General features: G+C 48.1%; 54 protein-coding genes, 17 tRNA genes, 2 rRNA genes and 1 pseudogene (2 of these 74 running past the window's edge). 58 read left to right on the top strand and 16 right to left on the bottom strand.

The window, feature by feature from the left end:
• The 20 genes from BLV33_RS22870 to BLV33_RS22965 all read left to right on the top strand — a co-directional run.
• Positions 1–17, top strand: a 16S ribosomal RNA gene (locus tag BLV33_RS22870); it begins 1,530 nt to the left of the window's first position.
• Positions 18–300: 283 nt separating this feature from the next.
• A 23S ribosomal RNA gene (locus tag BLV33_RS22875) occupies positions 301–3,226 on the top strand.
• The 16S and 23S rRNA genes sit together here with 17 tRNA genes alongside, the layout of an rRNA operon.
• A gap of 110 nt (positions 3,227–3,336) precedes the next feature.
• Positions 3,337–3,412, top strand: a tRNA-Asn gene (locus BLV33_RS22880).
• Between the two features lie 3 nt (positions 3,413–3,415).
• A tRNA-Ser gene (locus tag BLV33_RS22885) sits at positions 3,416–3,508 on the top strand.
• Between the two features lie 47 nt (positions 3,509–3,555).
• A tRNA-Glu gene (locus BLV33_RS22890) sits at positions 3,556–3,627 on the top strand.
• Positions 3,628–3,656: 29 nt separating this feature from the next.
• A tRNA-Val gene (locus tag BLV33_RS22895) sits at positions 3,657–3,732 on the top strand.
• 17 nt (positions 3,733–3,749) lie between these two features.
• Positions 3,750–3,826, top strand: a tRNA-Met gene (locus tag BLV33_RS22900).
• 37 nt (positions 3,827–3,863) lie between these two features.
• Positions 3,864–3,940 (top strand) — tRNA-Asp (locus tag BLV33_RS22905).
• 21 nt (positions 3,941–3,961) lie between these two features.
• Positions 3,962–4,037 (top strand) — tRNA-Phe (locus tag BLV33_RS22910).
• Between the two features lie 17 nt (positions 4,038–4,054).
• Positions 4,055–4,130 (top strand) — tRNA-Thr (locus tag BLV33_RS22915).
• 8 nt (positions 4,131–4,138) lie between these two features.
• Positions 4,139–4,223 (top strand) — tRNA-Tyr (locus tag BLV33_RS22920).
• Between the two features lie 5 nt (positions 4,224–4,228).
• Positions 4,229–4,302, top strand: a tRNA-Trp gene (locus BLV33_RS22925).
• An 18-nt stretch (positions 4,303–4,320) separates the two neighbouring features.
• A tRNA-His gene (locus BLV33_RS22930) sits at positions 4,321–4,396 on the top strand.
• Between the two features lie 20 nt (positions 4,397–4,416).
• A tRNA-Gln gene (locus tag BLV33_RS22935) sits at positions 4,417–4,488 on the top strand.
• Positions 4,489–4,498: 10 nt separating this feature from the next.
• A tRNA-Gly gene (locus tag BLV33_RS22940) sits at positions 4,499–4,573 on the top strand.
• 12 nt (positions 4,574–4,585) lie between these two features.
• Positions 4,586–4,659, top strand: a tRNA-Cys gene (locus BLV33_RS22945).
• A 6-nt stretch (positions 4,660–4,665) separates the two neighbouring features.
• Positions 4,666–4,754 (top strand) — tRNA-Leu (locus BLV33_RS22950).
• A gap of 20 nt (positions 4,755–4,774) precedes the next feature.
• Positions 4,775–4,851, top strand: a tRNA-Arg gene (locus tag BLV33_RS22955).
• A gap of 13 nt (positions 4,852–4,864) precedes the next feature.
• Positions 4,865–4,947, top strand: a tRNA-Leu gene (locus BLV33_RS22960).
• A gap of 172 nt (positions 4,948–5,119) precedes the next feature.
• Positions 5,120–5,842 (top strand): class I SAM-dependent methyltransferase, encoded by a 723-nt coding sequence (locus tag BLV33_RS22965; protein ID WP_090797427.1) that lies wholly within the window; start codon positions 5,120–5,122, stop codon positions 5,840–5,842.
• A 30-nt stretch (positions 5,843–5,872) separates the two neighbouring features.
• Here BLV33_RS22965 and BLV33_RS22970 read toward each other — a convergent pair whose 3' ends face one another.
• Positions 5,873–6,622 carry an SDR family NAD(P)-dependent oxidoreductase gene (locus BLV33_RS22970; RefSeq protein ID WP_090797429.1) on the bottom strand — a complete coding sequence of 250 codons (750 nt, stop codon included), beginning with the start codon at positions 6,620–6,622 and terminating at the stop codon, positions 5,873–5,875.
• 177 nt (positions 6,623–6,799) lie between these two features.
• On the opposite strand from BLV33_RS22970, the gene BLV33_RS22975 reads away from it, so the two are divergent.
• Positions 6,800–8,014, top strand: a complete 1,215-nt coding sequence (locus tag BLV33_RS22975) for an ROK family transcriptional regulator (RefSeq protein WP_090797431.1) — start codon at positions 6,800–6,802, stop codon at positions 8,012–8,014.
• Here the strand turns inward: BLV33_RS22975 and BLV33_RS22980 are convergent.
• The 4 genes from BLV33_RS22980 to BLV33_RS30505 form a co-directional block, all read right to left on the bottom strand.
• A complete protein-coding gene (locus BLV33_RS22980) occupies positions 8,006–8,797 on the bottom strand; it encodes an alpha/beta fold hydrolase (RefSeq protein WP_090797433.1) in 792 nt (263 codons plus the stop codon). The two genes, BLV33_RS22975 and BLV33_RS22980, sit on opposite strands and share 9 nt — an antisense overlap.
• A 72-nt stretch (positions 8,798–8,869) precedes the next feature.
• Positions 8,870–9,772: a DMT family transporter gene (locus BLV33_RS22985; RefSeq protein WP_090797435.1), complete on the bottom strand. Its 903-nt coding sequence runs from the start codon at positions 9,770–9,772 to the stop codon at positions 8,870–8,872.
• Between the two features lie 25 nt (positions 9,773–9,797).
• Positions 9,798–10,142 carry a substrate-binding domain-containing protein gene (locus BLV33_RS22990; protein ID WP_171909263.1) on the bottom strand — a complete coding sequence of 115 codons (345 nt, stop codon included), beginning with the start codon at positions 10,140–10,142 and terminating at the stop codon, positions 9,798–9,800.
• A gap of 56 nt (positions 10,143–10,198) precedes the next feature.
• Positions 10,199–10,342: a LacI family DNA-binding transcriptional regulator gene (locus tag BLV33_RS30505; RefSeq protein ID WP_090797439.1), complete on the bottom strand. Its 144-nt coding sequence runs from the start codon at positions 10,340–10,342 to the stop codon at positions 10,199–10,201.
• Between the two features lie 121 nt (positions 10,343–10,463).
• On the opposite strand from BLV33_RS30505, the gene BLV33_RS23000 reads away from it, so the two are divergent.
• The 6 genes from BLV33_RS23000 (at position 10,464) to glp (ending at position 16,405) form a co-directional block, all read left to right on the top strand.
• Positions 10,464–10,841, top strand: a complete 378-nt coding sequence (locus tag BLV33_RS23000) for a hypothetical protein (protein WP_090797441.1) — start codon at positions 10,464–10,466, stop codon at positions 10,839–10,841.
• Positions 10,842–10,929: 88 nt separating this feature from the next.
• A complete protein-coding gene (locus BLV33_RS23005) occupies positions 10,930–12,165 on the top strand; it encodes an MDR family MFS transporter (RefSeq protein WP_090797443.1) in 1,236 nt (411 codons plus the stop codon).
• Between the two features lie 166 nt (positions 12,166–12,331).
• On the top strand, positions 12,332–13,702 hold the full coding sequence (locus BLV33_RS23010) for a molybdopterin-dependent oxidoreductase (RefSeq protein ID WP_090797445.1): 1,371 nt from the start codon (positions 12,332–12,334) through the stop codon (positions 13,700–13,702).
• A gap of 132 nt (positions 13,703–13,834) precedes the next feature.
• Positions 13,835–14,482: an MOSC domain-containing protein gene (locus tag BLV33_RS23015; protein WP_090797447.1), complete on the top strand. Its 648-nt coding sequence runs from the start codon at positions 13,835–13,837 to the stop codon at positions 14,480–14,482.
• 4 nt (positions 14,483–14,486) lie between these two features.
• Positions 14,487–15,086: a molybdenum cofactor guanylyltransferase gene (locus BLV33_RS23020; protein ID WP_090797448.1), complete on the top strand. Its 600-nt coding sequence runs from the start codon at positions 14,487–14,489 to the stop codon at positions 15,084–15,086.
• 50 nt (positions 15,087–15,136) lie between these two features.
• Positions 15,137–16,405: a molybdopterin molybdotransferase MoeA gene (gene glp / locus BLV33_RS23025; RefSeq protein ID WP_253187144.1), complete on the top strand. Its 1,269-nt coding sequence runs from the start codon at positions 15,137–15,139 to the stop codon at positions 16,403–16,405.
• Positions 16,406–16,447: 42 nt separating this feature from the next.
• Here the strand turns inward: glp and BLV33_RS23030 are convergent, their stop codons facing one another.
• Complete coding sequence (locus BLV33_RS23030; protein WP_090797452.1) at positions 16,448–17,461, bottom strand: LacI family DNA-binding transcriptional regulator; 1,014 nt, start codon at positions 17,459–17,461, stop codon at positions 16,448–16,450.
• Between the two features lie 252 nt (positions 17,462–17,713).
• On the opposite strand from BLV33_RS23030, the gene BLV33_RS23035 reads away from it, so the two are divergent.
• From BLV33_RS23035 to BLV33_RS23140, 22 genes are all read left to right on the top strand, one after another.
• A complete protein-coding gene (locus tag BLV33_RS23035) occupies positions 17,714–19,810 on the top strand; it encodes an amylo-alpha-1,6-glucosidase (RefSeq protein ID WP_090797454.1) in 2,097 nt (698 codons plus the stop codon).
• Positions 19,811–19,863: 53 nt separating this feature from the next.
• Entirely contained in the window at positions 19,864–21,174 is a 1,311-nt protein-coding gene (locus BLV33_RS23040) for an ABC transporter substrate-binding protein (RefSeq protein WP_090797456.1), read from the top strand.
• An 83-nt stretch (positions 21,175–21,257) separates the two neighbouring features.
• Positions 21,258–22,154: a carbohydrate ABC transporter permease gene (locus BLV33_RS23045; RefSeq protein ID WP_090797457.1), complete on the top strand. Its 897-nt coding sequence runs from the start codon at positions 21,258–21,260 to the stop codon at positions 22,152–22,154.
• A 27-nt stretch (positions 22,155–22,181) separates the two neighbouring features.
• Positions 22,182–23,015, top strand: coding sequence for a carbohydrate ABC transporter permease (locus BLV33_RS23050; RefSeq protein ID WP_090797459.1), 834 nt, complete (start codon positions 22,182–22,184; stop codon positions 23,013–23,015).
• A 103-nt stretch (positions 23,016–23,118) separates the two neighbouring features.
• Entirely contained in the window at positions 23,119–24,312 is a 1,194-nt protein-coding gene (locus BLV33_RS23055) for a GNAT family N-acetyltransferase (RefSeq protein ID WP_090797461.1), read from the top strand.
• A 496-nt stretch (positions 24,313–24,808) separates the two neighbouring features.
• Positions 24,809–25,114 (top strand): LiaF transmembrane domain-containing protein, encoded by a 306-nt coding sequence (locus tag BLV33_RS23060; RefSeq protein WP_090797463.1) that lies wholly within the window; start codon positions 24,809–24,811, stop codon positions 25,112–25,114.
• Between the two features lie 51 nt (positions 25,115–25,165).
• Positions 25,166–25,759 (top strand): PspA/IM30 family protein, encoded by a 594-nt coding sequence (locus tag BLV33_RS23065; protein ID WP_290439085.1) that lies wholly within the window; start codon positions 25,166–25,168, stop codon positions 25,757–25,759.
• 258 nt (positions 25,760–26,017) lie between these two features.
• Positions 26,018–26,680 carry a cell wall-active antibiotics response protein LiaF gene (liaF, locus tag BLV33_RS23070; protein ID WP_090797467.1) on the top strand — a complete coding sequence of 221 codons (663 nt, stop codon included), beginning with the start codon at positions 26,018–26,020 and terminating at the stop codon, positions 26,678–26,680.
• A gap of 35 nt (positions 26,681–26,715) precedes the next feature.
• Entirely contained in the window at positions 26,716–27,777 is a 1,062-nt protein-coding gene (locus BLV33_RS23075; RefSeq protein WP_090797469.1) for a sensor histidine kinase, read from the top strand.
• On the top strand, positions 27,770–28,417 hold the full coding sequence (locus BLV33_RS23080) for a response regulator transcription factor (RefSeq protein ID WP_090797471.1): 648 nt from the start codon (positions 27,770–27,772) through the stop codon (positions 28,415–28,417). Before BLV33_RS23075 ends, BLV33_RS23080 begins: the two co-directional genes overlap by 8 nt.
• 23 nt (positions 28,418–28,440) lie before the next feature.
• Entirely contained in the window at positions 28,441–28,989 is a 549-nt protein-coding gene (gene lepB / locus BLV33_RS23085) for a signal peptidase I (protein ID WP_090797473.1), read from the top strand.
• A gap of 216 nt (positions 28,990–29,205) precedes the next feature.
• A complete protein-coding gene (locus BLV33_RS23090) occupies positions 29,206–29,655 on the top strand; it encodes a GNAT family N-acetyltransferase (protein WP_090797475.1) in 450 nt (149 codons plus the stop codon).
• A gap of 70 nt (positions 29,656–29,725) precedes the next feature.
• On the top strand, positions 29,726–31,246 hold the full coding sequence (gene zwf / locus BLV33_RS23095; protein ID WP_090797477.1) for a glucose-6-phosphate dehydrogenase: 1,521 nt from the start codon (positions 29,726–29,728) through the stop codon (positions 31,244–31,246).
• Positions 31,247–31,258: 12 nt separating this feature from the next.
• Entirely contained in the window at positions 31,259–31,879 is a 621-nt protein-coding gene (locus BLV33_RS23100; RefSeq protein ID WP_090797479.1) for a cyclase family protein, read from the top strand.
• Between the two features lie 100 nt (positions 31,880–31,979).
• Entirely contained in the window at positions 31,980–33,068 is a 1,089-nt protein-coding gene (locus tag BLV33_RS23105) for a metallophosphoesterase family protein (RefSeq protein ID WP_090797481.1), read from the top strand.
• Between the two features lie 43 nt (positions 33,069–33,111).
• Complete coding sequence (locus BLV33_RS23110) at positions 33,112–34,695, top strand: peptide chain release factor 3 (RefSeq protein ID WP_090797483.1); 1,584 nt, start codon at positions 33,112–33,114, stop codon at positions 34,693–34,695.
• 166 nt (positions 34,696–34,861) lie between these two features.
• A complete protein-coding gene (locus BLV33_RS23115; RefSeq protein ID WP_171909265.1) occupies positions 34,862–35,980 on the top strand; it encodes a glycosyltransferase family 4 protein in 1,119 nt (372 codons plus the stop codon).
• Between the two features lie 19 nt (positions 35,981–35,999).
• Positions 36,000–36,752, top strand: coding sequence for a YheC/YheD family protein (locus BLV33_RS23120; protein WP_090797487.1), 753 nt, complete (start codon positions 36,000–36,002; stop codon positions 36,750–36,752).
• Between the two features lie 126 nt (positions 36,753–36,878).
• Positions 36,879–37,904: a LacI family DNA-binding transcriptional regulator gene (locus BLV33_RS23125; RefSeq protein ID WP_090797489.1), complete on the top strand. Its 1,026-nt coding sequence runs from the start codon at positions 36,879–36,881 to the stop codon at positions 37,902–37,904.
• Between the two features lie 43 nt (positions 37,905–37,947).
• Entirely contained in the window at positions 37,948–39,108 is a 1,161-nt protein-coding gene (locus BLV33_RS23130; RefSeq protein ID WP_090797491.1) for a Gfo/Idh/MocA family protein, read from the top strand.
• A gap of 33 nt (positions 39,109–39,141) precedes the next feature.
• Positions 39,142–39,768 carry a ThuA domain-containing protein gene (locus BLV33_RS23135; protein WP_090797492.1) on the top strand — a complete coding sequence of 209 codons (627 nt, stop codon included), beginning with the start codon at positions 39,142–39,144 and terminating at the stop codon, positions 39,766–39,768.
• Between the two features lie 27 nt (positions 39,769–39,795).
• The gene (locus BLV33_RS23140; protein ID WP_090797495.1) at positions 39,796–40,887 is read left to right on the top strand and encodes a Gfo/Idh/MocA family protein; all 1,092 of its coding nucleotides are present in this window, start codon (positions 39,796–39,798) and stop codon (positions 40,885–40,887) included.
• A 312-nt stretch (positions 40,888–41,199) separates the two neighbouring features.
• Here BLV33_RS23140 and sspI read toward each other — a convergent pair whose 3' ends face one another.
• Positions 41,200–41,403 (bottom strand): small acid-soluble spore protein SspI, encoded by a 204-nt coding sequence (gene sspI / locus BLV33_RS23145; RefSeq protein ID WP_090799159.1) that lies wholly within the window; start codon positions 41,401–41,403, stop codon positions 41,200–41,202.
• A 185-nt stretch (positions 41,404–41,588) separates the two neighbouring features.
• On the opposite strand from sspI, the gene BLV33_RS23150 reads away from it, so the two are divergent.
• The 3 genes from BLV33_RS23150 (at position 41,589) to BLV33_RS23160 (ending at position 44,138) form a co-directional block, all read left to right on the top strand.
• A complete protein-coding gene (locus BLV33_RS23150) occupies positions 41,589–42,410 on the top strand; it encodes a TrmH family RNA methyltransferase (protein ID WP_090799161.1) in 822 nt (273 codons plus the stop codon).
• Positions 42,411–42,615: 205 nt separating this feature from the next.
• The gene (locus BLV33_RS23155; RefSeq protein ID WP_090797497.1) at positions 42,616–43,734 is read left to right on the top strand and encodes a Gfo/Idh/MocA family protein; all 1,119 of its coding nucleotides are present in this window, start codon (positions 42,616–42,618) and stop codon (positions 43,732–43,734) included.
• Between the two features lie 92 nt (positions 43,735–43,826).
• Positions 43,827–44,138, top strand: a complete 312-nt coding sequence (locus BLV33_RS23160; RefSeq protein ID WP_090797498.1) for a Dabb family protein — start codon at positions 43,827–43,829, stop codon at positions 44,136–44,138.
• Here the strand turns inward: BLV33_RS23160 and BLV33_RS23165 are convergent.
• From BLV33_RS23165 to BLV33_RS30890, 3 genes are all read right to left on the bottom strand, one after another.
• Positions 44,130–45,095, bottom strand: coding sequence for an FTR1 family iron permease (locus tag BLV33_RS23165; protein ID WP_090797501.1), 966 nt, complete (start codon positions 45,093–45,095; stop codon positions 44,130–44,132). The genes BLV33_RS23160 and BLV33_RS23165 overlap by 9 nt on opposite strands.
• Before the next feature lie 252 nt (positions 45,096–45,347).
• Positions 45,348–45,707, bottom strand: a complete 360-nt coding sequence (locus BLV33_RS23170; protein WP_090797503.1) for a hypothetical protein — start codon at positions 45,705–45,707, stop codon at positions 45,348–45,350.
• A 201-nt stretch (positions 45,708–45,908) separates the two neighbouring features.
• Positions 45,909–46,082, bottom strand: coding sequence for a YdeI/OmpD-associated family protein (locus BLV33_RS30890; RefSeq protein WP_090797505.1), 174 nt, complete (start codon positions 46,080–46,082; stop codon positions 45,909–45,911).
• Between the two features lie 39 nt (positions 46,083–46,121).
• Between BLV33_RS30890 and yunB the strand changes: the two genes are divergently transcribed.
• The gene (gene yunB, locus BLV33_RS23180) at positions 46,122–46,892 is read left to right on the top strand and encodes a sporulation protein YunB (protein ID WP_253187145.1); all 771 of its coding nucleotides are present in this window, start codon (positions 46,122–46,124) and stop codon (positions 46,890–46,892) included.
• Here yunB and BLV33_RS23185 read toward each other — a convergent pair.
• Positions 46,889–47,974, bottom strand: a complete 1,086-nt coding sequence (locus tag BLV33_RS23185; RefSeq protein ID WP_090797507.1) for a M23 family metallopeptidase — start codon at positions 47,972–47,974, stop codon at positions 46,889–46,891. The two genes, yunB and BLV33_RS23185, sit on opposite strands and share 4 nt — an antisense overlap.
• A 113-nt stretch (positions 47,975–48,087) precedes the next feature.
• Here BLV33_RS23185 and larC point away from each other — a divergent pair, with 113 nt between their 5' ends.
• Positions 48,088–48,582 (top strand): nickel pincer cofactor biosynthesis protein LarC2, encoded by a 495-nt coding sequence (gene larC, locus BLV33_RS23190; protein ID WP_366414862.1) that lies wholly within the window; start codon positions 48,088–48,090, stop codon positions 48,580–48,582.
• Positions 48,583–48,664: 82 nt separating this feature from the next.
• On the opposite strand, the gene BLV33_RS23195 is transcribed toward larC, so the two are convergent.
• Genes BLV33_RS23195 through larE form a run of 3 tightly spaced genes read right to left on the bottom strand, consistent with a single transcriptional unit; the run spans position 48,665 to position 51,222 of the window.
• Entirely contained in the window at positions 48,665–49,597 is a 933-nt protein-coding gene (locus BLV33_RS23195; RefSeq protein ID WP_090797509.1) for a nickel pincer cofactor biosynthesis protein LarC, read from the bottom strand.
• A 3-nt stretch (positions 49,598–49,600) separates the two neighbouring features.
• The gene (larB, locus tag BLV33_RS23200; protein ID WP_090797511.1) at positions 49,601–50,377 is read right to left on the bottom strand and encodes a nickel pincer cofactor biosynthesis protein LarB; all 777 of its coding nucleotides are present in this window, start codon (positions 50,375–50,377) and stop codon (positions 49,601–49,603) included.
• Complete coding sequence (gene larE, locus BLV33_RS23205) at positions 50,374–51,222, bottom strand: ATP-dependent sacrificial sulfur transferase LarE (protein ID WP_090797512.1); 849 nt, start codon at positions 51,220–51,222, stop codon at positions 50,374–50,376. The genes larB and larE overlap by 4 nt, the downstream gene beginning before the upstream one ends.
• Before the next feature lie 168 nt (positions 51,223–51,390).
• On the opposite strand from larE, the gene lipA reads away from it, so the two are divergent.
• Both lipA and BLV33_RS23215 read left to right on the top strand, forming a co-directional pair.
• Positions 51,391–52,266: a lipoyl synthase gene (gene lipA, locus BLV33_RS23210; RefSeq protein ID WP_090797514.1), complete on the top strand. Its 876-nt coding sequence runs from the start codon at positions 51,391–51,393 to the stop codon at positions 52,264–52,266.
• A 40-nt stretch (positions 52,267–52,306) separates the two neighbouring features.
• Positions 52,307–52,639, top strand: coding sequence for a YutD family protein (locus BLV33_RS23215; RefSeq protein WP_090797516.1), 333 nt, complete (start codon positions 52,307–52,309; stop codon positions 52,637–52,639).
• Positions 52,640–52,728: 89 nt separating this feature from the next.
• Here BLV33_RS23215 and BLV33_RS23220 read toward each other — a convergent pair whose 3' ends face one another.
• Together BLV33_RS23220 and ylbJ are read right to left on the bottom strand one after the other, a co-directional pair.
• Positions 52,729–53,541, bottom strand: a complete 813-nt coding sequence (locus BLV33_RS23220) for an NAD kinase (protein WP_090797518.1) — start codon at positions 53,539–53,541, stop codon at positions 52,729–52,731.
• Positions 53,542–53,620: 79 nt separating this feature from the next.
• Positions 53,621–54,862: a sporulation integral membrane protein YlbJ gene (gene ylbJ / locus BLV33_RS23225; RefSeq protein WP_090797520.1), complete on the bottom strand. Its 1,242-nt coding sequence runs from the start codon at positions 54,860–54,862 to the stop codon at positions 53,621–53,623.
• Positions 54,863–55,150: 288 nt separating this feature from the next.
• Between ylbJ and BLV33_RS23230 the strand changes: the two genes are divergently transcribed.
• Positions 55,151–55,540, top strand: a complete 390-nt coding sequence (locus tag BLV33_RS23230; RefSeq protein ID WP_090797522.1) for a globin domain-containing protein — start codon at positions 55,151–55,153, stop codon at positions 55,538–55,540.
• Positions 55,541–55,570: 30 nt separating this feature from the next.
• Positions 55,571–56,169 (top strand): annotated as a pseudogene (locus BLV33_RS23235) (DUF2225 domain-containing protein) (it continues 104 nt past the right edge of the window).

The following is a 56,169-nucleotide window of genomic DNA, read 5'->3' on the forward strand; positions in this document are numbered from 1 at the left end:
GCTGGATCACCTCCTTTCTATGGAGACTTGAGCGCTGCGATGCGCTCAGTCAAGAAGGCTTAGCCTTCACAACTTCTTCTTCACTCGTTGTCAGTTTTGAGAGGGTAATTCCTTTCAACAGTAAATAAGGGACGTAAAGTCCGTTATTTACAAAATTTGTTCCTTGAAAACTAGATAGCGAAACGAACAATGTTGCAGCGGCTAGTCCGTTGTAGCAAGCGTGAAACTTAGAATTCCTTTAAGCATCATTTGTGTCACAACAAATGAATGTTTCTAGATACCCGCTGAGCAATCAGCACTGGTTAAGCTAGAAAGAGCACACGGAGGATGCCTAGGCACTAGGAGCCGAAGAAGGACGTGGCGAACGACGAAATGCCTCGGGGAGCCGTAAGCAGGCTTTGATCCGGGGATGTCCGAATGGGGGAACCCGGCTGTGGTAATGCGCAGTCACCACTATCTGAATTCATAGGATAGTTGGAGGCATACCCAGGGAACTGAAACATCTAAGTACCTGGAGGAACAGAAAACAAAAGTGATTCCGTCAGTAGCGGCGAGCGAACGCGGAGAAGCCCAAACCAGGGAGCTTGCTCCCTGGGGTTGTAGGACGTCAACATGGGGTTAGCTTGGTAGGTGAAGAGGTCTGGAAAGGCCCGGCAAAGAAGGTAAAAGCCCTGTAGCCCAAACCAAGCGAAACCCCTAGACGGATCCTGAGTACGGCGGGACACGTGAAACCCCGTCGGAATCCGGCAGGACCATCTGCCAAGGCTAAATACTCCCTAGTGACCGATAGTGAAGCAGTACCGTGAGGGAAAGGTGAAAAGCACCGCGGAAGCGGAGTGAAAAAGAACCTGAAACCGTGTGCTTACAAAAAGTCAGAGCACTTTCTATGTGTGATGGCGTGCCTTTTGTAGAATGAACCGGCGAGTTACGTTTGCATGCGAGGTTAAGTTGAAAAGACGGAGCCGCAGCGAAAGCGAGTCTGAATAGGGCGCATGAGTATGCAGGCGTAGACCCGAAACCGTGTGATCTACCCCTGTCCAGGGTGAAGGTGAGGTAACACTCACTGGAGGCCCGAACCCACGAATGTTGAAAAATTCGGGGATGAGGTGGGGGTAGCGGAGAAATTCCAATCGAACTCGGAGATAGCTGGTTCTCCCCGAAATAGCTTTAGGGCTAGCCTCGGAAAACGAGTTGTGGAGGTAAAGCACTGATTGGGTGCGGGGCCCGCCAAGGGTTACCAAGTCCAGTCAAACTCTGAATGCCACAAACTTAGATCCGGGAGTCAGACAGTGAGTGCTAAGATCCATTGTCAAGAGGGAAACAGCCCAGACCATCAGCTAAGGTCCCTAAGTACGTGTTAAGTGGGAAAGGATGTGGAGTTGCCCAGACAACCAGGATGTTGGCTTAGAAGCAGCCACCATTGAAAGAGTGCGTAATAGCTCACTGGTCGAGTGACTCTGCGCCGAAAATGTAACGGGGCTAAACACGCCACCGAAGCTATGGCTGGCGCGAACAAGATTCGCGCTTGGGTAGGGGAGCGTTGTATGTACGTAGAATTCTGACCGTGAGGACAGGTGGAGCGCATACAAGTGAGAATGCCGGTATAAGTAACGAAAAGATCAGTGAGAATCTGATCCGCCGAAAGCCTAAGGTTTCCTGAGGAAGGCTCGTCCGCTCAGGGTAAGTCGGGACCTAAGGCGAGGCCGAAAGGCGTAGTCGATGGACAACAGGTGGAAATTCCTGTACCACCGTAGCCGTTATGAGTGATGGAGTGACGCAGAAGGGGAAAGACGCGAGCGGATGGAAGAGCTCGTCCAAGCAGTGAGGCTGGTGTGCAGGTAAATCCGCACATCGTAAGGCTGGGCTGTGATGGGGAGGGAAAATTACAGTACCGAAGGTCATGTACTCAAGCTGCCAAGAAAAGCTTCTAGCCAGGCGAAGGTGCCCGTACCGCAAACCGACACAGGTGGGCGAGAAGAGAATTCTAAGGCGCGCGGAAGAACTCTCGTTAAGGAACTCGGCAAAATGACCCCGTAACTTCGGGAGAAGGGGTGCCTCGGTAGGGTGAATAGCCCGAGGGGGCCGCAGTGAAAAGGCCCAAGCGACTGTTTAGCAAAAACACAGGTCTGTGCGAAGCCGCAAGGCGAAGTATACGGGCTGACGCCTGCCCGGTGCTGGAAGGTTAAGAGGAGTGGTTAGCCGCAAGGTGAAGCTATGAATTGAAGCCCCAGTAAACGGCGGCCGTAACTATAACGGTCCTAAGGTAGCGAAATTCCTTGTCAGGTAAATTCTGACCCGCACGAATGGCGTAACGACTTGGGCGCTGTCTCAACGAGAGATCCGGTGAAATTTTAATACCTGTGAAGATGCAGGTTACCCGCGACAAGACGGAAAGACCCCATGGAGCTTTACTGCAGCTTGATATTGGACTTGGGTACGATCTGTACAGGATAGGTGGGAGCCGTAGAAGCCTGAGCGCCAGCTTAGGTGGAGGCGCCGTTGGGATACCACCCTGATCGTACCTAGGTTCTAACCTGGTACCGTGATCCGGTATGGGGACAGTGTCAGGTGGGCAGTTTGACTGGGGCGGTCGCCTCCTAAAATGTAACGGAGGCGTTTAAAGGTTCCCTCAGAATGGTTGGAAATCATTCGCAGAGTGCAAAGGCATAAGGGAGCTTGACTGCGAGACAAACAGGTCGAGCAGGGACGAAAGTCGGACTTAGTGATCCGGTGGTACCGAATGGAAGGGCCATCGCTCAACGGATAAAAGCTACCCTGGGGATAACAGGCTTATCTCCCCCAAGAGTCCACATCGACGGGGAGGTTTGGCACCTCGATGTCGGCTCATCGCATCCTGGGGCTGAAGTAGGTCCCAAGGGTTGGGCTGTTCGCCCATTAAAGCGGTACGCGAGCTGGGTTCAGAACGTCGTGAGACAGTTCGGTCCCTATCTGTCGCGGGCGCAGGAAATTTGAGAGGAGCTGTCCTTAGTACGAGAGGACCGGGATGGACGTACCGCTGGTGTACCAGTTGTCTCGCCAGAGGCATAGCTGGGTAGCTATGTACGGAGGGGATAAGCGCTGAAAGCATCTAAGCGCGAAGCCCCCCTCAAGATGAGATTTCCCAATTCAGTAAGACCCCTTGTAGACGACGAGGTAGATAGGTTCGAGGTGGAAGTGGGGTAACCCATGCAGCTGACGAATACTAATCGGTCGAGGGCTTAACCTAAGAGCTTTCCGGAGGAAAGCTGGCTTCGGAAGCAAAAATCTAAGTCAACACACGCCAATGTTCGTTTCGCTGCTAGTTTTCAGGGAATAAACCTGAATTGATTACACCGTTCCCTGATAGCTCAGTTGGTAGAGCACTCGACTGTTAATCGAGTTGTCACAGGTTCGAGTCCTGTTCGGGGAGCCATATGGAGAGGTGTCCGAGTTTGGCCGAAGGAGCACGATTGGAAATCGTGTAGGCGTCACAAGCGTCTCGAGGGTTCGAATCCCTCTCTCTCCGCCATTCTACCCTAAATGTGAAGCCGTGCCGTTGCAAGCTACATATATTGTGGCCCGTTGGTCAAGTGGTTAAGACACCTCCCTTTCACGGAGGTAACAGGGGTTCGAGTCCCCTACGGGTCATTGTTTTAAACCTTATTCAAGGTTCCCAAGGAGGCTTAGCTCAGCTGGGAGAGCATCTGCCTTACAAGCAGAGGGTCGGCGGTTCGATCCCGTCAGCCTCCACCATAAAATTTCAGTATTGTCGCGGGGTGGAGCAGCCCGGTAGCTCGTCGGGCTCATAACCCGAAGGCCGCAGGTTCAAATCCTGCCCCCGCAACCAATTTCTTACAACGTTTGGAGCTTTGTAAGCCTAGTGTGGAGCCGTGGTGTAGAGGCCTAACATGCCTGCCTGTCACGCAGGAGACCGCGGGTTCGAATCCCGTCGGCTCCGCCATTTTTTATTTATCCTTCAAAAGGCTCGGTAGCTCAGTCGGTAGAGCAGAGGACTGAAAATCCTCGTGTCGGCGGTTCGATTCCGTCCCGAGCCACCATTTTTACAATTGAATATGCCGTTGTAGCTCAACTGGTAGAGCAACTGACTTGTAATCAGTAGGTTGGGGGTTCAAGTCCTCTCGACGGCACCATGTTTTATGGAGGATTAGTGAAGTGGCTAAACACGGCAGACTGTAAATCTGCTCTCTCTGAGTTCGGTGGTTCGAATCCATCATCCTCCACCATATATAGGGGCATAGTTTAAAGGTAGAACAAAGGTCTCCAAAACCTTTGGTGTGGGTTCAATTCCTGCTGCCCCTGCCAGTAAAAAATTTAATCGTGGCGGTCGTGGCGAAGGGGTTAACGCACTGGTTTGTGGATCCAGCACGCGCGGGTTCAAGTCCCGTCGATCGCCCCACTTTTTTATTACCTACATATTGGGGATTAGCCAAGCGGTAAGGCAACGGACTTTGACTCCGTCATCCCAAGGTTCGAATCCTTGATCCCCAGTTCTTCATATGCGGAAGTGGCTCAGTGGTAGAGCATCGCCTTGCCAAGGCGAGGGTCGCGGGTTCGAACCCCGTCTTCCGCTCCATAATTTATCTAAGGCACCATAGCCAAGTGGTAAGGCAGAGCTCTGCAAAAGCTTTACCCCCAGTTCGAGTCTGGGTGGTGCCTCCATAATGAGCCGGAGTGGCGGAATCGGCAGACGCACAGGACTTAAAATCCTGCGGTAGGTGACTACCGTACCAGTTCAAGTCTGGTCTTCGGCACCAAGCTTTACCTTGCTTTTGATGCGCCCTTAGCTCAGCTGGATAGAGTGTTTGACTACGAATCAAAAGGTCAGGAGTTCGAATCTCTTAGGGCGCGCCATCTAATTGAATATGCCGGTGTGGCGGAATGGCAGACGCGACGGACTCAAAATCCGTTTCCTGAGAGGGAGTGGGGGTTCGAGTCCCTTCACCGGCATCACAAAAACCCCGAAGAATCTAAAGATTCTTCGGGGTTTTTCCCCTATTGAAAATAAGTTATCCAGGCTTATGCGCATAAATTGCCAAATTGCAGCTAAACGCCCAATCCGGAATGGAATGTCCTCCATAACGTAATTGAAGAATCAATTATGCTTTTAGAGGTGATGACCATGGATTACTTGGATATGCTGACTAAGCTGGGTGTTGGCAATGCGCATCCTGGTGGATATGCGGAGACTTTGAAGCAGCTCGAAAAACACCCTTTGCCGATTGGGAGCAGGGTGCTTGAGGTGGGCTGCGGCACAGGACGAACCGCTTGCCTCTTAGTGGAAAAGGGCTGTATCGTGACCGCTTTGGATATCCGACCTGAAATGGTGGCGAAAGCGCGATTAAGGGCGGAACGCCTTCATGCCCAATTGCAGGTTATCGAAGGGGATGCCTGCAATCTTCCTTTTGCGGAACATGAATTTGATGTGGTCATGGTCGAATCGGTTTCAAATTTTGCAGATACACGCAAAGCCTTGTCGGAATATCGCAGGGTACTGAAACCCGGTGGAGTCTTATATGACCGAGAGGTCATTAAATGGAAAAAGATGCCGAAAGATGTTTACAGCTCCATCTGTAGGTTTTATGGCATTACATCGCTGCTGACGGTGGAGGAATGGCAAGAAAGGCTGGAATCCGCCGGGTTCTCCCGTGCTCATCATGATGATAAAAGACCGTTTCCACCGAATATGTGGGAGGATATGGTCAACCATCCAGATCCAATTAAGCTTGCGGATGAGCAGACCTTGCTCGATCCGCAAATCTGGCAGTTGTCGATTGAATATGATCAATTGATGGAGAGTTATTTGGATTATCTAGGTTATGCCGTATTGATTGGGATCAGATGAAGGCTTCGCCAGTTGTCCCGACTGCCCTGCCTACTCCTCGTAGATCATTTTGCGGGTCATGCCGCCGTCTACGACCAAGTTTATGCCTGTGACGAAGTCATTGTCCGGGTCGGTCAAGTAAAAGCAAGCCTTGACGATATCGCTGGTCTTGCCGACTCTGCCGGCAGGGTGCTGCTCGTGATCGGCTTTGCGGAGAGCCTCGTAGCCACGGGTTTCTATCCAACCGGGACTGATGCAATTGACGCGAATCCCGTCGGCGCCCAAGGACACAGCAAGCGCATGAGTGAGTCCAACTATGCCGGCTTTGGAAGCGGCGTAAGCCTCGGTGTTCGGTTCCGACATCAGAGCGCGCGTAGAGGCAATGTTGACGATAGAGCCTCCCTGACCCAGCTCTCTCATGATTTTGGCAGCCTCGCGGGAACAGAGAAATATGCCTGTAAGATTGGTTCCGATCACAGCTTCCCAATCCTCAAGGGCTAATTCATAAGGCGACGCGGAACGCATGATACCCGCATTGTTGATCATAATATTAACGGTTCCATATGTCTCAACCGCACGATGGATTAATCGTTCGACTTCGGCCGGCTGTCTAACATCCGTAGGCACGGCTATGGCTTGTCCCCCGCTTTGGCGAATGGTCTCGGCGACCTGCTCGCACGCAGACGTGTCCAGCTCGGCAGCGACCACTTTGGCGCCTTGCTCCCCATAAGCCAAGGCTAGCGAATGGCCGATGCCACGGCCAGCTCCTGTTACAATAACTATGCTGTCTTTCCATTTCATCCAGATCACCTTCCCGTTCGAATCTCGATAACATGCTCCTAACAAGTATACATCTTCAGTTTCAGATAAAGGAATTTCAAACCTTCACGGCGAATGGAGTTATGCACATTTAACCATATTTCAGGAGAAATGCTGTAGGTATAAACTTGGAAATTGATGGCATGGAGGGCACTGACTGTGGATGTAACCCCAATTACGGAACGAATATCAAATCGCAGAAGCAAAGATATTTATGAATACATTCGCAAACACGGCACGGTCTCCAAAATCGATTTGCTGGAGTACAGCGGAATGACCATCAGCACCTTAACGCGCCTGTTGGAGGAGCTGACGCAAAAGGGGCTCATTCTAGAGTCGGGCTTTGGAGCTTCAACCGGCGGGCGCAGGCCGATTCTCTATCAAATGAATACAGCCTATGCTTATGTTTTTGGCCTTGAGATTTCCCGCACATTATCGAAGCTGGTTCTGGTAGATTTGGATATGAACAAGCTGGACGATCACAGCTGGACCATGACAGATGAGATGACGCCGGCTAAGCTGATTGACATCATCACAGACGAAGCGAAGCATATGATGAAGGGGCATTCGCTCGATATCTCTACTGTCCTAGGGATGGGAATCGGGGCGGTTGGTCCTGTGGATCGATTCACCGGCGTCATCCTCGAACCTCTCTATTTTCCGGCTCAAGGCTGGAGTCAGGTGGAAGTCTGCCGCCTGCTGCAGGAACGGCTTGGCATCCCGGTGATGCTCGACAACGGCGCCAACACGGCGATCCTTGCCGAATCCTGGGTAAGCCGATCGCAAAGCTACCGCCATTTGCTCTATATTCATGCCGGAATCGGTCTGCGCTCCTCCATGGTTTCGGAAGGGAAAGTCATCTACGGTGCCGTTGACATGGAAGGCTCCGTTGGACAAATGATTATCCAAACGGATGGAATTCCTTACCGTAACAGCGCTGGCAATTATGGAGCTTTGGAATCCTATGCCTCTTTGTATAGTATAGAACGATCTGCGCGTTCTGCGCTCAAACAGGGACGAACCACTTATCTTAGCCATCTGGCTGAAGATCCGGAGACGGTTACCTTTCAACACATCCAGGAAGCGGTGAAAAAAAACGACCCCCTTGCAGTGGAGATCGTAACGGAGGCTGCTACCTATTTTGGTATTGGATTGGCCAATTTACTCAATATTCTGCATCCGGAAAAAGTAATTCTCGGTGGACCGCTGCTTGCTGGCAGCGACCTTTTCTTCCAGACAGCGACAGGAGTCGCTGTGCGCAGAGCTTATCACTACCCTACCTATCAGGTAGTTTTCAGCAAAGGCAGCTTGGGTGAAGAAGCCTTGGCCATAGGTGCCGCAGTTATGGTCATGGACTGCCTAACTTCAAGCTAAGTCTTTCAAAAACTCCAACAGCGCTGTGTTGAACTCCTCAGGCTTTTCCATGGGTGTCAAGTGAGCCGCGCCAGGAATATGTATCATTCGTGACTGGGGGATGCGATCAGCCATTTGCTTCATCACATCGGGTGGGGTAATGGCATCCTTTTCACCTACGATGACAAGGGTAGGTACGTTGATGGACGGAAGCAGAGGGACGGAATCCTTGCGAAATGCCATGGCCAGACACGCATGGACCAATCCTTCCGGCTCCATCGAGCCAATCGTGCGACCAAGCTCATTTACCAGATCAAGCTTTGCTAGCTGAGCATCCTCAGAAAGCAGCCTGGGCATCATGGCATCGCGAGCGGCAATGGCACCCTTTTCAAATAAAGAAGCAGCCATCGTCATTCTATTCTTACGGGCTTCCTGCGAATCGGCTTCGGGCCTGGTATCGGCCAGCACGACTGCCGTGAAGCGCTTCGGAGCTTTGCGCAGCAATGAGAAAGCCACATAACCCCCCATGGAGAAACCGCCAAGAACGGCTTTTTCAACTTGAAGCTGGTCCATCAAGGCCAAAACATCATCCGCATATTGATCCATAGTTATATTATCCTTCGGCACGTCAGAGCCGCCCATACCACGAAAATCCGGTGTAATTACACGATAAGCAATCTGCAGGGCTTCGATTTGATTGCGCCACATCCGATGATCCAAAGGAAACCCATGAAGCAAGATGACAGGCATTCCTTGACCTGTATCCTCATAAGCGATTGATACGCCATTTATTGTTGCTTTCATTTGCATCTCCTCCTGCTTTTCATCTTACCTCACTTGATCGCCGGATTCCAATACTGGCGGTTCCGCAATCCCTTACATCTGATTAGTCCTTACTATTTTTACCCTGCGGCGAAGCTGGATATCCGAAATTAGAAAAATGCTGCACAAAATCACAAAGAGTCCTGCCATCATTCCAACCGTAATCTGCTCTTTCAGGAAAAGTATGCCCCAAATCATCCCGAACAGAGGAACCAAATAGGTAACGCTGGCCGTTTTCGTCGGGCCTACACTGGCAATTAAGTAATAATACAAAATATAGGCAATCGCTGTACATAATAATGCTAGCCCAAGCACGGAGAAAATGACGGCTGATGAGACAGAAGCACTTGAATTCGGCAGATTGAAGAGTGTGACAGGTAATAAAAGTATCGATGCCCCCAATTGCTGACCAACCGCCATAGAAAGAGGGGATACACCTGCAAAGGTTTTTTTGGAGTAAACGCCGCCAAATCCATAAAAAACGGTAGAAAGAATGGAGAGCACAACAGCTATGAACACTTCTGTCGTAAATTGGATCGGACTCCATCCTACCAGAACAGCTACCCCTAAAATTCCTGTAAAAATTCCAAACCACTTTTTAACAGTCAGCTTTTCCTTCATCCATCCCCACACGACAAGAGCTGTGAATAAAGGAGTCATGGAGTTAATGATAGCCGACATGGATGCAGTGAGATGCAAGGCGGCAGCAGCGATCAGTGTAAAAGGAAATGCAGCATTCAATGCTCCAAGGACAAGATACTGCTTCCAGCGCTGTTTAAATTCGGGGGAAAGCTTGAGCAGCGCCATATAGATTACCAAGGCCGCAGCAGCTATCGTAACTCTGCCTTGAATCGTGAGAAACGGGCCCAAAACGGGAGATGCGATTCGAATAAAAAGAAACGAAGCCCCCCATAGCGCTGCCAAAATTAACAAAACAGAGATGTCCTTAATTTTCATAATTGTACTCCTTAGTTTAACTTTTCTATTTTAGCGGAGATTTAGATGAGCTGCGTATCACTATTTCTGAAGGGAATAATACAGTTCTGGGCTCGGGGGCTGCCGTTCCTTGTATGCGGTCAATAAGAAGCCCAATCCCCTCATACCCGAATTGGTATGCAGGCTGCACAGCCACGGTAAGGAAAGGATTGAGCTCGGAGGCAAATCCCAGATCATCATAACCTACGAGAGAGATGTCATCTGGAACACGCAGGTTCATGCTTTTTAAACTGCGAATGATGCTGATCGCCAAGAAATTGTTAGCCGCAAAAATAGCCGTTGGCGGTTCCTTCAGAGTGAACAAGGGTGACAATACAGATTCATTTTCCAATCCTCTAAAAGTGACTTCCAGGACAAGCTGCGGATCAAATCCAACATCCCGCTACGTCAAAGCTTCTTTATAGCCTCGCTGATTCTTCCTTTATTATTGATTACCCTGGAAACCGTCATCGCAGAGACATTGGCTTCCTTTGCTACATCGTAAATTGTGACCAACGCCAGCACATCCTTTGGGAAGACTATGAAATTCATTGTATATAAAGATCTGCCTTCATACAATGCTTATGGTTAATTAATACTTACCTAACAATTGGTTGTTAAGCTTTATATATCAGCAAATGATACACAGATGAATGGAGCTGCAAGCTAAGCAATGACGAAGAAACCTTGGTCCACATATGAAATGGAAAAATTGATCAAACTTTCTAAAGAATGTCCGCCTGCTGTAATCGCGCAAGAGCTTTCCCGGCCTGTAACTTCGGTGAGAAAAAAGATGCGTGAAATCGGAGTGAGCTATGTCAGCGGGGAAGACTACAAAAAACGGCAGATTCAATATCTGATTTCCGATGAGAACGGCACATATAAAAGCAAAATGAATAAAGAGGAGCAGCAATCCGGCTCCGAATCGCCGATACTGGATGAGTTCTGGAAAACATTGGTTGTTATGGCTCGCGTGGCAAAAAAACGAGGTAAAACCGTTGATGTCATTTCTTTTATAGATACGTACCGCAAAATCAGGCTTGGCGGTTAAAAGGTGAAATCTATTATAACCAGATTTAACCTTTTTCTTTTGCTGCTTTCCCGCTACAATATAGGGATATTTGGTAGGGGGACATCATATGCGAAGAATACCATTTTTCTCCATGTTAATCGGCTATGACACAGCCATTTGGATTCGGGTGATCGGTACGATACTGATCTCTCTGACAGGCTTCATGATGCGGCCTTATTTAGTTTATTACTTGTACGACAAGCTGGATGGCTCCATCATTCTCTCCATGATCATTGTGGGTGTTCAGCCTTTATGCGGAATGATCGTCAATTTATATGCAGGTGGATTGAGCGATCGCTATGGACGTAAGCCGATGATGCTTATATCCTTATTGGTTCAAGGATTGTCCATTGCCGGTTATATAGGTGCTACAGAAGTGTGGCATTATGCGGTCATATCGGTTTTTAACGGAATAGGCTTTGCTTTATTCATGCCGGCAGCCAATGCCCAGATTACAGATGTAGTGCCTGCAGAAAAGCGCGCAGAAGTATTTGCCCTGCTGCATACGGCACTGAATATGGGAGCGGCTTTCGGGCCTGTCGTCGGGTTGCTGTTGTTCAATTGGAATCAAAGCTTGATTTTTTTGGTCTGTTCGCTGTCATTATTTGTTTATGCGACATTGGTAGGCTGGAAGGTTCCCGAAACTTTACCAGTCCGCAGTAAGGTCCAGCAGGCAGCTTTTCTCAAAAAGCCAAAGGTTAAATGGAGTGAGCATAAAACCTTGCTCTGGATGACACTGCTGACGATGCCGGCCACTTTGCTGTACGCTCAGGTGGAATCTACGTTTCCGCTGCATTTACAACATCATTTTGAAAATTACAAATCGGTGTTTGCTACGATTGTCACCTTTAACGGGTTGATGGTCATTACTCTGCAGCTCTGGATTGCGAAGCGTACAGAGGCTAAACCGGCTTACCTCATGATTGGACTGGCTTATTTGCTGTTTGCCATAGTGGCCCTCGGTTACGGGTACATGCCTTACTTAGCACTGCTTCTTGTGGTTGAGTTTTTATTTACTGTAGGGGAAATGCTGTATGGTCCACATGCGCAGAAGGTGATTTCAATTATTGCACCTGAAGATCAAAGAGGCTGGTATTTTTCCGTGTACGGCATGAATTGGCAGCTGGCTCGAGCGTTCGGTCCTATCATTGGAGGATTTTTGTTAAGCCGCTTTGGCGGGGAATTCATGTTTACGGTGCTTGCGGCCGTAATCCTGATTGCGGGAATTGCGCAGACTTCGCTGATCAAGAGATTGAACCCGCACAAAGAGAAGGTAGTCACGGAAGAGCAGATTGTTGTATGAAAAGCAATTGAACAAGCAGTTGATCTAAGCCAATGAACAGATGTCGGTCTGTTTGTTGGCTTTTTTTTCGAATTACAAAAATAATTCTCGTATGTAAACCTATTTTAAGATTTATACGTTATTCTACATATATAGGAATGATTTCGGAATGTGAAGGGGTGGAAATATGGAATCACGAAGAGGATGGCTGAAGCAATCATTCGGCAAAAAGTTAAACCGAATTCACAAGTGGAATGCCTGGATTGCTTTAATTTTGGCGGTTACAGGGATTGTCCTCAGCATAGGCGGAATTCGGGGAGACCTCGGCGCATTTCGAGTCACCATTAAGCAGGCGCATATTATTTTTGGCGTTGTCTCGATCCTGATCCTTATTTTATATGCCCCGATGATTCGCAAGCACTGGAAACAGATTCGCGGACGGAACAATCAAAAAGGCAATCTGATTTTTGTGCTGGCGCTGCTCATTGGCTGGAGCCTGTCGGGCGTGATCTTGTGGCAGTTCCGAAGCTTGCCGCCAAAACTGAACAATGCCGCTCTGCTGGTGCATGATTTGCTCACCTGGGTCGGCATTCCCTATGCCGCCTACCACTCGATCTCCCGCAGCCGCCTGCTGAAGCGGCAGCAAAGGCAAGAGCTGGCAGCGGCCGCAGCCGCTGCCAGAGCATTGCCAGCGGCCGCCCCGGCGCCGGCCGCTGTAGAGCCCGCCGCAGCCTCGGCCGAGGCTGCAGGCACAACCGCGCCCGCCGCCTCGGGCGACGCGGCGCAGCGCACTCGAGCGCAGGCGGTCATCACCGCGCTCAAGGAATCGCCGATCACACGCGCATCCTTCCTGCGGCTTGCCGCAGGGCTGCTACTCGTGATCGGAGTTGGCCCCGCCTTTTACCGCTGGATAAAAGGCGCTTTGGACACCGGCGGCGCCGGACTTGCCGCCGTTGCCGCCTCGGACGGCAACCGGATGCTGCCGCCGCCGGTGCCGCTGCCGGACTCCGCCACTGTCGTCGGCGGAGGAGCCCAAGGGAATTTCCGCGTGTACACGGTGACGGAAATTCCCGCTTTCTCCTCGGATAACTGGCAGTTCGCGTTATCCGGTCTTGTCGATAAACCCAAGACCTTCAATTGGGAGGAATTTTTGAAGCTCGAACGCACGGTGCAGGTGAGCGACTTTCATTGTGTAACTGGCTGGTCAGTTTATAAGGTGACGTGGGAGGGAATCCCGCTGAAAAAGCTGCTGGACATAGGCAATGTGAAAAAAGAAGCCAAGTTCGTCAAGTTTTATTCCGGCGATAAGGTGTATACGGATACGCTTGACTTGAAGCAGATAGCCAGCCTGGATGATATCATGGTGGCCGTTCTTATGGATGGCAAACCGATCCCGCAAATGCTGGGCGGTCCTGTACGCTTGGTTGTCCCGAAAATGTATGCCTATAAATCTGTAAAATGGCTGCAGGCCATCGAGCTGATCGATAAAGAGCATATCGGCTACTGGGAGCTTCGCGGTTATGACACCGATGCCTGGTTGCCTGCTGGAAAAACCTGAAGGACTTATTCATTTTATATGAAAGTATAACTTTTTATAACCGGCGTAGCCATTATCCATGTAACCTGACATTCCCTATGCTTTTTGATATAGTTAGTTCAGGATCGCTAACAGAGGAAGCAGGGATTTGAAGTGGAAGTTGTATCCGTCAATGTGGGGAAACCCGCTTCATTAAAGGTTCAGAATAAGGAGGAGCTGTTCACGGGGATTGTAAAATCACCGGTCAACTCCGATTTGCATTTGTCCTTCATCCAGCTGGAAGGGGACGGACAAGCCGATTTGCTGAATCACGGCGGTGTCGATAAAGCACTCTGTGTATACTGCCACGAGCATTATGCCTATTGGGAGCACCTGCTGGGGAAAAGGCTGGATCCTGGAGCTTTTGGCGAAAATATTACAATGAGTGGTCTCCTTGAGTCCGAGGTTTGTATCGGCGACACATTTTCGCTGGGGAATGCCATTGTTCAGGTCGCTCAACCGAGGCAGCCTTGTTACAAGCTTGCGGATCGTCACGCAGTTCCTGATTTTGTCATGAAAGTTCAAACTATAGGCTATAGCGGGTATTACTTTCGTGTCCTGCAGGAGGGTAAACTTCCTCCCAATCCTCAAATCCAGCTAGTAAGCAAACAGTCAATGGGAGTCACTATTGAATTTGTGAACCAGATCTTATACCATGATAAGCGAAATGTTGAAGGCATTCAGCGTATTGTGGCGGTACCTGAGCTTTCGGAAAAATTGAGACTTACGCTGAACAAACGTCTGCAAGAGCTAGAGGTTTAATGCCATGATGACAGGAGTCATTTTGGCCGGGGGGCAGAATCGCCGAATGGGGGGTAAGCACAAAGCACTGATTCCCTTCAGGGGTGTTCCGCTCTTAAACATACAGCTCCAAGAAATGGCCAGGATTTGCAAACAAATTCTCCTTGTGACCCATAAACCGGAACTATTTGCTCCGATTCTTCAGGATATTCGGCAGGCTGAGGTGAGCTGTATTCCTGATGTGCTGCCCGGAAAAGGTCCTTTAAGCGGCATTCATGCGGCGTGCCTCGCTGCTGAAACAAATCGACTTTGGATTGTCGGCTGTGATATGCCCTATGTATCAGCTGCCGCAGCTGAAGCTTTGTATGATTTGAGTGAGAGCACCCAGGCGGACGCGGTTATCCCGGTTATTCATGAAAAAGTCCAGCCCTTACATGGTATTTATGATAAAAGGATTGCACCTGTCGTCTCAGAGCTGCTTGGCATGGAACAGTTTAAGCTGATGGGACTGCTGGCACGCATTCATTTTGTGACCGCGGATGATTTATTTTTCGCTCAAAGGGACATTGCCTTAACATTCACAGTCAATTTGAACACACCGGATGATTTTCTTTCTGCGGAGTAATTAGGCCATAATGAACATTCATCAAAATGCGGAGAGGAAGATCACAGGCGGTGAGCAAGTCATTCAATTTCAAGTTCGGACGTAAGGCGATATCCGTAGAAGAAGCTCGAAAAGAATTGGAACCTTTTATCAAGCAGACCGACATCGAGCACATTCCGCTGGCGCTTTCCTTTGGCAGAACTATCGCGAAGGATATCCTCGCGGCCCATCCTGTGCCGCATTTTCGCCGTTCCGGAGTTGACGGATATGCAGTGCGATCCGCAGATATTGCGGCAGCCTCTCCGGAGAATCCGGTGGGGCTGACAGTTATCGAGCATATCCCAAGCGGGACAGTGCCGATTCGGAAGATTGAATCCGGAATGGCGGCCCGCATCATGACAGGTGCTCCGGTTCCGGAAGGAGCGGATGCTGTCGTCATGCTGGAAATGACGGAAAAGGGATCGGCTGAGGGCTTAGACTATGGACATGTGGAACGCACATTCATCCGAAAGAGCCTGTTCAGCGGCCAAAATATAACACCCATAGCAGGCGAGATCAGCGAAGGAGAAAGGGTCTTGCAGCGGGGATGCCGTATTGCTTCCGGTGAGGCCGCGCTTCTGGCCACCTTTGGCTATGAAACTGTGGCCATTTATAGCAAGCCGCGGGTGGCTATCTTTTCAACTGGCTCGGAGCTGTTGAAGGTGGGGGACGCGATGGCGCCGGGCCGAATCCGAAACAGTAACAGCTACATGCTGGCCTGCCAAGTCGAGGCTTGCGGAGGAATACCGATGATCATGCCTCCATTGGCAGATGATCCGGAGCAGGTACAGACTGCGCTTGTCCAAGCGTTTGAATCCGCCGATTGTGTTATCACCTCAGGCGGAGTATCTGTTGGCGACTATGATGTGCTGGTGGAAGTATTTAAGCGCTGGAATGGAACATTGCTGTTCAATAAAATCGCAATGCGGCCAGGCAGCCCGACCAGCGCAGCGGTTTGGCAGGATAAGCTGCTTTTAGCCCTATCCGGTAATCCTGGCGCTGCGTTTGTAGGCTTTGAGCTGTTTGCCCGGCCAGTACTGGAAAGCATGCAGGGCGTAAGGCAGCCGTATCCTGAAGCATGCACGGCTTTTTTGGAAGTCGATTATGAGAAAGGCTCCGCCTATCCGCGCTATGTAAGAGGAACGACGCGAATTGATGACGGCAGGCTTTATGTCAAACCGGCAGGCGCAGATAAATCAAGCATCATGGTATCGATTAAAGATGCTGATTGCTTGATTTACCTTCCTGCTGGCGGCAGCGGTTTTCGCAAGGATGAAAAAGTGAATATTTACATGCTCTGAATGATCATATAGCGCAAATAAAAAGAGTGCGTCCGTTAGCCATTAAGGCAGCGGCCGCACGCTTTCGCGTACAATCAATTCGGTAGAAAGCACAAGATTGTGATTGACGTTCCGGCCTTCCAGCAGATCAATTAACATTTGTGCAGCTTGATAACCCATTTCGTACGGATTTTGATTAATCGTCGTTAGTGCAGGTGAACAATAGGCCGATACATTGATATTGTCGAAGCCTACGATGGATACATCCTGCGGCAGCTGAAGTCCTAAGCCGCGAACGGCTTGCATAGCACCTAGTGCCATAAGATCACTGGCACAGAACAGTGCAGTCACGTCCGGATGTTGGGATAGGAGCTGGTACGTAGCTTCCTTTGCATCATTTTCAGAGAAGGAGCCGTCCCTTACAAGCGATTCATTGAACGGAATACCGCAGCTGTTCAATGCTTCATGATAACCCTTTAGCCGCTGAATGCTGACGTCAGCCTGGGAATGGCCATTGATGACTCCGATTTGGCGGTGTCCCGCATCCAGTAAATGTTTGGTTGCTTTGAAAGCTCCATTAACATTATCAGAGGTGACGTACCCTACATTTTTTCCTTTTATCGGAATATCAATGAGCACGCAGGGTATGGGTGAAATGACAATTTCATTCAAATAAGGATCATCCAATCGGATGCCCATAATAATGACACCGTCAACACCTCTCTCCTGACAGAGGGATTTATAGGATTTAGTTCTTTGCTTTTGTGGAGTAGTGCTGAATAGCACAAGGTCATAGTTCAGTTCGCCGGATCTGTCGTTCATTCCGCACAGCACTTCGAAAGCGATATTATCCTTGGAGCTGCTTCGAGTAACGTTGGAAAGGAGCAGCCCAAGTGTTTTGGTTTTTTTGGAAATTAAAGACCGTGCGGCCATGTTAGGACTGTAGCCGGTATTGTGAGCTATAGCTTCTATTTTTTTTCGGGTTTCTTCGTTAACATCGTCATATCCGTTTAATGCTCTGGATACGGTTGTGACGGAAACGCCGGCCTGCTTGGCTATATCTTTAATAGTTACCAATCTCATCACCCCGGAAACGTTTTGGTTTTATAGTAATTGTAGGTGATTAAGACAAGATGATCAATATTTTATAAAATAAAAACGAAAAAAAATGTTGTAAATGCTTACATGTTATCATATAATAAATTTCAGGAAGTTCCAAAACGTTTCGGTTTTTAAAAAAATGCCAAATACATGTTTTGGAATTGTTTTTTGCCGCAATCCGAAACGTTTCGGATCATCAACATTATACAGCTTAGAGAGGTGAACCCATTGGATTATCGGGTCATAAAAGAGAACGATCTCTTCTTGATGACGGATAAGAACGGTGATATCCCTATGGAGAATCCGTCCGGGTTCGGTTTGTACACCAAGGATACCCGTTTTATCAGCAGGATGGAAATCGCGATTAACGGGATGAAGCCGCTTCTGCTTTCTTCGTCGGCCGATGAGAATTATATCGCCGTGCTTCGGTTGACGAATCCCCATATGGAAAAAGATGGAGAACTGATTCTGTGGAGAGAATCTGTTGAGATTACAAGAAAGCGTTTTATTTACAAAGGGGGGTTGTACGAATCCGTCCGATTGACGAATTTTTATCCGAAGGATGTAAAATTCAATTTTTCCGTATTATTTGAAAGTGATTTTGCGGATATGTTCCAGGTTCGCGGATTCCAAAATGGCATGGTTGGGAAGAAAACGGGAGTTTCCATTCAGTCCAGAAGCTTATCCATCGGATATTTGGGAGCCGATCAGATTCAGAGAGAAACACGGATTAAATGGGATTCTGATGAAAGTGCTATAAGCGAAGATGGTTCTATCCATTTCGACATTAGTCTCGCTTCCAGGCAGTATAAAGAAATTTCGTTCTTCATCGCACCTGTGATTAATGGAGAAGTTCCCGTTGAATATGATCCCGAACAAGCCTTGAAGCTCCTCGAGGATTCCTACGCGGATTGGAATGAGAGCTCTACTGCAGTCAACAGCGATTCAGAGCTGTTTAATCAGCTGTATGATCGAGGTGTGCAGGATCTTCGCGTGCTGCTTACTGATCTTGGTTACGGGCATTTCCCGGTTGCCGGTTTACCTTGGTATGCGGTTCCTTTTGGACGCGACAGCTTGATTGCCGCTCTTCAGATGCTTTCCATGAATCCGCAAGCAGCCAGAGGCACTCTTCTCACTATGGCCGCTTATCAAGGTCGCAATCACGACGAGTGGCGCGATGAAACCCCGGGTAAGATTATGCATGAGATACGCTATGGAGAGCTCGCTAATACCAATCAAATTCCATTTACACCCTATTACGGAACTATTGACGCGACACCGCTGTTCTTGATATTGGCTGCTGAATACTATCATTGGACAGACGATATCGGGTTCATTGAGCAATTGATGCCTCATCTCATCCAAGCGCTTTCTTGGATCGATCAATTTGGCGACATGGACGAAGACAGCTTCGTTGAGTACTTTCAGACTTCGTCCAAAGGAATCGCGAATCAGGGCTGGAAAGATTCCGGTGATTCAGTTGTTCACGCCAATGGGGATTATGCAAAAGCTCCGATTGCATTGGTTGAGGTACAGGGTTATGTGTATCAAGCCAAAACCAGATTGGCCCCTATCTTCCGCAGCATGGGCAAAATGGATTTAGCCGATAAGCTTGAGGTGCAAGCACGAAATTTGCAGATCCGTTTTGAGCAGTCTTTTTGGATGGAAGACGAGAACTATTATGCGATAGCCCTGGACCGGGATAAACGTCAGGTTCATTCGGTAACATCGAATCCGGGTCATGTCCTTATGTCCGGCATCGCTGCATCCGATCGTGCGAAAGCTGTGGCTGAAAGGCTTATTGCCAGCGATATGTTCAGCGGATATGGCATACGCACGATGAGTATGGATTCAGCGGGCTATAATCCGATGAGCTATCATGACGGCAGCGTATGGCCGCATGACAATTCGTTGTCTTTGCTTGGGCTCAGCAGGTTAGGATTTGTGGATGAAGCAATCACTATCATCGAAGGTCTTATGAGAGCAGCATCCAAATTCGAATATGGACGTCTTCCTGAGCTGTTTTGCGGCTACGAAGACAATGTCGGATACCCCGTGCCTTATCCGGTCGCATGTTCACCGCAAGCATGGGCGGCTGGTACGCCTCTAGTATTCCTGCAGGTGCTGCTAGGTATAGAGCCGGATGCGCTGGGAAAGCGTATATATCTAAGGCCGACTTTATTGCCGCAGATGAATGAGCTTCAGGTTTCACACTTGCGGGTAGGTAAGGGCGCATTAAGCCTGAGGATTCAGCGAAATAATGGCGAGGAGCTTCCGAAGGTTGAAGTTCTTTCCAACACTACAGGTTTCGAGCTTCAATACTAACAGGGTTTAATTGCAATTATCATAGATGATCAAGCAAAGGGAGGATTTTTTAGATGAAAAAATGGTCTAATGTTTTGCTAATTTCTACTGTTGCTTCCGCAATGGCACTTACTGGGTGCTCCAACACAACAAAGACGCCTGCGGCATCTGGCGGTGCATCTGCTACTGCAGCTCCGACGGCAGCAGCGAAAACAAGCGAGCCGGTTACTGTCAGCTTGGCCGGATGGGGATCCAGTCCGGAAGAAGGAGATTTGCTGAAGCAAGTATTGAAAGACTTCGAAACCAAATACCCGAACATCAAAGTCAAATATGAAGTCATCGCTGACCAGTATATGGATGTGATGAAAACAAGATTGATCGGCGGCCAAGGTCCTGACGTTTTTTATTTGGACGCTTTTGAAGCCCCCGCTCTCATTGCCAAAGGAGTCGTTGAACCGCTTGACGGTTATGTTAAACCCGAATTCGATGTGGCCGACTTTGAACAGCCGCTGCTGAATGCTTTCAAGGTGGATGGCAAGACTTACGGATTCCCTAAAGATTTCTCTACACTTGCCATGTTCTACAACAAGAAGGATTTTGAAGCAGCAGGCATCACTAAGCCCCCTGCAACCTGGGAAGAGCTTCAAGCTGCAGCCCAGAAGCTGACCAAAAAAGAAGGCGACAAAGTCGTGCGTTACGGAATGGGTGTTGCACCTGAGCTGGCTCGTCAAATGTTTATGGTGCAAGCATTCGGCGGTAAAGTGTCCGACGACAAAGGAAATGCGGCTTTCGCAACTCCGGAAGGATTAAAGGGTTTGCAGCTTGTCATCGATCAGCATAATGTTGCTAAAACCTCCGGAGAGCCCAAAGAAGTAGGAGCAGGATGGGGAGGAGAGATGTTCGGCCAAGGTAAAGCCTCCATTGTATTTGAAGGGAACTGGGCGATTCCTTACCTGGCTAACACTTTCAAAGATATTCAATATGGCACAGCGGAGCTTCCAACCGTTAATGGAAAAAAAGCCACTATGGCCTACACCGTTGCTTACGTTATGAACAAGGCGTCCAAGCAAAAAGAAGCGGCATGGACATTAATTTCCTATCTGACCGGTAAAGAAGGAATGAAAACCTGGACCAGCAAGGGCTTTGCGCTTCCAACCCGCAAATCTGTCGCACAACAGCTTGGTTACGACAAGGATCCTCTGCGTGGAGCACTTGTTGCCGGCGCATCTTATGCAACTCCTTGGCAAGCTGGAGCAACACTTCCAACGATCATGACTAATTTCAATAATCAATTCGTCGATGCATTCTTAGGCAAAAGCGCATTAGGAGATGCAATGAAAAAAGCTCAGGATACAGCTAATAAGGAAATTGCAGCTAGTAAATAACGAAAAATACAAGAAATCTTGACTTGCTATTAAGGAGGGAGGAATCTCCCTCCCTACTTTTCATTTGTAAGGAGGTGCTGGAAATGAGAAGGCATGGATGGAGAAAAAATCTAAGAGATGTGCTGACTGGGTACACGTTTATGTCTCCGGCTATTTTAATTTTAGGCACATTCGTATTTCTTCCTGTGATCTATGCCGTATATCTATCCTTCAACAAGGTAAATCTGCTGGGAGATGTAAGCTACAAACTGATTTGGTTCAAAAACTTTGCGAGAATCGCCCAAGACGAAAGAGCTTGGATTGCGCTTAAAAACACGGCGTCCTTTGTGCTGTTTGTTGTACCCTTACAATCTGTACTTGCCCTTTTGCTTGCTTCCATTCTGAACGCGAAGCTGAAAGGGAAAAATCTCTTTCGCGTGATTTTTTTCTTGCCCACCGTAACATCATCTGCTGTACTAACGCTCATCTTCATGTGGATATATAATTCGAATGGCCTGCTTAATCACATATTGTCTATTCTGGGGCTGCCTGAATACAACTGGCTGGGTGATCCTGCTGTTGCACTGAAGGGCATCATGCTCATGAATATATGGTCTACCGCTCCTTACTTTATGGTCATTTATTTGGCTGCCTTGCAAGACATACCTGATTCGCTTTATGAGTCAGCAAAGTTGGACGGCGCAAACGCTTGGTCAAGATTTATTTATATTACTTATCCGATGCTGAAGCCGGCGACTTTCTTTGTTGTCGTCATGGGGATTATCGGAACTTTTCAATTATTTGATCAATCCTACATTTTCTCGGCGGGCTCCGGAGGTCCGAATAATTCGACATTAACGCTTGCTCTGTTGATCTATCAATATGCCTTCAAAAACCTGGATATGGGCTATGCTTCCGCTCTGGCGGTTTTACTGGCGATCGTTATTATGGGGGCAACTCTGATCCAGCGCAGATTATTTACTGAAGAAAAACTGAACTAATCATTTGGCGAAAAAGGGGTGAACCCGATGCAGAAGCAAGAAAGATTGTGGTTTCTCAAATGGATCATGTATGCAATGTTGATTGCATATTCCGTGATTACACTCGTTCCATTCCTATGGGCACTGTCGTCTTCATTCAAAACATTGTCCGAAATTGTTGCCGGAGGACTTAACTTTATCCCGAAACATTTCACCTTTCAAAATTATTCAGATATTTTTATCCGCGAACCGCTTTTTTTGCGCTGGATGTACAACAGCATGCTGGTGGCCGTCATTGCTACGGCAAGTAATCTCTTTATCAATTCGCTTTCAGGATATGCGCTTGCCCGAGTCAATTTTCTTGGCAACAAGACGATGTTTTTACTGATATTGGCGGTTCAGATGATCCCGGGACAGCTAACCATTGTGCCCGCTTATTTGATCTTAAAACAGCTCGGAATGCTCAATTCGTACTATGCGTTGACATTGCCGGTTATGGCCAACGCTACATTCATCTTTATGATGCGCCAATTTTTCATCAATTTCCCCAAGGAGCTGGAAGAAGCCGCAGAGCTTGACGGGCTAAGCCGTTTCGGCACATTCCTGCGGGTTGCGCTGCCTCTGGCAGGACCCGCGCTCGCCGCTCAAACGATTTTTATCTTCATGGGGACATGGAATGAATTTTTGAAGCCCTTGATGTTTGTATCGGATAAATCCATGTTTACGCTGCCGCTCGGACTGAATACGTTTAAAGGTCAAATGATCAGCTACTGGAATTACATCATGGCCGCTTCGATGGTCTTCACGATTCCTGCGATAATCATCTATGCCTTCTTCAACCGCTTTTTCATTAAAGGAATTACTTTTACCGGAACCAAATAGAAGTTGAAAAATGAGGGCGCCTTGAATAATGGGCTGCCCTTTTTTTGTTGTTGCTTCCTTGTAAGCTTTTGTGTGAAAATCAGGAAGAAAAGGAGTGGAGAGCATGGATCAAATTCGTAATTTAAAACAGGAAGAATTATCCGAAAGCATGGCCCTGTCAGAGTTTGCTTTTCAATTTGAGCTTGCGGAAGAGGCAAGAAAAGAACGAATCCGTGGACTGAAGCCTGACCGAGTGTGGGGTTATTTTGTTGATGGACAATTAGCATCCAAGCTGACTGTACTGGAATTTCATACATGGCTTCAGGGCAAGTCCTTTGCCATGGGAGGATTAGCCGGGGTAGCCACCTGGCCGGAATTCCGGCGTAAGGGAATGGTGGGTCAACTGCTGAGGCACGCCTTGAAAGCCATGAAAGCTGCAGGAGAAACAGTTTCGTTTCTTCATCCTTTTGAATTTTCTTTTTATCGCAAATATGGCTGGGAAACGTATGTCCACTTTCTAAAATATGAAATTCCGACCGAGCAGCTGCCTCGATTCGATATGGAAGAGGGCACTCATATCCAAAGAATTAGCAGCAAGGATTGGAAGCTTCTGAACAGCGTCTATGAACAATATGCAAAAGGCTACAACGGAATGTTGATGCGAGATGAGGAATGGTGGACCAACCGTTATTTCAAGCTCAAAAAAGGGAATGCCGTTACATATCGCAATCCGCAAGGGGAGTTAAAAGGCTACATGTACTATCAGGTCATGGATAAAACCTGCACCATACATGAGCTTGTTTTTCTGGACGAAGCAGCACGCCGGGGATTATGGAAATTTATTGCCAATCATGATTCCATGATCCAAAAAGTCATTTTGCAAGCGCCATCGGATGATAAGCTGCCTTTTCTATTGACCAATCCCCGGATCAAGCAGGAGATTGTCCCTTATTTTATGGCGAGGATTGTGGATGTTGAGAATTTCATAAAACAGTATCCATTTGCAAAAGCAGGAGTTGGAAAACCGTTGTTTATTCAAGTTTCCGATCAGCATGCTGAATGGAACAATGGCTTGTTTGAAATTCAGGTTAACGATGCCGGGGAAGCGAAGATAGTAAAGCATAGCGATGAGAAAGATACGGACAAAGGCGCTGTACCTTTGATCTGTGATATACAAACACTAACTGCATGCTTGATGGGCTACCAGAAGGCAGCTTTTCTCCAGCAAATCGGCCGAATTCAAGGAGATACTGCCGATGTTGGGCGATTGGAGAAGTTGATCCCGGAGCGTTCAACCTACCTGGCGGATTTCTTTTAATAATTGAAGGAAAATCATGATGACTTAGCGCGCCTATTTACTGGAAGCATGTTTTTCATTCTTCCAGCACAAGAGAAAAAGTAAACCGGTGCTGGAAGGATGTTTTTCATCGTTCCAGTAGCAGTTCTTGGCCCAATGGGCTTCTTTTTACTTCTGGAAGCATGTTTTTCATTCTACCAGCACAGGAGAAAAAGAAAACCGGTGCTGGAAGGATGTTTTTCATTCTGTCACCATTAGAGGGTTACGCCAAAGCGGCAAACGGGACTTCTCGCCAATCTGAACCCGCTTGAACCTGTAGGTTCAAGCGGGTTTTTTTACTTGCCCGTCATTCATTTGGATCATGCGCTTTGTGCGGCGGCGCAACAATCGCAGCTCTGGTCTGATTCTCTCCTAGACCAAGGTCCAGGTTGAATAACAGTCGCTGGTCCGTTTTGTTTCAGACGTTTCTTGCCTAAAATAAAGAATATAAGATCAAGTACGAGAGGCGGAAATTAAGATGTCTTTGAACAAAACGAGCGGATTGGCGCTGCTGCTGATTTTAATAGGAGGTCTTGTGCTGTTTAACAAGCTGGGCTTTCATTTTCACATCATGGGTTATCTGGTGCCTTTAGCTATTGCCGGACTAGGCTATGTTGGAATAAGGAACGGCAAAAAGATAGGCTGGTTCTTCATGATACTGGGAATTGTGATATTGGCTGCAAAGCTGTCTTGGCTGTTCTCGATTGTATTTGCGGTGCTGCTCATTGGCTTTGGGATTTCAATGATCAAACGACAAACCAATTCCGGCAGGTATGATATCTAGCTGATCCTAGATTTGAAAAAGGTTGGGGGGCTTTATCTAATGGGAGTAATGATGAGAATACGGGACTTGGCCGAATCGGCCTGGCACGACTTCACCGAGCGCGCGACCGATCCGCAGCGCGAAGACAGCCTGCTTGCCGCGAAGCGCAAGCAATTGCAAGAGACGGAGCGTCTGTATGAGCAGACGCTCCAGCAGGCCATCTCCCTCCGGCAGCAGCAAAGCAGCGCCGCAGAGATGGCCGCGAAGCGCGGCGAGCAAGCGGAGCTCGCCTTGAGAGCGGGCGAAGAGACGCTGGCGCGTCTCGCGCTGCAAGAGAAGCTGTTCGCCGAAGCGAGCGTCAGCGAGTGCGGCGCGCAGTACGCGCAGTGCCAGGACGCGGTGCTCGCGCTGGCGGAAGAGCTTCGCCTGCAGCGGGCCGACTTCACCGAGGCGAGCAAGCAGCGCGAGGCGTACTCCGCGCAGGCAGGCTCGTCGCAGCAGCGGCGCATGGACCAGCGCAGCGCGGCGCAGGCGACGATGCGCGAGCTTGGCATCGCGGGCCGGGAGATCGGCTGCGATGTGGGCGAGGCGCTCCGCGAAGCGGGCAGCGTCCTGCAGCGGGAGCTGCGGGACATGCGCTGCAAGGAGCGGCATGGCCGCAAATAGCGGCGGCTGCGGCTCCGGCTCCGGCTTTGTCATGCGGGCAGCGGCCAATTTCGCTGCAGCGCCCTAAGGTTGACATTCCCGCTGTAACCCTGATAATCGGTGCCATCAGGGAGCTTTTTCTCACAAGAAAAGCATCTTGGAGGCTGTACTATCTTGTGGTATGCTAGGAAAGGTATAAAAGCCATAGGGCAGGATAGTGCCGCTGTGGCTTTTGCTTTATGCAGGGACTTAAACGCGCAGCTAGAGGAGGTGTGAGTAATGGAGGAGCCAACGAAAAACAACCGTAACCGGAACACGGCACTGGTGCTGATTGGAGCCGGTCTTTTTTTGCTGTTGGATCATACAATCGGCTTTTTTCCCATTCTCGCGGCTTTCCTGGTGCTGCTCGGTATTCATAAAATTCGTTCGCATTCGGACCGCAAAGGCTATTTATGGGTAGTCATCGGGGCCGTTATTTTGCTTGGAAACAGTTTTTCCTTCGTCGTTGCCATAGTTCTTATATCCCTTGGTTTCTTTTATATCAGATCCAAAAAGGTCCACAGGGACCATACCTATGTGAACAAGCAAAAGGTGATCGACAGCATACGTCTCGGCAAAGAGCCCTGGATTCTCAAGGACAGCAGTATTTGGTACGTTATCGGGGAAACCCATATTGATTTGTCTTTGGCCATTTTGGAGAAAAAAGAGACGACGCTTATCCTGCAAGGGGTTTTAGGCGATATCGATATCATTGTTCCGGAGGATATCGGTGTGAGTGTTCAAGCCTCCGTCGTATTTGGCCAAATTGATGTGGCGGCGCACAAGGAAGCAGGGGTGATGAACAAGCTGTTCTGGCAGTCCCCGAACTATGATCAGTGCGACCACCAGATGAAACTTATCATTTCATATATCGTAGGAAACATCGACATCAAAATTTTGTAATGACTTGCAAAAAGAGATGAGGAGGGTCATCGCCCTTGGACGGCTATAAACGCAGACTGACGAATATGATATGGCGCAGCATGGGCGAGTCGATCCTCTTCAGCCTGGTGATTTTGGGTGTGATCATCTATTATTTGGATTCTCGCGGATATCTCATGCCCTTAAAGGATTGGCAAACCGGCATTACGTTCAGTTTGATGGTGATCGGTTCCGTGATCGGGATCGGCGGCATATATGGATATTGGTACAGCAACCGCATCACACGCAGACTGGAACCTATTATGGAAACCATGCTATTATTGGAAAAGGGCAACTTTGCACGCGCAGGCTTCAAGCTCGGTGAGGATGAAATCGGAAGGCTCGGCGAGCAGCTCGAACGTGTTACGATCAAATGGGAGGAACAAGTGACCTCCCTGCAGCGTTTGTCCAATGATAATGCGCAGTTGGCGGAGAAGGCCAAGTTTTCGGCAATTAATGACGAGCGCCAGCGTCTAGCCAGGGAGCTGCATGATGCGGTCAGCCAGCAGCTGTTTGCCATCTCGATGACAGCAACTGCGGTTGGCCGCACGCTTGAGAAAGATTTTGACAAGGCGCAGCGCCAAATCCATTTGATAGAAGAGATGGCTGCTGTTGCCCAATCGGAGATGAGAGCGCTGCTGCTTCACTTGCGGCCTGTTCATTTGGAGGGCAAACGGCTTTCTGAAGGGCTGGTTGAGCTTCTGCATGAGCTGCAGGCCAAGGTGCCTATGGATATTTCCTGGGAGATGGATGAAGAGATTCGCCTGCCGAAAGGCATCGAGGACCATCTGTTTCGCATCGTTCAAGAAGCGTTATCGAATGCGCTCCGCCACTCCAAAGCTTCGATGCTGGAGGTCAAGCTGCTTCATCGTCCGGACGGCATCCGGCTTTCAATTCGCGATAACGGCGTGGGCTTTAATCTGGATGCCAAGAAGCATACATCTTACGGCATTGTATCGATGAAGGAGCGGGTCAATGAAATCGGGGGCTCTTTGAACATCATCACGGCACCCGACCGCGGAACGAGAATCGAAATTCGAGTTTCGATATTTGTTGAAGGAGATGAAGCGGATGGATGAGAGCAGCATCAAGGTACTGCTGGTTGACGATCATGAAATGGTTCGAATCGGCCTCGCGGCTGTACTGGGCACAGAAGACGGCATTGAAGTTGTCGGTGAAGCCGGCAACGGACATGACGGCATTCGTCTGGCGCAGGAATATAAGCCGGAAGTCGTGCTGATGGATCTTGTGATGGAAGGTATGGATGGCATCGAGACGACTCGCAGACTTCTCCAGATTCACCCTGAATGCAAGGTTATCGTGCTGACCAGCTTTCTCGATGATGAAAAAATGTACCCGGTCATAGAAGCCGGTGCTTTTAGTTATTTGCTCAAAACGTCCCGCGCTTCCGAGATCGCCTCGGCGATTCGTGCGGCCGCCAAGGGGCAGTCGATCCTGGAATCGCAGGTTGCGTCCAAGATTATGAACCGCTTCCGTCAGCCAAAAGCTGTTCCCGAACCTCATGAAGAGCTGACAGACCGTGAAATGGAAGTGCTGCGGCTCATTGCAGCCGGCAAATCGAATCAAGATGTCGCGGATGACTTGTTCATTGGTGTTAAAACCGTTAAGTTTCACGTAACCAACATACTAGCCAAGCTCGGTGTGGAAGATCGCACACAAGCCGCTATTTATGCCTTTAAACATGGATTGGCCGAATAAGGCCCGCAAAGGGGAGAACAACAATGATCCTGCTCAAAAAAATGGGAAGCTGGCTCGGCTCCATCGCTATCGCTTTCGTATTGGTGGTTTTCCTGGGCGTATTCATTTTTCAATCTACCAAAGTACTGGGTCATTCTATGGATCCGACTTTACATGATACTCAAAAGGTATACGTGTCCAAATTATCGCATACTTTTGCTCAAGCGCCGGATTATGGCGATATTGTCATTATAGACAGCCGTGTGGATCAAAAGCGGACCTTGATGAATGATTTGCTGGACAGTCCGCTGCTCAGCTTATTTCTTAAAGCGGACGATCGGCATGTATGGATCAAAAGAGTCATAGGGAAACCCGGAGACACGCTGGAATTTAAAAACCACAAAGTATACCGCAACGGTCAGGTCCTGGACGAGCCTTATGTGAAAGAGCAAATGATTTTTGAATCGGATAAACAATGGGTTGTGCCCGAGGGGCATATCTGGGTTATGGGAGATAATCGAAACAACAGCTCGGACAGCCGGGTGATCGGCTTTATTCCGCTGGATCATGTGCTGGGGAAAAAAGTATTTTAAATGAAAAAGGGGCTGACCTAAGTCATTTCGTGGCTTTTGTTCAGCCCCTTTTTCATTTAAGCTTATCCGCATCCTTGTGCCAATTCTGTATCCTATAATTAATTGGGGTTAAACTGGAACATAATAAATAGGAGATCCATGTAAACAAGCGGAGGCATTTCGACCAAGTCACTCATAGGATAGCATTAAAATTGCTTCTTGTGGAGGCGAAGGCGGATGATTCGCAAACGGGTACCTTCGATGGATGACACGGTAATTTACAGATTGATCAACCAGGAAATCGTCCCATTTTCCAAAAAATACAAGAATCATTCGTCCATTTCATTTTCATCGATTCAACAACGATTATTGCGAAACACCACTTTCGTATATGCAAAAGGCAACCGCAGTCCGCTGGGCTTCATTTCGATATTTATCAAAAATCGCATCTTGCTGGTGGATATGCTTGCCGTAAACTCCAGATTCCAGGGACGCGGTCTGGGAAAGCAGCTCATGCTGGAAGCGGAACAGTTTGGTTTGAAAAAAAAGTGCAGGACTGCGAGACTTTTTGTGGATGACTCCAACCCGAAGGCAATCGGTTTTTATGAAGCCTTGGGCTATTCGAGCACTCGATATGTGACCGAATTGGGCTGTTATTTAATGGACAAATCGCTTCTGCCCGTTTAAAAGTTGAATCAATCTCCTAATTTAGGTATGCTACGTAATATACATTCCAACAGAGAAAGAATGATGAGTGATGAGTGGAGCCGTTTTTTTTATTTTTGGTGCAACAGGTGATCTTGCCAAAAGAAAGTTGTTTCCCGCATTCTACAGCTTGTATCGCGAGGGAAAGCTTGGTGAAAATTTCGCGGTAGTTGGATTGGCGCGCAGACCGCGCACGATTGAGCAGTTTCAAGCGGACGTCAAACAGTCGATCGATGAGTTTGCTCGATATAAAATCGATGATGAAGCAAAATGGACAAGCTTCTCCAAGCATTTTGAATATATGTCTCTGGATATTAACGATATGGAAGGGTTCAAAAAGCTGAAATCGCTCACGGTCGGTCTTGAAGAGAAGTTCCAAACGGGAGGCAATCGGTTATTTTATCTGGCTTTGTCTCCGGAGCTTTTTGGCAATGTGTCCTTGAATTTGCGTGAAGGCGGCCTTGTGGAAACCGAGGGATGGCATCGTCTCGTGATTGAAAAGCCATTCGGCTATGATCTGGAGTCCGCGGAGAAGCTGAATGGACAGCTTCGGGAAGTGTTCGAAGAGAAGGATATTTACCGAATCGATCATTACCTCGGCAAGGAAATGGTGCAGAACATTGAATTCGTACGATTTGCCAATGCCTTTTTTGAGCCGCTCTGGAATAACAAGTACATAGCCAATATTCAAATTACATTAAGCGAAACGGTGGGTGTGGAAGAGCGCGGCGGCTATTATGACCACTCAGGCGCACTGCGCGACATGGGGCAAAATCATATGCTGCAGATGCTGATGATGATGGCTATGGAACCTCCGAGCAGAATGCATTCGGAGGATATCCGCGACGAGAAGGTGAAGGTGCTTCGTTCGCTCCGCTTGTTTGAAACGGCAGAGGAAGTACGGGAGAATGTCGTCCGTGGACAGTATAAGGATGGAACTTCTGCCAACGGGAAGCCGATGCCCGCTTATCGCGAGGAGGATTCGGTTAATCCTGAATCTGCGACGGAAACCTATTTTGCCGCCAAGGTGTTTGTGGATAACTTTCGCTGGGCAGGTGTGCCCTTTTATATCCGCACGGGCAAGCGGCTTCCGGTCAAAACGACAGAGGTCGTTGTGGAATTCAAGAATATTCCAAGCAATGTATACCTAGCGAAAAAGCACGACCTGCAGCCGAATTTGCTTGTTTTCCGCGTGAATCCGATGGAGGGAATCTATCTGAAAATGAATGTGAAAAAGCCGGGCTCGGAGGGGGTCATTATCCCGATTGCCATGGATTTCTGCCAAAGCTGCCAGGTGGGAATTAATACACCGGAAGCCTATGAACGTTTATTGCATGATGCCGCTCGCGGGGATTCGACCTATTTCACGCGTTGGGACGAGGTTTCACTGGCATGGGAGTATGTCGACCGGATCGCCAAGGCTTGGTCGGAGCGCAAGGATGATTTGAAATTTTATCCTGCCGGTTCCTGGGGACCCAAGGAAGCCCAAGAGCTGCTCGCTCGGGATGGCTTCCAATGGTGGCCGGTCAACGGGCAGAAAGAAGGAGAAGTCGAATGGGTGGTAACCGTTTGAGGAGGACGAGGCATGAAGATTTATGATATCTCGATGACGATTGACGAAGGCATGCAGGTTTATAAAAATAAAGCAGAAAAGAAGCCTGTAATTGTCAATGTGCAAAATTACTCCAATGCCAAAAACTATGAAAGCAAGCTAACCCTGGATGTGCATACGGGTACTCATCTGGACGCTCCGCTGCATATGATTGATGGAGGGGCAACGATTGAAACGATTCCGCTGGAAAGCCTGGTGGGTCCTGCTCGCGTGCTGGATCTCTCTCATGTGGAAGAGGGAATAAGCCGAAGCGATCTGGAGCCATTTGCCCTGCAGCAGGGGGAATGGATTCTGCTCAAGACTCGCAACTCCGCTTCGGAGGAATTCGATTTCAACTTTGTTTTCCTGCGTGAGGATGGAGCGGAATATGCGAAAGAGATAGGTCTTAAAGGCATCGGAACCGATGGCCTTGGCATCGAAAGGGCTCAGCCCGAGTATGGAACACACAGAACCCTGATGGCGAATCATATTCTCATTGTGGAGGGGCTTCGTCTTAAGGATGTCCCAGCAGGAAATTATTTTATGGTGATTGCACCGCTTAAATTGACTGGAATCGAAGCGGCTCCGGCGCGCGCATTTCTCATCGGAAGCTGAAGGCTGCATCATCGCCTAAATCCTCTGAAACCCCATGCCCAAGGGGTTTTTTTATGCTATAATGAGAAATTAGAAGGTAACTTGTTAATGAGGTGGGAAAATGTCAAGACGTTCGTTTCTTAGATGGCTGCTGGTGGCAGCTGCCTCTTTGATCGGGCTTAGCGCCGGATTCGCGAAATGGTTTTCCAAACATGCTTTTGTGGAACAAGAGACCGCGCAAGCTGCAACGTCAATTCCCGGCACTCCATCTCCAGAGCTTCCTTCCGGCGATATAAGCACAGTACAAACAGCAGCATTAGGAGAACCGCTGCTTTCTTATTTTGTATTCAGCGATTTGCACATTTCCAGCTTAGATTCCGCGACATCGATTAAACTCAAACAAGCATTGGATGATCTCAAATCCTTTGACTCCAAAGTAGAAGCCATCTTTATGACGGGAGACTTGACGGATACCGGTACAGCCCAGGACTTCAAAGTGCTTCGCACCATACTGGACAGCTACAAGCTTCCTCCTTACCATGCAAATATGGGGAATCATGACTATTATTCGGTATGGCTCAACAAAAATAACGCATGGGATAAAGATACGTTTCCCAACGGCAAATCGGATGCCCTTTCCAGGGAACAATTTAATAAGTTTTTTGGTTATAAGAAGCCGTACAACGAGGTTAACTTGAATGGTTATACCTTCCTGCTTCTTTCCCAGGAAACCTATATCCAGGAGAAACCAGAGGTCGGCGAAGGGGCCTGGTATTCGGATGAGCAGCTTAAATGGCTGACCGAGAGGCTTGCAGCTTCGTATGATCCTGCCAGGCCCATATTTGTCATGATCCATCAGCCGCTGCCTGCGATCGGGGATGACGGCGGAACACATCAGTTGATACGAGCCAAGGAGTTTCGGCGCATCCTAAAGCCCTACAAGAATGTGTTTGTGCTTTGCGGCCACCGCCACATGGATTTTCAAAACGGGACCCCTCATTATGTGAAGGAGACGTTTCATTATTTCCATAACTCTTCTGTCGGCAGACCGCTTAACCGGAATTTTCAGGCAGAAACCAAAACGAAATCGCAAGGATATTATGTACAGGTATATGCGGATAAAATCGTGTTTCGCGGCAGAGAATTCAGCGATCGGAGCTTTCTTCAAGAAGCCGAATGGACGATTGATTTGCAGCCTGCCAAAGCATAGACGAGCTGCAAGCCAAGGCTATACAAAGAAGGGAATAAACAAGATGACTACAGGGTTAAGCAAGGAACTGGAAACCGAGGTCGCCAAACGGCGCACTTTTGCGATTATTTCTCACCCGGATGCGGGGAAAACAACATTGACGGAGAAGCTGCTGCTTTTCGGCGGCGCGATTCGTTTAGCCGGTACGGTCAAAGGGCGTAAAGCCAGCAAGCATGCGACATCGGACTGGATGGAGATCGAAAAGCAAAGAGGGATTTCCGTTACCTCCAGCGTTATGCAGTTTGATTATGAGGGACACCGGGTCAATATATTGGACACTCCCGGTCACCAGGATTTCAGTGAGGACACGTTTCGCACATTAACCGCAGCGGACAGCGCCGTGATGCTTATCGACGTTGCCAAAGGGGTGGAAACCCAAACGAAGAAGCTGTTCCAGGTTTGCCGCATGCGCGGCATCCCGATTTTTACCTTCATCAACAAGCTGGATCGCGAGGGGAGAGATCCTTTTGACCTGCTTGAGGAGCTGGAGGAAGTGCTCGGCATCCGTTCATATCCGATGAATTGGCCTATTGGCTCCGGCAAGCAGTTCTGTGGTGTGTACGACAGGGGCAAATCGCAGCTTGAGCTGTTCCAGGGTGATGACCACAAGCAAATTAAGGTACGCAAGGTCAGCGGCGTAGACGATCCGTTAGTGAAGGAAATCGCCGGAGAGTTTTTGCATAAGCAGCTAAGCCAGGAAATCGAGCTGCTCGATGGAGCTGGCGATCCTTTTGATATGGAAAAAGTAATGAAAGGCGAGCTCACTCCAGTGTTTTTCGGAAGTGCAATTAACAACTTCGGTGTGCAGACGTTTCTGGAAAACTTCCTGCAGCTGGCACCTCAGCCTGAACCGCGCAACAGTAATGCAGGCGTGATTGAGCCGACCAAGCCGAAGTTTTCCGGGTATGTGTTCAAAATCCAGGCGAACATGAATCCCGCACATCGGGATCGCATCGCCTTCCTTAGGATTGTTTCGGGTAAATTCGAGCGCGGCATGTCCGTCCGCCACAGTCGTGCAGGCAAGGAAATAAAGCTGTCCCAGCCGCAGCAATTCCTGGCTCAGGATCGCGATATCGTGGATGAAGCTTTTGCGGGTGACATTATCGGGTTGTTCGATCCGGGAATTTTTCGCATCGGCGACTCGCTGAGCCAGGGGGAAGAAGTGATCTTTGATGAACTTCCAACCTTTTCGCCGGAGCTGTTTAGTAAGGTTACCGTCAAAAATGCGCTCAAGCATAAGCAGTACCAAAAAGGAATCGACCAGCTGACGGAAGAAGGTACGATCCAGGTATTTACGACTATCGGCTTTGAGGACATCATTCTCGGCGTTGTCGGTCAGCTGCAATTCGAGGTGTTCGAGCACAGGATGAAAAATGAATACGGCGTGGACATCCAGCTTATGCGGCAGAATTATCAGTTTGCCCGCTGGATCGTCGATGAAAAGGTTGATCCCGGCAAATTCCGCATTAACTCCCAGCTCGTGAAGGACAAGAAAGGCAATGACGTCGTTCTTTTCGAGAGTGAATATGCACTGCGTTCCGCGATGGAGAAGAATCCGACAGCCAAGTTTCTGCCCAATGCACCTTAAGGAAGATATACATTATGAGGCCGCTTTCTCTGGTCTTTGACGCTTGTGCGTTAAGGGTCGGAGGGAGGGCCTCTTTTTTGTTGGCTGAGCTCGTAGTCTATAACCAACCTTCCGCCGAATACATACAATAGGGGTAGAAATTGCATAAAGGATGTGTATTCGCAGCATGCATATATGTATAGTCGCTCCTGAGCAAATCTCCGTTCCGCCGCCGGTTTGGGGATCGGTGGAAATTTGTATCAATGAGATCGCCCATAGGATCGCCAAGCATCATAAAGTGACTGTGATCAGCCGGGAGCATTCCCGGTTTAAACCCATAACACAAAGTGGAAACTTAACGATTCTCCGGGTAGCTTCCGGAAGCAGGCAGCGCTATTTAAATGCGGTGCTTCAAACATTAGAAGGTAAACAGTTTGACTTGATCCAAGTGGACAATAGACCTCGCTATGCGGCTGCAATCAAACGATTGTTTCCAGATACGCCGGTCTCTCTTTTTATGCATTCTCTTGTGTTTGCAACCCCTCCGGAAGCATCGGTAAAATCTTCTGCCATCTGTCTATCTAAAGTGGATCTAATCATCGCTAACAGCGATTCATTAAAAAGCCAGATTGCCAGATTATTTCCGAGTCAAAGCCATAAGGTGACAACAGTGCTGCTCGGAGCGGATTTGAATCGGTTTCGACCGCCAACTCCACTTGAGAGGTCATCAATGAAACGAAAATACAAGGTGGAGGACGGATTTAATGTCCTATTTGTAGGAAGAGTGATCCCCAAAAAAGGTCTTCCCGTCTTGATCCGGGCAGTGCATCAAGCCAGACGCAGCCTGCCGGATATAAGACTCATAGTCGCGGGTGGTGAGCAGAGGAAGGGCTATATCGCTTCACTTAAACAACAGGCTAAACGCCTAAAGGTACCGGCCCTCTTTTTGGGGAAAATCCATCATCACAAGCTGCATTCCATTTATTGGCTGGGTGATTGTTTTGTCTGCCCCTCTCAAAAGCACGAACCATTCGGTCTAGTGAATGTTGAAGCTATGGGCAGTGCGGTTCCGGTTATTGCTTCGGCCAATGGCGGCATCAAGGAGATTATCAGGGATGGAGAAAATGGCATGCTGGTAAGCACCTATCACAGAGCTAAAGAGTTTGCGCATAAAATTGAATCACTGGCGCAAAACGAGAGCTTGGCGAAGAGGCTTGCCATGCAAGCGAGATCAGATGCCCTTCTCAGGTTCAATTGGAATGTAGTGGCGAATTCCCTGTTGAAGGTTTATCAGCAACATCAATAGCCGAAGGAGGGCCGACCTCATGCGCAGATTTGTTCACAGCAAATGGGCCAAAACAAGAGCCATCCTTAAAGACAGCTCCAGTGTGGTCGAATATGTTCCCGATACAAGCTGCTTGAACATGGAAAGCTTAAGGCAAATGTTGAATAAATATAAAATGGTTTACATCAAACCGAATATCGGCACGTTCGGTAAAGGTGTAATGCGCGTAGAGTGGAACGAGACGGCAGAAACACCTTACAGCTACCAGTCCGGTAAACACATCAATAGTTTTGTACAATTTGAACCCATGTTCAATTCGATAAGCAAGGAAATTGGCGATAGAAAATATTTGGTGCAAAAAGGCATTGATATGCTGAAGTTTAAGGGGAATCGGTTTGATCTGCGAGTGATGGTGCAGCGTACCCCAAATCAGTACTGGGAAAGCACAGGGATTATCGGGCGTGTAGGTGATCCCCAAAAAATAGTAACCAACGTTCATAACGGAGGCTCTTTACAACCAATCGAGGTCTTGCTCTCGAGTTATTTGGATAATGACGAGCGAAAGAGCTTTATCGCCAAACTCAGAAGACTCGGAGTCCAGGTCGCAAAAGCCATGCGGCGGTCATATAAAGGCATTAAAGAAATCGGTGTGGACATCGCATTGGATACAGATCTTAAGCCATGGATACTTGAAGTGAATACACTGCCTGATCCTTATATTTTCAGACATTTGAAAAATAAGCAGGTTTTCTATAAAATTCGGCGATATGCCAAATTCTATAACCGGCTGTGAGCTTTTTCGCAGCCGGTTATTTGCTGCTCTTTTTTGATGCAAAAAAGGATTGACAATGACAGCGCTATAATGAGAAAATGTACGCGCGTACATAAAAGTGATTACGATTGAAAGGCGGCCTCTGAAATGGTAACCAGAAAAGAAGTAGCCAAGCTGGCTGGCGTTTCAGAAGCAACGGTTTCACGTGTGTTTAACGGATTAGGCCCCATGAAGCAAGAAACCCGGGAAACCGTCCTACATGCAGCAAAAAAACTGAATTATCACCCCAATGCGATCGCTCAAAGCTTTGCCCGCAGACGCAGCGGAAACCTCGGGGTTGTGCTGCCTTTTACACCTAAGGTACATCTCTTTTCTACCTATTATTTCTCCGAAATACTAAGCGGTGTCGGTGAACAAGCTCGCGAGATGGGCTATGACATCTTGTTGATGCTGCTCTCTCCGGAGGAAACCATCGACTACGCGCGTTTATACCGATCCCAAAAGGTAGATGCCTGCGTCATACTTGGCTCAATGGATACACCGGAGCATAGACATTCCCTTCACCAGCTGTGCGAGCTTAAATTGCCTTTTTGTCTGGTGAATCAGCATTTTAACGGGATGGACATTAATGAGATTGATGCAGATCATGTAGTTGGAAGCTATCATGCTGTGCTCCATTTGCAGAACCAAGGATACAGCCGCATAGCCTTCCTTAACGGCTCGTCGCTCTACTCCAACAGCCGTGATCGGCTGGAAGGCTATCATAAAGCGATGCGAGAAGCCGGCCTTAACCATGGGGTTGAGCTTCTGTTTGAAGGCAATTACAGCCGCAAAAGCGGCTATTTGGCAGCAGCAGAGATCTGGGAGCGGCGCGCTTCCATCGATGCAGTGTTCGCCGCAAATGATCGCATGGCTATCGGACTTGTCCAAGGCCTTCGCGAGAGGGGGTGGGAAGCCGGCAGGGATTACGGCTTAATCGGGTGCGATGACTCTGATGCAGCCAAGGTAAGCAGTCCGCCGCTCAGCAGCATCCATGTGCCATTTTATGAAATGGGGAAACAAGCCGCCCGTGTGGCTTTGGATCAAGCTGCCTCAGGAAATCGTATGCAGATGGTTAAGGAGAAGCTGCCTACTCACATCGTTATTCGCGAATCTTCCAGAATAAACAGTTGAAGTTCATTGAGACTTGTTATTAATTAATCGGGAGGTAAGGGATATGAATAAAGTGAATATCGGCATGGTTGGCTATAAATTTATGGGCAAGGCGCACAGCCATGCTTACCGGGATCTTCATATGTTTTTTCCGGAAGCTGCGGCGCCGGTTATGAAGCTGATTTGCGGACGCGACGAGAAGGGCGTCGCCCAGGCTGCCGAACAATTCGGCTGGGATGGCTACGTTACGGATTGGCGCGAGCTGCTCGCGCGTCCGGATATTGATGTCATTGACATCAATGCACCGAGTGACGCGCATAAAGAAATTGCGCTTGCCGCGGCTAAGGCGGGCAAGCACCTGTTTTGCGAGAAGCCGCTGGCGCTCACGCTCGCTGATTCGCGGGAGATGCTGGAGGCGGCTGAGCAAGCGGGCGTGAAGCACATGGTCGGCTTCAACTATCGGTTTTCGCCTGCTGTGCAGCTGGCGAAGAAGCTGGTGAACGAAGGGAGATTGGGCCAAATCTACCATTTCCGCGCTTGGTTCCTGCAGGACTGGATCGTGGATCCGGACTTCCCGCTGGTGTGGAGATTGCAGAAGGAAGTGGCCGGCTCCGGATCGCATGGCGATCTTGGCGCTCACTTGATCGATCTCGCCCACTTCCTGGTTGGCGATATGACAGAGGTCATCGGGATGAGTGAGACGTTCATTAAAGAACGTCCGATGCCGTCCTCGATGACAGGGCTGAGCGCCAAGGGCAGCAAGGATGGTCCGCGCGGCGAGGTAACTGTCGATGACGCCACCTTGTTTTTGACGCGTTTTGCGAATGGTGCCCTGGGCAGCTTTGAAGCGACGCGCTTTGCACCGGGACACCGCTGTACGAATTCTTTTGAGATTAACGGCAGCAAGGGCAGCGTGAAGTTTGATTTTGAGCGGATGAACGAGCTGCAGGTTTATTTTAGGGATGATGCCGAGGATGTTCAGGGGTTTCGCCGGGTGCTTTGCACCGATCCATCCCATGCTTATATGCAAGCCTGGTGGCCGCCTGGACATACGATCGGCTTTGAGCAAACTTTTATTCATGAAGTTGTTGAGCTTATGAACGCTTTGTCCGAAGATCGTAAGCCGGTGCCGAACTTTGCGGATGGGGTCAAGTGCCAGCAGGTGCTTGAAGCGGTGGATCAATCGATTGCACAGCGGCGTTGGGTTCGCATTGACGAGTTGTAGGTGCAGGTTTGAGATGATTAAGGAGGAAACACAATGAAGCAAGCACTAATCGTTTGGGGTGGTTGGGACGGTCATCAACCGCAGCAAGTTGCAGCGCTATTGGGCGATGCTTTGAAAGAAGAGGGTTTTAACGTTGAGATTTCCGACACCTTGGACAGCTTCAGTGATGAGGACAAACTTGCCTCCGTCGATTTGATTGTACCCGTTTGGACCATGGGTAAAATCACACCAGAGCAGTTAAAGCCCCTGCTGTACGCAGTAAAGGTTGGGGGAACCGGGATTGCAGGCTGCCATGGCGGGATGGGCGATTCTTTTCGCAATGAAACGGAATTTCAATACATGGTAGGCGGTCAATGGGTTGCGCACCCAGGCAATGACGGCGTGACCTATGAGGTGCGGATCAAAGATTTGAATCAGCCTTTGACCCAGGGAATCGGCGATTTCACTGTGGTTTCCGAGCAGTATTACATGCATGTGGATCCTGGCAATCAGGTGCATGCCGTTACTTATTTTGGCGATGTGGAAATGCCGGTAGTCTGGACGAAAATGTACGGCAGCGGCAAGGTATATTATAATTCCCTTGGCCATCAAGCGAACATTGTCGCTATGCCGGAAACGTTGGAATTGATGCGGCGCGGCATGGTTTGGGCTGCCCGTTAAACAAATTATTTAGGAGGCTTCCTGCTTATGTCCAAGGTTAAAGTAGGCATCATTGGCTGCGGTAATATCAGCAGCATTTATTTGAAAAATTGCCCCAATTTCGAGCATCTGGATCTGATTGCGTGCGCGGATTTGGACATGGAGAGAGCCAAAGCCAGAGCAGCTGAATTCGGGCTCCCCCACGCTTATTCCGTGGACGAATTGCTGGCTGATCCGCAAATTCAAATCGTGATTAATTTGACGATCCCCGCTGCTCATGCGGAGGTGTGCATTAAATCTCTGGAGGCCGGCAAGCATGTCTATGTGGAGAAACCGCTGGCGGTAACACGCGAGGAAGGCCAGCGAATTCTGGAGCTGGCCAGCAGCAAGGGCTTGTTGGTGGGCAGCGCGCCCGATACATTCCTTGGAGGCGGAATCCAGACCTGCGCCAAGCTAATCCAAGACGGCTTGATTGGTACACCGGTTGCGGCCACAGCCTTCATGATGTCCAGAGGGCATGAGAGCTGGCACCCGGCTCCTGAATTTTACTATGAACTTGGCGGCGGGCCGATGTTTGATATGGGACCTTATTATTTGACAGCGTTGATTGCGCTTCTTGGCCCAATACATCGAGTTACTGGCTCTACCCGGATTACTTTTCCTGAAAGGACTATTACCAGCCAGCCTAAAGCAGGCACCAAGATTGAAGTAAAAACCCCAACTCATATAACGGGGACGATTGATTTTGACAATGGTGCCATAGCTACCATTACTACAAGCTTCGACATTATGGTAGGTACTGAACTGCCACATCTTGAGATCTATGGCAGCACTGGTACCTTGAGAGTCCCTGATCCGAACACTTTTGGCGGACCCGTAAAGCTCAGACGTGCCGGTTCCAAGGAGTGGGAAGAGATTTCGCTCACTCATCGATATGCGGATAACGCGCGTGGACTTGGTGTAGCCGATATGGCGCACGCCATCCTCACGGGGGTCCCTCATCGCGCGAGCGGGGAATTGGGTTATCATGTGCTCGAGGCCATGCACGGTTTTCACGACGCTTCTGCCGAAGGCAAGCATTATATCATGAAGAGCACATGCAGCAAGCCAGCCTTGCTGGATCCTGCGTTTACGCTGTAGAACGCTCATTAGGGAAGGGCATCCCTCAGCCATGAATTTTGCTGAGGAATGCCCTTATTTGTTTAGACGGGATTTGGGAGCTGCTGTCCTAATGGAGAGAAGCTTTGCTTCATTCGAAAAGACGTAAAATACGTCTTAATCCCTTGATTTAAGATTTTTAAGTTTCAATTAGACGTAAAACACCGCTAAAACTATTGTTTTTCTCTGATTTACTCTTGATTTCTTTGCTGCAAGACGTATTACACGTCTTATCTCGAGAGGCATCCTTTAAATTTTCACTATAAGACGTAAAATACATCTACTTTATAAACCTCAACCTAAATGGCCCTGCAGCGTTTCAATCAGCCCATTCTGGGTTTCATCATCACAGTGCTGCCAAATAATTTCAAACAAAACACCCAAGCCTGGAAGCACTCGTTCCTCGCCTCCAATTGAATCCTCTATGACTTCACGCAGTTCTTCATTTGTTTTGTCATTCACACGCAGCAAGATGGCTTGCCTTAAACTTAAATTGATTGACATTCGTCATTTCCTCACTTCCATATCGGTTTCCATAGTAATATGTGCATAAAACTTCAGCTTCATGCCTGCTGCAAAAGTGAGTATCATCTTCATCTGTGATATAATACGTGATAACCATGGAGAACAAAAAGGAATGGATGAAGACGAATGAAAAAGCCATTTGTTGGTATCGCAATACCATGAATTTAGAGATCGTATCACCCCAAAATTACCGTGTAAAAGAATGGACCCAGCTCCTGGAGCGTCGCGGCCGGGACAAGCAGGGCAAATTCCTGATTGAAGGCTTCCATTTGGTGGAGGAAGCGATCAAATCACGAGCGGATGTAACGACTATTGTGTACAGCCTCGAAAAAGGTAAGCCAGCCGCCTTATTCGCGGCAACTGAAGATAGAATTGAATGGATCGGCGTCAGCCAAGCCGTCCTCGAAAAGTGCACGGATACCCAGACACCGCAGGGTATTTTTGCTGTGGTCGACAAGCCGATGCTCGATGGCGAGGATTTTTGGCGGTCAGGTCTACGCGATCTTGTCGTCGTCGTAGACGGTGTACAGGACCCGGGCAACTTGGGCACTATCATTCGGAGTGCCGATGCTGTGGGTGCAGCAGGAGTTCTGCTTGGAGCGGGAACCGTGGACGTATACAATCCCAAGACGATTCGCTCGACGATGGGGTCCTTGTTTCATCTGCCGATTCTGGAGGGAGATTTGCTGCAAATCCTTCCCCGTGCCAGAGCGGAAGGGATGCAGCTAGTAACTACAAGCCTGCAGTCTCAGCAAAGCTGCTACGAGACGGATCTAAGCAAACCGACTTGGATCATTCTCGGCAATGAAGCCAAAGGCGTTTCGCCTGAGATCGCGGCTGAAGCCGATGTGAAGGTCATTATCCCGATGCAGGGACAGGCGGAATCACTCAACGTGGCCATGGCTGGAACGGTGCTTCTCTTTGAGGCTTCCCGGCAGCGGATGCGGTCCCCAAACAATAATTCCTGCCAACGACCCTAAGAAGGATAAAACTGGAGTAACAGCGTAATACTACAGGAAGAAAAAGTGAGGAATAGCAAGGGGTAAAGGTCCGATTGGCAAGGTATATAATATTGATATCTCCATGACTATGGGTTAGAAAAAACTGAGTCGGTTCAGGAATATTCCTGATTTCACTCGGTTTTTCTTTCATGAAGGATAGAACACGGAAATGAGGACGCAGTAAATGGATAAAACAATACATGTTGGTATTATTGGTGGATCAGCCAATAACCAATGGGCGAGTTCAACTCACATTCCAGCATTGCAACGACTTCGGAAGTTTAAAATTACGGCAATCGGTACGACTCGGATGGAAAGTGCGGAGAAAAGTGCCTCCCTATATGGGGTTCCATATGCATTCGCGGATTCAAATGAACTGTCACAACACCCTGATGTGGATATGGTCATTGTAAGTGTGAAAGTTCCTGGTCATTGCGATGCGGTCATAGCCGCACTCAATGCAGGAAAGCATGTGTATTGTGAATGGCCTTTGGGTTTAAACACTTCTCAAGCAATTGACATGAATCATTTAGCTTCGGAGAAAAAGGTTCATACTGCTGTTGGGTTGCAAGCTCGACAATCTCCTGAAGTTAGCTTTGTGAAAGACTTGGTTACTGAGGGATATATCGGCAAAGTGCTTTCGTGCCATTTGAAAGTCTTTTCAACTGCAAAGGGCGGTACAACGAATGAAGCCTCTAAATATTTATTGAACCAATCCAATGGTGCAAACTTATTGACGATTAATGCGGGACATGCCATAGATGCTTTATGTTATATTTTGGGCGATTTTAAAGAATTGTCGGCAACGACAGCTAATCAAATCAAACAAGCGAAAGTGCAAGAAACCGGTGAAATGATCGAAAAGACGACTGCAGATCAAATCTTAATTAATGGAACATTAAAAAGTGAAGCAACCGCCTCAATACATGTTCAGGGAGGCATAACTTTTCGAACAGGAGTCTCATTAGAAATCTACGGTACGGAGGGTACAATTCTACTATCTAATGATAGTACTCATGCTCAGTTCCAATGGGGAGACTTTAAAGTTGAAGGGATGAAAATTGCCAATCAGAAGAACTCGTCGTCGCTCGCTGAATTATCCATTCCTGATCAATATCGTTGGGTTCCTGATACGATCCCTAATGGACCTATCTTCAATGTTGCACAAGCTCTCGAGAAATTTGGCGTGGATATTTTAGAGGGAACCCATTACGTTCCTAATTTTGAGGATGCGGTTCAACTGCATGTACTTCTTGATCTCATTCAAAAAGCCGCCGATACAGGTGAACGTCAGGTTCTATAATTAAGATTGATGCAAAAAAACTGCAATTTTTTTTCAACAAAGGTTACGCTATGATACAATAATGGAAAATGTCGTTATATTAGGAGGCAAAAATGAATAACCAAGTTATACGCCATATGGTCATTTTCAATTTAAAATATCCGAAAGGCTCGCTGGAGGCGGAAAAATTTCTTAACGAAGGGAAATCGATACTATCATCAATTCCTGTCGTACAAAATTTTGGGGCCTTCCGGCAAGTTAGCATCAAGAATGATTATGATTATGGGTTTTCCATGGATTTTTCAAATCAAGAGGATTATGACAGCTACAACAACCATCCGCTCCATGTACAATTTGTTCAGGAGCGTTGGCTTTTAGAAGTGGACCGGTTTTTGGAGATTGATTTTGTTCATGCTTTAACTTAATTTTTCTGCCAATTTGGGCTTCCATACTCGAGTGAATTGTAGAAAAATATACGAGCCAACTACAAAAATAAAAGCAAAAGCTTGAGCCATTAATGTTTCAACCGTTGGAAATACCGAGAACCAAAGTCCCATCCAGGCAGGAATATTTATATCCAGTTTTGTAGTGGGTATCCAACCTGCTTGCTGCATTTCTATTGTGGTTTCACCAGTCATTACCAAAAGCACCACAACGAGAAGTCCGCCGGTTAAAATCAACATTTTTTTATACGGGAGTTTTTGGTGACCAACAAAGGTCAATAGTGCCACAATAGAAGTAAAGAATAATCCGATCAATGCTCCCAATAAAATGACGTGGCTTCCAACTTGTAGACGGAGGTTTTGGAGGAATAGTACAACTTCAAAGCCTTCACGATACATTGACGTTAAGCCGATAACAACGAGACTCCAATACGATGCCGAAGGACTTGCATTTTCATCAACTGCTGCATCAGTGATTTGACGACGCTTTTTGTTGTGTAAAGAAATCCACCCAGTCCAGTACAGCTTGTGAAAGAACCAGTTCATAATGATGAGGAGTACGATATTCGCTAGTAAACCTGTTGCCGCTTGAACATTAAGTTCAGATGTTGTATTGCCCACTAAGGAAATAATTCCTACAACAACGAACCACGTTACGATGGTTGCAAATAATGAAATGCCTGATCCTACGAATATAGGTTTCCAAGCATCTTTCTTACTTCGGACAAGACCTGCGGTAATTGCGGATAGTACAAGGATTGCTTCTAACCCTTCACGAAAAACAAGGATAGCGGTATTTAAAATAGCTGTGGATGGAGTTATATTACTTGTAGCAGGATCAGGTGCACCATTAGCTGTAAACCCTTGCCATACCAGTACACCAACAATGATGAGTCCCATAATACCAAACGCTATTTTTTTAAGGCTTAAAGTTTTCATTATAGCTATCCTCATTTCCAATTTGATCCAAACGATAATGAAAATCATTATCACTAAAATGAGTATACGGGATATCAAGACGTGAGGCAACTGTTGAATTTAAGAATGATTATCATATAAGTTTGATTAAAAGTTAACGACGATTAAGGAGCTGCCCTTGGCAGCTCCTTTTGACATTTTTAAACGGAATATATGTTGATCGAATTATTAAGTGTCTCCTTATTACAAGGCTACGAATATTCAGACAGCTTCCTAATTGCTTTTAATATGAAAATGATGTAATTCTTCGATCAATTTCTGAACGGCCGCAACGCTCTTCTTTCGCCAGCTGCAATTCCTCTTTAACAAACTCCAATTCTTCATGACCGTATCGTGCGTTTCATTCAGAACTCTTTCTTGATTTTCTCCCGCTTTCGTAGAAACATAGCCCAATATCGGAAGGGCTACACCTTGGAATATACTTTGTACTATGTATTGAACCCATCCCACCAGATCGTTTGGATGCTGAAAGAACAGCGGTACAATGACAAGCATAAAAATGATATAAAAACAACCCATTGTAGAGAGGTACAAAGCCAGTTTATTACCAAGCCAATCATTAAAACTTTTCATTAATTGTGCACTCCTTTCTTTGAATATAAAATCATATGAAAAAAAATCAAATCCATTTCCATTTCTTTTTACCCAAATTTTCGTATCCAATATCAGCGGCACTGCAATTTTGATTGGCGATCCTCCTAATATCAGACAGCAAACTATATTGGAAATGGGCGATAGAGGATAATTGATGTAAGCTGGCAAGCAGCATGGAGATCAGCCTTTCAGCTTCTTTCTATCGCTCAGCATACCCAGAGCCTTTTCAATACGAGACGCTCGGGTTTCCGCTTTCTTGGCGGAATTGATCCATTCGACGTATTCTTGGGCTTTGCTTATATATTCGGTATCCTTAATGAGGCTCCCTTCTTCTTTTTTATGCTTATCCCGCATATGGTTTACTAAAACGGGAACAGCCCTGGGGGGGACGCCATGCTGGGCAGACGCAGGTGGAGAAGCAGATCAACCGGCAAAAGCAGCGCCAAGAAGAAGCTGATCATAGCGCTTCTCATCTTTTTCTTGTTTTCGATTCAAGCTTTTATTTTCATTGAACATAATTTAAGGCCCCCGCTTATGGCTTTAGCTAAGGTAAGAATCAAGCAAATAGCTACCCAGTCCATCAATACAGCTATTGCCGACCGCATTTCAGAGAATACGAAAGCCGACAGCCTGATCGATTGGAAAACAGACAAGAACGGCAAAACGACCGGTTTTATGCTGAATTATGCCGAACATATGCGTATTACTTCGGACACCATTACAACCGTACAAAGCCTGCTTAAAAACCTCAAAAGCATCTCGGAGCACGTCCCTTTAGGGCAAGCGCTGAACAGCGCGATTCTCGCCTCCTTCGGCCCCAATATTCCCATTCGCTTCGTTCCGGCTGGAAATGTAAAAGTGGATCTCAGCACTCGCTATCAAAATGCGGGCATCAATATGATTCTAGTAGAAGTGTATGTGCACATAATTGCAGAGGTTTCGGTCATTATTCCGTTTGATACGGACACCGAAATTGTGGAGACGGAGATTCCGATTTCTTACTCGCTTGTCGTAGGGGATGTTCCCACTTATTATTTTGACAATAAGGGTAATCCCGTAGGCTCAACTAAAGAAGGAGCACCCCATATGTCAATTCCGAATCTGACGATTCCGCCGGCAGCCGGCAGCAAAGCGGGGACCGATACAAAAGCGCCCTCCAATTAAGGGCGCTTGTTTTTTGATCTTGAGCGCTCTTCACGTTCCCATTTGCGTAAATAGGAATACGGATCAAACGACCATTCACTGAGTCCATAGTCTCGATACAGGCCATAGTGCAAATGTGGAGGAAATTTCCCGGAAGTTCCCGGTTTCCCGTAACCGGAGCTGCCCACCCAACCCAGCAGTTGTCCCGGCTTCACGATATCGCCTTGGGCAACATTTTTGTTAAATCCGGAAAGATGGGCGTAATAATGATAAACGCCATTGAGGTCACGTATGCCAAACCGCCAACCCCCGTATGAGTTCCAGCCAATGACTTCAATGATACCGTAACAAACACTTCTTACAGGCACACCATACTCGGCAAAAAGATCTGTGCCTTCATGTATCCGGTCACCGCCCCATCCGCGGCTTGCCCCCCATGTGCTTCGATAGGAATAATTTGAGCTCAAAGGCAGCGGGAAGGCATGCTCATGAAGGTCTAATGTATTGAACCGTGCATAAATTTGCGCAAATTGGTTAATCCGAGTTATACTTCGGCTGTTCTGGTAGTAATCCCACAGGCCAATTTGCAGGTCTTCGGCAGTCAAGCCGTGTTTGGTAATCTTTGCGATGACAGCAGCCAGAAGATCTTGTTCATTGCTGCGGTCTGCAATCCCATCCCCGGAGCCGTCCCGTCCTAGACCATGAAACCAGGCTATGGACTTGGGATTGTTATCGCGCGGATCAGGGTTTAACTTGCCCGCCCAATCCGATTCCGAAATATAAATGCCGAGTTTACCCTGCTGAACGGGCCTCTTTTGGGTAACGCCAATACTTCGTTCATATTGATCGATGGCAGCCAAATAATACCATGGAATTTTTGAAACAAGTCCAATTTTTTCAAATAATTCCTTACGCTCTGCAAAGATGCGCGATTGTTCAATCGGGGAAGCAACAGAGGCTGCCGGGGCATTGGAAGGTGACGAATCGGTAAGGGCGGCGAAGGCTTTAGAAACCGCTTTTGAATTTGGATGAAGAGTGGAAACGGCCAAGCAGAGGAGCAAGCTGATCCACAGGATTTTGAACCTTAAATGCCTGTTTTTCATAAATGCCCACCTTTCATAATCTGATATTGGGTAGCATGCGCTTTGAAAGTAATTTTATGCCGAGAATGCAAGCATTCCTTTCACCCGTGATATTTGCTATGATGCGAGTAGAGGTGAGGAAATTGGCATTTAATCACAGAGACGAGCATGTAGACGAGCAGATGCTCCTGGTGCAAGCGAATTTGGATGATATGAATCCTGAATGGACGACTTACATTTCGGACAAGCTTTTTGCTGAAGGAGCTAATGACGTTTACTGGATTCCGATTATTATGAAAAAAGGAAGACCCGGCATTATGCTGAATGTATTGGTGGAGGACTCGAAGCTTAGTAGGATGGAGGAAATCATTTTCAGTGAAACTACAACGCTAGGCATCCGTTATTTGCACGCATCTTGTCATCGATTGGCCAGGGAATTTCAAATCGTTGAAACCAGGTGGGGTCCCTTATCCGTTAAAATAGGCATGCACCAGGGGAAAGTGGTGCAGTATGCGCCAGAGTTTAAAGAGTGCGAGGAAATAGCACGGCTGCATCAAGTTCCTTTGAAGGCCGTTTATGAAGAAGTGAGAATGAAATTTCAGGAAATTCAAAAAGCAGCTTCATCCTGAGATCAGGAGAAGCTGCTTTTATATGGATGCCGCTGGTCAAGATTGAGGTCACAAAGCTCAATGCCAGCTCTCTGCGGCCGGGTTAATGCTTGTGTTCGTGTCCATGGTGGTGGCTATGAGTGTGTTCATGGCTGTGATGATCATCACTGTCAAGCTTATGCTCACTTTCGAACGTATCTTCGTCAGCAGAGTTGTGTTGGTGCTCTTTATGATGGTGCTGCTCTTCCTGGTGATGGTGCTCTCCGGCTAAATGTTCGTGAGTGACTTGCCATTTCCCGATGAAGGGGTCGATTTTACCAATGACCACACGAAGCACGTTCGGTTGATTAGGTAAATCGCGCGTCCCTGCCCCATAACCAATGGCATCGACAATCATGGGAGGAAAGCTTTTGGAGAACTCATCTACGATTCCGGAGATGATGCCTGCCCCAGTAGGAGTTGTCATCTCGAGCGCGTAGTTGGTTGAAGCAATAGGCACACCGCGCATCATTTCCAGTGTGGCCGGGGCAGGGACCGGGTAAATGCCGTGGTCGATGTGGATGGTTCCCGATCCCAGAGGTACGGGAGAAGAATAAATCTTCTCGACTTGCAGAGAGTCTATGGCTAATGCAGCACCAACGATGTCAACAATGGAATCAATCGCGCCGACCTCATGAAAATGTACCTTTTCCATGGTAATTCCATGGATTTTGGCTTCTGCCATACCAATTTTTTCGAATATGGCCAAGCTAAGCGCAGTTACCCGATCATTAAAGCCGGCGCCGCGAATGATCTTCACGATATCCGAGTAATGGCGGTGGTGCTTGGGAGGATGATTCGGATCGAGCAGGACATCAAATTTTTGCGAGGAAATTCCCCGCTTCATTACTCTTTTCCATTCCAGTGAATAAGGCTCAAGCTTGATGCGGCCGAGCTCCTCTTCTATGTAAAGCTTGTCTGCTCCCGCATCGACCAAGGCCGCAACCGTCATATCGCCGCTGATGCCGGAAAAGCAATCCAAATATAGTATGCGCATGGGTCACCCTTTTTTTGACATATTTTTGTTGATCAAGCCTGCGTAGTAGCCTGCCCCAAAGCCGTTGTCGATATTGACAACGGAGATACCCGGCGCACAGGCATTAAGCATCGACAGTAGCGCAGCGATGCCGCCGAGGTTCGCGCCGTAGCCGATGCTCGTCGGCACGGCGACGATCGGTTTCGCCACCAGACCGCCGACAACGCTCGCGAGCGCGCCTTCCATGCCGGCGACCACAACAATCGCATTCGCGCCGCGAATGAGCTCCAGTCGCCGAAACAAGCGGTGGATGCCTGCAACGCCCACGTCGAAAATGCGTTCGACGTGACTGCCCATGCACTCCACCGTCAGTGCAGCCTCCTCCGCCACAGGCATGTCGGAGGTGCCCGCACACACGACGGCCACGTAGCCATCGTGGACTTGAAGCAATGGGCGCTTGAACCAGGTGAGCGCCCTTGCCGCCCTGTGGTAGCTGACGCCTTCCACAGCGGCTACCACATGCTCGGCCTTGGCCGCATCGACACGCGTGCAGAGCACGCGGTCGGTGTGCTCCGACAGCCGGCGGAAAATCGCCTCGAGCTGCTCCGCGCTTTTGCCTTCCCCGAAAATCACTTCGGGGAAGCCCGTGCGCTTCTCGCGCTCGAGGTCCAGCTGCGCGAAGCCCAGATCCAGCGTGTCGGCGCCTTGACCGGCTTGGCCCGCCTGGATCTGCCGCTTCGCGTCGTCTATGCCCAGCTCGCCGTTGCTAACCTGCTTAAGTATTCTTTCCAAATCTGTCATAAGGAAGCTTCTTTCACCTTTTGTTTGGTTTCTTCAGACAGCACTTCGTTCATGCTGCCGGTACGATAACCCTGCAAATCCAGGGTTACATAAGTAAATCCGAGCTTTGTGAATTTTTCGTAGATCGCGTCCCGATGCTCGATCACTTTATGAATTTCAGCGGGCATGACTTCGATGCGGGCAATTTTTTCGTGATGGCGAACCCGAACTTGATATAAACCAAGCTGCGACAAGAAATATTCGCCCTCATCGAGCTGATCGATTTTCCACTTTTCAATTCTGGTCCCGTAAGGAATCCGTGAAGACAGGCAGGCAAAGGATGGTTTGTTCCAGGTTCTTAATCCAAGCTCCTGCGACAACTGGCGGATTTCTTCTTTCACCATGCCAGCCTCCTGCAGTGTGCTTCGGACGCCTTTCTCGTTTTTAGCCTGCAGACCCGGGCGATAATCACCCAAATCATCCACGTTGGAGCCGTCGAGTATATAGGGATAGCCCATTTCACCGGCAAGCTGCTGCAAATGAGCGTAGAGTCCTGTTTTACAGTGATAACAGCGATCCGGATTATTGGCGACAAAACTGGCATTTTCCAATTCTTTAACTTCTGTTTTAAACAGCTTTACACCCAGCTCTTCGGCAAGCTCGACTGCCGCATCAAATTCACGAGAAGGAAAAGTTTCAGAAGCGGCCGTAACCGCGATTACTTGATCACCCAGCTCCTGCTTGGCGCGTTTTAGCACAAACGTACTATCCACCCCGCCTGAAAAAGCGACCATAACACGCCCCATACCTCTTAAAATTTCACCCAGCTTGCGATCTTTTTCACGTGTGCTTTCTAGTATAGTCATCTGAGTTCCCTCCCTTACCTAGGTTAAGCTTATATCAATATACACCAAATTCAGTGTATCATAAACGAATGGGGAAGTGGATTGTTTTGTCTTTTATTCGTGTTATAATGAAAAAAGCATGAAATGATGTTATTTTCCAGATGAAACCACTGTAAAGGCGTGATGAATGTGGCTACTAAACCCCTAGAGAGAAAGCCGGAGTGGCTCAAAATCAAGTTGAATACCGGAGACAATTTTAAAGAGATTAAATCCATGATGCGTTCCAAAACGCTGCATACAGTTTGCGAAGAGGCGAAGTGTCCGAATATTCATGAATGCTGGGCGAATCGTACAGCAACGTTCATGATTCTCGGTGATATCTGTACAAGAGCTTGCCGTTTTTGTGCGGTCAAAACAGGGCTTCCTACGGAGCTCGATCTGGCTGAGCCTGAACGGGTAGCGGATGCAGCGGTCCAAATGGGACTCAAACACTGTGTGGTCACCTCCGTGGCGCGCGATGATTTGGAAGATGGCGGAGCGATGGTGTTCGCCGAGACTATTAAAGCGGTGCGCGGCAAGCTGCCTTTATGCGGAGTGGAAGTGCTCATTCCTGACTTTTTGGGGCGTGAAGCCTCACTGCGTACTGTACTTGAAGCCAAACCGGATATTCTTAATCACAATATAGAGACTGTAGAACGCATGTCGGATCGTGTTCGCTCAAAAGCCAAATATCGCCGATCCCTTGAGCTTCTGGCACGCTCCAAACAAATCGCCCCCGAAATTCCTACCAAATCGAGCATCATGATTGGAGTGGGCGAACAGTGGGATGAGCTTCTGCAAACGATGGACGACCTTCGCGCCGTGGATTGCGATATCATGACCATCGGGCAATACCTGCAGCCTTCAATGAATCATCTCGCGGTGCAGATGTATTATACCCCTGAGCAATTTGCCTTGCTGAAGCAAGAAGGCATCAAGAGAGGCTTCAAACATGTGGAATCCGGCCCGCTGGTGCGCAGTTCCTACCATGCGCATGAGCAGGTCAAATCAGCAGTCCAGGCCTGACAGCTTGGACAGTCTTAGAAAGGAGATCGGACTCTCGACCATGATTCATATCGGAAGCAAAACCTATGAGCTCGTGACGGAGCATAAAACGGCCTGGAATTTTGAGGTATTTCGCGACCGCTTTAGCGAAGTGCTGGAGCGTTATGATTATATCGTCGGGGACTGGGGCTATAATCAGCTGAGACTGCGGGGATTTTTCAAGGAAAACAACCCAAAGGCCACCAAGGAAAGTTCAATTGCCTACTTTCAGGACTACTTAAACGAATATTGCAATTTCGGCTGCGCCTATTTCATTATTGAAAAAGTCGCCAATCGAAATCCACTCGCTCCTGAAGCAGATGTGGAATCCGACGCCGATCTGGATACCGAATAATTGGAATCACAAACAAAAAGGGACTCTCCCCAAAGCCATGAAATGACTGGGGGAGAATCCCTTTTTGTATGTGCTGTGTGATTCCTGACCTAATGCTTTTCAATTCCGATAAACGCATCGCGGACCCGGTTCCAGAAAGGGAAGGGGCGGAAGCGGGCAAAACTCACTTTGACATCAGCGGCGACTCTACAGCGAATGGAAATGATATCGTTGCGTTGGATGTACAAATGATCGAGCGAGAGCAGCATATGCTGTTGCGAGCTGGGGTAAATATCGCAATGATGATGCTTAGGCAGGATAACTGAAGAACCCAGTGTCCGGTAAATTCGATTATTGATCGAGGCAATCTCGGCTATTTGGATCGCTTCCAGCGCTGGATGGACCATGGCTCCGCCAAGACTTTTGTTATAGCCTGTACTGCCCGAGGGGGAAGAAATACATATCCCGTCTCCGCGAAACGTTTCAAACATTTCATCGTTGATATGGAGCTGGGCAACCAGCGTTGTTTCGATGCCTTTGAGTGTAAACTCGTTAAGCGCCAAGTGAGTTTCAATGCCGGCTGAGGTTTTGATTTCAATCTCAACCAGCGGATATTTAACCACATGGAGCTCTTCCGGGGAACGTACCTTCATCATCAAATCGGCCAGGAGCTCGATCTCCTCAGGCTTCCAATCAGTGAAAAACCCGAGTCTTCCCGTATGGATGCCTACGAACGCGATGCGATCAATCTGGGTGATATATTTATGAAAGGCCTGCAGCAATGTGCCGTCTCCGCCAATAGAGAGGACAATCTCCGGGGCGGCTTCCTCTCGCTGCATCCCATGCTGTGCAGCCATATTGTGAAAACGTTCGGTCAACCCCCGGGAATGTTCATCCCCGCGATCCACGATATTGTATTTCAAGTGTTTTCCTCCTAAGAGCTATTTGCACTCCCTTCATCATAATCAATAATTGACAATAAGAAAAGTCCGGTGGCTGAACTCACTTGATAGTTCCTTTTTTCCAAAGCATCAATTTAATCAAGGTATAGGCAGAAAATAAACTTGCTATCAGCACGAAAGTTAATGTAAAAGCAAGTGCACTGGACGGCATAACCAACAGTAACCAGCTGGAATGCGGAGCGGATGCATAATCGTCGGGCAGGAAAACAGACAGCTGATCTCCAACTGGATAGAGCACCTTCCATAACATTAATACCAAAACAGCCGAAATAAGACCGTGAATGAAACGGGCAGCGAGAAAAGGAAAATACCGTAGATTTGTGTTGCTGAGCAAGCTCACAATTTGAGCATGAACGGACAACCCGGCCCATGACAATACAAAGGCGGCGATCGCCGTTTTACTGACGAGCGAAATCTCGCCTGGAGCCGAGCCTGCAGCTTTTGCCCCTAACGTAACCTCAAAAATGCCTTTCATGACAGCTTCGGATAGGGAACCTGGAAGTCCTGTCATCTCAAGGATGGCTCGAATCCCTCCATACAAATACCCCATGATGTGTCCGGCAGTGAGTACCTCAAGCACGACGGAGAAAAAAACAACCAAACCGCCAACAACAAAAGACAAGCCTAATGCATGATTGACAGCTTGACCGAGTAAAATCCCAATGGGCCTTCCGTCCCTTATTCGAGCCTCGTGCATGGCATGAAATGCCTGTTTCCAAATGGGTCCCTTGGATGAAGGCGGCATCTGCGTTTGTAGTGCGCTCCTCCCATGAAATCTCATGAGAATCCCAATGATGACGGCACCGCCATAATGCGCGGCAGCCAGAATCAATGCCAATCTTGCATCATGAAAAAAACCGACGGATACAGCTCCAATCAGAAAGATAGGATCGGAACTTGTCGTAAAAGCAACCAGACGCTCGCCTTCTTCCCGATTAACGAGCTTCTGTTCCCAAAGCTGGGAGGTTAACCGCGCTGCAACGGGATAACCCGAAGCGAAGCCCATAGCCATGACAAAGCCGCCTATGCCGGGGATGCGAAACACAGGCCGCATCATGGGATCAAGCAGCGCCCCCAGAAAATGGACAATGCCGAACCCGAGCAGCATTTCGGAAATAACGAAGAAGGGGAAGAGAGCTGGAAATAAAATATCCCACCATATGGAAACCCCGCGCATTGCGGCTTCAAAGCCTTGCTGGGGAAAAACCATCAGCAGGATGGAGATGGCTATGATCAAAAAAGCTATCAGGTAAATCCCGGTAAAGGACTGATTTCTTCGCATACACTGACTTCCCTCCCTTGTCCTCAATATATGACTCAAGAAGGACAGACATTCCGTATTAAAAACTTTAGGTAAATGCTGTAATCTTAATTCGGTTATGGTACAATTGAACTAGATAGTCCTTTTATCCTTGACAGGCGGGAGTGGTTCATATGACGGGTGTGATTGCTGGGTTAGTCGTATGTGCTTTTGTTTTTGTCATTAGAGAGACCCTGATGGGATCTGCGGAAGAGGAATGGGAAAACTGAACTTAAGTTAAACCATAGCTAAAGGGGATTGGACAGCAGGATGGACACAGAGCGTCAAACGGGTTACCAACTGATGGGGGGAGCACACACGGTTCGCCGGCTTGTGGAGGTCTTTTATCCTAAGGTCCAAGCGGATCCACTGCTTGCCCCCTTATTTCCTACGGACATTGAACCGGTTATGGAGAAGCAATATTTGTTTTTAACGCAATTCTTTGGCGGACCCAATCTTTATTCCGAACAATTTGGACATCCCATGATGCGTGGAAGACACATGTCGGTTCCGATTAATAACGAACGAGCGGATGCATGGCTGCGGTGTATGAATGAAGCCATGATCGAGATCGATATTGAGGATAATCTTCGAAAAATGCTGCTGGAGCGCTTGAGAGGCTCGGCTTATCATTTTATAAATACACCTGGTGATCACTAAATGAAAATTAGAGATAAAAGGCGGTCATTCATGGTAGAACCTTTATTTGATATTGATGTCAAGTGCACGTATTGCGATAATAAATTCCAATCCTCGCGGGTTCGGCCGAGCTTTAAGAAGGCGACTAAGACGGATAGTGATTTTTGTACCCATTATAAAGAAATTAATCCTGATTATTATGTCGTTCGCATTTGTCCTTTTTGCGGCTTTGCCAGCACCGAGAATTTCTCCAATAAGATGACATCAGCTCAAAAATCAGATTTCGAGAAAAAGGTTGCGAGAAAATGGAACATGAAGGAGTACGGCAAGGTACGTTCCTGGGAGGATGCCCTGCAATCCTATAAACTTGCTCTATTATGCGCTCAGATAAAAGACGAAAAGGTACGTGTGGTAGCTGGCATTTTACATCATATCGCATGGCTGTATCGATACAAGGGAGATTGGGCGCAGGAAAAACGTTTCCTGGAAGTTCGCTTTGGACGCCTATGTCAGCGTATATGAAACAGAAGGCAGCAGCCTGAACAATGCAAAGCTGATGTATTTGATCGGTGAACTCAATCGAAGACTTCGCAATTACAATGAAGCGGTTAAGTGGTTCGGACGCATCATCAATGACCGTTCCATTATGG

The organism is Paenibacillus sp. GP183, assembly GCF_900104695.1.
GTDB lineage: Bacteria > Bacillota > Bacilli > Paenibacillales > NBRC-103111 > Paenibacillus_AI.

Excerpts from the sequence above, each read along its gene's own strand:
- BLV33_RS23060 (WP_090797463.1), top strand. The coding sequence starts at position 24,809 with ATGTCTTTGAACAAAACGAGCGGATTGGCGCTGCTGCTGATTTTAATA.
- BLV33_RS23040 (WP_090797456.1), top strand. The coding sequence starts at position 19,864 with ATGAAAAAATGGTCTAATGTTTTGCTAATTTCTACTGTTGCTTCCGCA.
- BLV33_RS23230 (WP_090797522.1), top strand. The coding sequence starts at position 55,151 with ATGGACACAGAGCGTCAAACGGGTTACCAACTGATGGGGGGAGCACAC.
- lepB (WP_090797473.1), top strand. The coding sequence starts at position 28,441 with ATGATCCTGCTCAAAAAAATGGGAAGCTGGCTCGGCTCCATCGCTATC.
- BLV33_RS23130 (WP_090797491.1), top strand. The coding sequence starts at position 37,948 with ATGAATAAAGTGAATATCGGCATGGTTGGCTATAAATTTATGGGCAAG.
- BLV33_RS22970 (WP_090797429.1), bottom strand. The coding sequence starts at position 6,622 with ATGAAATGGAAAGACAGCATAGTTATTGTAACAGGAGCTGGCCGTGGC.
- BLV33_RS23005 (WP_090797443.1), top strand. The coding sequence starts at position 10,930 with ATGCGAAGAATACCATTTTTCTCCATGTTAATCGGCTATGACACAGCC.
- BLV33_RS30890 (WP_090797505.1), bottom strand. The coding sequence starts at position 46,082 with ATGCGGGATAAGCATAAAAAAGAAGAAGGGAGCCTCATTAAGGATACC.
- BLV33_RS23000 (WP_090797441.1), top strand. The coding sequence starts at position 10,464 with ATGACGAAGAAACCTTGGTCCACATATGAAATGGAAAAATTGATCAAA.
- BLV33_RS23115 (WP_171909265.1), top strand. The coding sequence starts at position 34,862 with ATGCATATATGTATAGTCGCTCCTGAGCAAATCTCCGTTCCGCCGCCG.
- BLV33_RS23055 (WP_090797461.1), top strand. The coding sequence starts at position 23,119 with ATGGATCAAATTCGTAATTTAAAACAGGAAGAATTATCCGAAAGCATG.
- BLV33_RS23165 (WP_090797501.1), bottom strand. The coding sequence starts at position 45,095 with ATGAAAACTTTAAGCCTTAAAAAAATAGCGTTTGGTATTATGGGACTC.
- BLV33_RS23090 (WP_090797475.1), top strand. The coding sequence starts at position 29,206 with ATGATTCGCAAACGGGTACCTTCGATGGATGACACGGTAATTTACAGA.
- larE (WP_090797512.1), bottom strand. The coding sequence starts at position 51,222 with ATGACTATACTAGAAAGCACACGTGAAAAAGATCGCAAGCTGGGTGAA.
- BLV33_RS23120 (WP_090797487.1), top strand. The coding sequence starts at position 36,000 with ATGCGCAGATTTGTTCACAGCAAATGGGCCAAAACAAGAGCCATCCTT.
- BLV33_RS23010 (WP_090797445.1), top strand. The coding sequence starts at position 12,332 with ATGGAATCACGAAGAGGATGGCTGAAGCAATCATTCGGCAAAAAGTTA.
- BLV33_RS23160 (WP_090797498.1), top strand. The coding sequence starts at position 43,827 with ATGAATAACCAAGTTATACGCCATATGGTCATTTTCAATTTAAAATAT.
- BLV33_RS22980 (WP_090797433.1), bottom strand. The coding sequence starts at position 8,797 with ATGAAAGCAACAATAAATGGCGTATCAATCGCTTATGAGGATACAGGT.
- BLV33_RS22965 (WP_090797427.1), top strand. The coding sequence starts at position 5,120 with ATGGATTACTTGGATATGCTGACTAAGCTGGGTGTTGGCAATGCGCAT.
- zwf (WP_090797477.1), top strand. The coding sequence starts at position 29,726 with ATGAGTGGAGCCGTTTTTTTTATTTTTGGTGCAACAGGTGATCTTGCC.
- BLV33_RS23125 (WP_090797489.1), top strand. The coding sequence starts at position 36,879 with ATGGTAACCAGAAAAGAAGTAGCCAAGCTGGCTGGCGTTTCAGAAGCA.
- BLV33_RS23020 (WP_090797448.1), top strand. The coding sequence starts at position 14,487 with ATGATGACAGGAGTCATTTTGGCCGGGGGGCAGAATCGCCGAATGGGG.
- ylbJ (WP_090797520.1), bottom strand. The coding sequence starts at position 54,862 with ATGCGAAGAAATCAGTCCTTTACCGGGATTTACCTGATAGCTTTTTTG.
- BLV33_RS23135 (WP_090797492.1), top strand. The coding sequence starts at position 39,142 with ATGAAGCAAGCACTAATCGTTTGGGGTGGTTGGGACGGTCATCAACCG.
- BLV33_RS23185 (WP_090797507.1), bottom strand. The coding sequence starts at position 47,974 with ATGAAAAACAGGCATTTAAGGTTCAAAATCCTGTGGATCAGCTTGCTC.
- BLV33_RS23140 (WP_090797495.1), top strand. The coding sequence starts at position 39,796 with ATGTCCAAGGTTAAAGTAGGCATCATTGGCTGCGGTAATATCAGCAGC.
- BLV33_RS22985 (WP_090797435.1), bottom strand. The coding sequence starts at position 9,772 with ATGAAAATTAAGGACATCTCTGTTTTGTTAATTTTGGCAGCGCTATGG.
- BLV33_RS23080 (WP_090797471.1), top strand. The coding sequence starts at position 27,770 with ATGGATGAGAGCAGCATCAAGGTACTGCTGGTTGACGATCATGAAATG.
- liaF (WP_090797467.1), top strand. The coding sequence starts at position 26,018 with ATGGAGGAGCCAACGAAAAACAACCGTAACCGGAACACGGCACTGGTG.
- BLV33_RS30505 (WP_090797439.1), bottom strand. The coding sequence starts at position 10,342 with ATGAATTTCATAGTCTTCCCAAAGGATGTGCTGGCGTTGGTCACAATT.
- BLV33_RS23155 (WP_090797497.1), top strand. The coding sequence starts at position 42,616 with ATGGATAAAACAATACATGTTGGTATTATTGGTGGATCAGCCAATAAC.
- BLV33_RS23195 (WP_090797509.1), bottom strand. The coding sequence starts at position 49,597 with ATGCGCATACTATATTTGGATTGCTTTTCCGGCATCAGCGGCGATATG.
- BLV33_RS23110 (WP_090797483.1), top strand. The coding sequence starts at position 33,112 with ATGACTACAGGGTTAAGCAAGGAACTGGAAACCGAGGTCGCCAAACGG.
- BLV33_RS23105 (WP_090797481.1), top strand. The coding sequence starts at position 31,980 with ATGTCAAGACGTTCGTTTCTTAGATGGCTGCTGGTGGCAGCTGCCTCT.
- BLV33_RS23050 (WP_090797459.1), top strand. The coding sequence starts at position 22,182 with ATGCAGAAGCAAGAAAGATTGTGGTTTCTCAAATGGATCATGTATGCA.
- yunB (WP_253187145.1), top strand. The coding sequence starts at position 46,122 with ATGCTGGGCAGACGCAGGTGGAGAAGCAGATCAACCGGCAAAAGCAGC.
- BLV33_RS23045 (WP_090797457.1), top strand. The coding sequence starts at position 21,258 with ATGAGAAGGCATGGATGGAGAAAAAATCTAAGAGATGTGCTGACTGGG.
- BLV33_RS23150 (WP_090799161.1), top strand. The coding sequence starts at position 41,589 with ATGAATTTAGAGATCGTATCACCCCAAAATTACCGTGTAAAAGAATGG.
- BLV33_RS23065 (WP_290439085.1), top strand. The coding sequence starts at position 25,166 with ATGAGAATACGGGACTTGGCCGAATCGGCCTGGCACGACTTCACCGAG.
- BLV33_RS23170 (WP_090797503.1), bottom strand. The coding sequence starts at position 45,707 with ATGAAAAGTTTTAATGATTGGCTTGGTAATAAACTGGCTTTGTACCTC.
- BLV33_RS23100 (WP_090797479.1), top strand. The coding sequence starts at position 31,259 with ATGAAGATTTATGATATCTCGATGACGATTGACGAAGGCATGCAGGTT.
- BLV33_RS23215 (WP_090797516.1), top strand. The coding sequence starts at position 52,307 with ATGATTCATATCGGAAGCAAAACCTATGAGCTCGTGACGGAGCATAAA.
- larB (WP_090797511.1), bottom strand. The coding sequence starts at position 50,377 with ATGACAGATTTGGAAAGAATACTTAAGCAGGTTAGCAACGGCGAGCTG.